At 46.5% G+C, this 57,671-nt stretch carries 48 protein-coding genes, 4 tRNA genes and 1 riboswitch (1 of these 53 running past the window's edge); of the genes, 23 read left to right on the top strand and 29 right to left on the bottom strand.

What is annotated here, in order from left to right; translation table 11 throughout:
- Positions 1-1,014, bottom strand: partial view of a 23S rRNA (uracil(1939)-C(5))-methyltransferase RlmD gene (gene rlmD / locus C7379_RS04995; RefSeq protein WP_116616271.1) — the 5' portion only. Its footprint begins 456 nt before the window's first position; the window shows 1,014 of its 1,470 coding nt (coding positions 1-1,014); its start codon is at positions 1,012-1,014; its stop codon lies beyond the left edge, outside the window.
- Positions 1,015-1,914: 900 nt separating this feature from the next.
- Between rlmD and ppdK the strand changes: the two genes are divergently transcribed.
- From ppdK to C7379_RS04950, 9 genes are all read left to right on the top strand, one after another.
- On the top strand, positions 1,915-4,635 hold the full coding sequence (gene ppdK, locus C7379_RS04990) for a pyruvate, phosphate dikinase (RefSeq protein ID WP_116616270.1): 2,721 nt from the start codon (positions 1,915-1,917) through the stop codon (positions 4,633-4,635).
- Between the two features lie 304 nt (positions 4,636-4,939).
- Positions 4,940-5,012: transfer RNA gene (locus C7379_RS04985), tRNA-Gly, on the top strand.
- A gap of 45 nt (positions 5,013-5,057) precedes the next feature.
- A tRNA-Leu gene (locus tag C7379_RS04980) sits at positions 5,058-5,139 on the top strand.
- Between the two features lie 27 nt (positions 5,140-5,166).
- Positions 5,167-5,250 (top strand) — tRNA-Leu (locus C7379_RS04975).
- A gap of 20 nt (positions 5,251-5,270) precedes the next feature.
- Positions 5,271-5,343 (top strand) — tRNA-Gly (locus tag C7379_RS04970).
- A 28-nt stretch (positions 5,344-5,371) separates the two neighbouring features.
- Positions 5,372-5,923: a hypothetical protein gene (locus C7379_RS04965; RefSeq protein WP_116616269.1), complete on the top strand. Its 552-nt coding sequence runs from the start codon at positions 5,372-5,374 to the stop codon at positions 5,921-5,923.
- A gap of 63 nt (positions 5,924-5,986) precedes the next feature.
- Positions 5,987-6,406 (top strand): single-stranded DNA-binding protein, encoded by a 420-nt coding sequence (locus C7379_RS04960; RefSeq protein WP_116616268.1) that lies wholly within the window; start codon positions 5,987-5,989, stop codon positions 6,404-6,406.
- A gap of 13 nt (positions 6,407-6,419) precedes the next feature.
- Positions 6,420-7,727: a gliding motility-associated protein GldE gene (gldE, locus tag C7379_RS04955; RefSeq protein ID WP_116616267.1), complete on the top strand. Its 1,308-nt coding sequence runs from the start codon at positions 6,420-6,422 to the stop codon at positions 7,725-7,727.
- 9 nt (positions 7,728-7,736) lie between these two features.
- Positions 7,737-8,351, top strand: coding sequence for a 4'-phosphopantetheinyl transferase superfamily protein (locus C7379_RS04950; protein ID WP_116616266.1), 615 nt, complete (start codon positions 7,737-7,739; stop codon positions 8,349-8,351).
- Positions 8,352-8,585: 234 nt separating this feature from the next.
- Here C7379_RS04950 and C7379_RS12920 read toward each other — a convergent pair whose 3' ends face one another.
- Positions 8,586-8,705, bottom strand: a complete 120-nt coding sequence (locus tag C7379_RS12920; protein ID WP_243406715.1) for a DUF4861 domain-containing protein — start codon at positions 8,703-8,705, stop codon at positions 8,586-8,588.
- 458 nt (positions 8,706-9,163) lie between these two features.
- Here C7379_RS12920 and C7379_RS04945 point away from each other — a divergent pair, with 458 nt between their 5' ends.
- On the top strand, positions 9,164-9,979 hold the full coding sequence (locus C7379_RS04945) for a gliding motility protein GldB-related protein (RefSeq protein ID WP_116616265.1): 816 nt from the start codon (positions 9,164-9,166) through the stop codon (positions 9,977-9,979).
- Positions 9,980-10,506: 527 nt separating this feature from the next.
- On the opposite strand, the gene C7379_RS04940 is transcribed toward C7379_RS04945, so the two are convergent.
- The 12 genes from C7379_RS04940 to C7379_RS04885 form a co-directional block, all read right to left on the bottom strand.
- Positions 10,507-11,973: an NADH-quinone oxidoreductase subunit N gene (locus C7379_RS04940; RefSeq protein ID WP_116616264.1), complete on the bottom strand. Its 1,467-nt coding sequence runs from the start codon at positions 11,971-11,973 to the stop codon at positions 10,507-10,509.
- Positions 11,974-12,021: 48 nt separating this feature from the next.
- Complete coding sequence (locus C7379_RS04935; RefSeq protein WP_116616263.1) at positions 12,022-13,545, bottom strand: complex I subunit 4 family protein; 1,524 nt, start codon at positions 13,543-13,545, stop codon at positions 12,022-12,024.
- Between the two features lie 27 nt (positions 13,546-13,572).
- A complete protein-coding gene (gene nuoL, locus C7379_RS04930; RefSeq protein WP_116616262.1) occupies positions 13,573-15,606 on the bottom strand; it encodes an NADH-quinone oxidoreductase subunit L in 2,034 nt (677 codons plus the stop codon).
- Between the two features lie 8 nt (positions 15,607-15,614).
- A complete protein-coding gene (nuoK, locus tag C7379_RS04925) occupies positions 15,615-15,926 on the bottom strand; it encodes an NADH-quinone oxidoreductase subunit NuoK (protein ID WP_116616261.1) in 312 nt (103 codons plus the stop codon).
- Entirely contained in the window at positions 15,923-16,453 is a 531-nt protein-coding gene (locus C7379_RS04920) for an NADH-quinone oxidoreductase subunit J family protein (protein WP_116616260.1), read from the bottom strand. Before C7379_RS04920 ends, nuoK begins: the two co-directional genes overlap by 4 nt.
- Positions 16,454-16,459: 6 nt before the next feature.
- Complete coding sequence (locus C7379_RS04915; RefSeq protein WP_116616327.1) at positions 16,460-16,999, bottom strand: NuoI/complex I 23 kDa subunit family protein; 540 nt, start codon at positions 16,997-16,999, stop codon at positions 16,460-16,462.
- Between the two features lie 14 nt (positions 17,000-17,013).
- Positions 17,014-18,102 (bottom strand): NADH-quinone oxidoreductase subunit NuoH, encoded by a 1,089-nt coding sequence (gene nuoH / locus C7379_RS04910; protein WP_116616259.1) that lies wholly within the window; start codon positions 18,100-18,102, stop codon positions 17,014-17,016.
- A gap of 42 nt (positions 18,103-18,144) precedes the next feature.
- Positions 18,145-19,719 (bottom strand): NADH-quinone oxidoreductase subunit D-related protein, encoded by a 1,575-nt coding sequence (locus C7379_RS04905; RefSeq protein WP_116616258.1) that lies wholly within the window; start codon positions 19,717-19,719, stop codon positions 18,145-18,147.
- Position 19,720: 1 nt separating this feature from the next.
- Positions 19,721-20,644, bottom strand: a complete 924-nt coding sequence (locus C7379_RS04900) for an NADH-quinone oxidoreductase subunit B (RefSeq protein WP_116616257.1) — start codon at positions 20,642-20,644, stop codon at positions 19,721-19,723.
- On the bottom strand, positions 20,635-20,985 hold the full coding sequence (locus C7379_RS04895; protein WP_116616256.1) for an NADH-quinone oxidoreductase subunit A: 351 nt from the start codon (positions 20,983-20,985) through the stop codon (positions 20,635-20,637). Before C7379_RS04895 ends, C7379_RS04900 begins: the two co-directional genes overlap by 10 nt.
- A gap of 927 nt (positions 20,986-21,912) precedes the next feature.
- Positions 21,913-22,533, bottom strand: a complete 621-nt coding sequence (locus tag C7379_RS04890) for a DNA alkylation repair protein (protein WP_116616326.1) — start codon at positions 22,531-22,533, stop codon at positions 21,913-21,915.
- A 71-nt stretch (positions 22,534-22,604) separates the two neighbouring features.
- Positions 22,605-24,563, bottom strand: a complete 1,959-nt coding sequence (locus C7379_RS04885) for a dipeptidyl-peptidase 3 family protein (RefSeq protein ID WP_116616255.1) — start codon at positions 24,561-24,563, stop codon at positions 22,605-22,607.
- 213 nt (positions 24,564-24,776) lie between these two features.
- On the opposite strand from C7379_RS04885, the gene C7379_RS04880 reads away from it, so the two are divergent.
- Positions 24,777-26,036 carry an alkaline phosphatase family protein gene (locus C7379_RS04880; protein WP_243406713.1) on the top strand — a complete coding sequence of 420 codons (1,260 nt, stop codon included), beginning with the start codon at positions 24,777-24,779 and terminating at the stop codon, positions 26,034-26,036.
- A gap of 32 nt (positions 26,037-26,068) precedes the next feature.
- Here the strand turns inward: C7379_RS04880 and C7379_RS04875 are convergent, their stop codons facing one another.
- Both C7379_RS04875 and mtaB read right to left on the bottom strand, forming a co-directional pair.
- Positions 26,069-27,109, bottom strand: a complete 1,041-nt coding sequence (locus tag C7379_RS04875) for a glycosyltransferase family 2 protein (protein WP_116616254.1) — start codon at positions 27,107-27,109, stop codon at positions 26,069-26,071.
- Between the two features lie 78 nt (positions 27,110-27,187).
- Positions 27,188-28,525, bottom strand: coding sequence for a tRNA (N(6)-L-threonylcarbamoyladenosine(37)-C(2))-methylthiotransferase MtaB (gene mtaB, locus C7379_RS04870; protein WP_116616253.1), 1,338 nt, complete (start codon positions 28,523-28,525; stop codon positions 27,188-27,190).
- Positions 28,526-28,810: 285 nt separating this feature from the next.
- Here mtaB and C7379_RS12690 point away from each other — a divergent pair, with 285 nt between their 5' ends.
- Positions 28,811-28,966 carry a hypothetical protein gene (locus C7379_RS12690; protein WP_207773398.1) on the top strand — a complete coding sequence of 52 codons (156 nt, stop codon included), beginning with the start codon at positions 28,811-28,813 and terminating at the stop codon, positions 28,964-28,966.
- Between the two features lie 368 nt (positions 28,967-29,334).
- Here C7379_RS12690 and C7379_RS04860 read toward each other — a convergent pair whose 3' ends face one another.
- The 3 genes from C7379_RS04860 to C7379_RS04850 all read right to left on the bottom strand — a co-directional run bounded on the left by C7379_RS04860 (position 29,335) and on the right by C7379_RS04850 (position 31,466).
- Positions 29,335-29,979, bottom strand: coding sequence for a nitroreductase family protein (locus C7379_RS04860; protein ID WP_116616251.1), 645 nt, complete (start codon positions 29,977-29,979; stop codon positions 29,335-29,337).
- A gap of 84 nt (positions 29,980-30,063) precedes the next feature.
- Positions 30,064-31,143: an FMN-binding protein gene (locus tag C7379_RS04855; RefSeq protein ID WP_116616250.1), complete on the bottom strand. Its 1,080-nt coding sequence runs from the start codon at positions 31,141-31,143 to the stop codon at positions 30,064-30,066.
- A 2-nt stretch (positions 31,144-31,145) separates the two neighbouring features.
- Positions 31,146-31,466 carry an SEL1-like repeat protein gene (locus C7379_RS04850; protein WP_116616249.1) on the bottom strand — a complete coding sequence of 107 codons (321 nt, stop codon included), beginning with the start codon at positions 31,464-31,466 and terminating at the stop codon, positions 31,146-31,148.
- Between the two features lie 391 nt (positions 31,467-31,857).
- Between C7379_RS04850 and C7379_RS04845 the strand changes: the two genes are divergently transcribed.
- Both C7379_RS04845 and C7379_RS04840 read left to right on the top strand, forming a co-directional pair.
- Positions 31,858-33,831, top strand: a complete 1,974-nt coding sequence (locus C7379_RS04845; RefSeq protein ID WP_207773395.1) for a hypothetical protein — start codon at positions 31,858-31,860, stop codon at positions 33,829-33,831.
- Positions 33,832-33,861: 30 nt separating this feature from the next.
- Positions 33,862-34,044, top strand: a complete 183-nt coding sequence (locus C7379_RS04840; RefSeq protein ID WP_116616247.1) for a hypothetical protein — start codon at positions 33,862-33,864, stop codon at positions 34,042-34,044.
- A gap of 183 nt (positions 34,045-34,227) precedes the next feature.
- On the opposite strand, the gene C7379_RS04835 is transcribed toward C7379_RS04840, so the two are convergent.
- The 7 genes from C7379_RS04835 to C7379_RS04805 all read right to left on the bottom strand — a co-directional run bounded on the left by C7379_RS04835 (position 34,228) and on the right by C7379_RS04805 (position 41,654).
- Positions 34,228-34,743 (bottom strand): ATP:cob(I)alamin adenosyltransferase, encoded by a 516-nt coding sequence (locus C7379_RS04835; protein ID WP_116616246.1) that lies wholly within the window; start codon positions 34,741-34,743, stop codon positions 34,228-34,230.
- A gap of 5 nt (positions 34,744-34,748) precedes the next feature.
- Entirely contained in the window at positions 34,749-35,741 is a 993-nt protein-coding gene (locus C7379_RS04830) for an iron ABC transporter permease (protein ID WP_207773394.1), read from the bottom strand.
- Between the two features lie 48 nt (positions 35,742-35,789).
- On the bottom strand, positions 35,790-36,899 hold the full coding sequence (locus C7379_RS04825) for an ABC transporter substrate-binding protein (protein ID WP_116616244.1): 1,110 nt from the start codon (positions 36,897-36,899) through the stop codon (positions 35,790-35,792).
- A gap of 1 nt (position 36,900) precedes the next feature.
- Positions 36,901-37,977, bottom strand: coding sequence for a YncE family protein (locus tag C7379_RS04820; protein WP_116616324.1), 1,077 nt, complete (start codon positions 37,975-37,977; stop codon positions 36,901-36,903).
- Positions 37,978-38,038: 61 nt separating this feature from the next.
- Positions 38,039-40,033 (bottom strand): TonB-dependent receptor, encoded by a 1,995-nt coding sequence (locus C7379_RS04815; protein WP_116616243.1) that lies wholly within the window; start codon positions 40,031-40,033, stop codon positions 38,039-38,041.
- 15 nt (positions 40,034-40,048) lie between these two features.
- Positions 40,049-40,231, bottom strand: a riboswitch (cobalamin riboswitch).
- A gap of 117 nt (positions 40,232-40,348) precedes the next feature.
- The gene (gene coaW / locus C7379_RS04810) at positions 40,349-41,164 is read right to left on the bottom strand and encodes a type II pantothenate kinase (RefSeq protein WP_116616242.1); all 816 of its coding nucleotides are present in this window, start codon (positions 41,162-41,164) and stop codon (positions 40,349-40,351) included.
- Positions 41,165-41,243: 79 nt separating this feature from the next.
- On the bottom strand, positions 41,244-41,654 hold the full coding sequence (locus tag C7379_RS04805) for a hypothetical protein (RefSeq protein ID WP_116616323.1): 411 nt from the start codon (positions 41,652-41,654) through the stop codon (positions 41,244-41,246).
- 161 nt (positions 41,655-41,815) lie between these two features.
- On the opposite strand from C7379_RS04805, the gene C7379_RS04800 reads away from it, so the two are divergent.
- On the top strand, positions 41,816-42,208 hold the full coding sequence (locus tag C7379_RS04800; protein ID WP_116616322.1) for a (deoxy)nucleoside triphosphate pyrophosphohydrolase: 393 nt from the start codon (positions 41,816-41,818) through the stop codon (positions 42,206-42,208).
- Positions 42,209-42,274: 66 nt separating this feature from the next.
- On the opposite strand, the gene C7379_RS04795 is transcribed toward C7379_RS04800, so the two are convergent.
- Positions 42,275-42,940, bottom strand: coding sequence for a B3/B4 domain-containing protein (locus C7379_RS04795; protein WP_116616241.1), 666 nt, complete (start codon positions 42,938-42,940; stop codon positions 42,275-42,277).
- Between the two features lie 518 nt (positions 42,941-43,458).
- The gene (locus C7379_RS12830; protein ID WP_207773393.1) at positions 43,459-43,611 is read right to left on the bottom strand and encodes a hypothetical protein; all 153 of its coding nucleotides are present in this window, start codon (positions 43,609-43,611) and stop codon (positions 43,459-43,461) included.
- A 210-nt stretch (positions 43,612-43,821) separates the two neighbouring features.
- Here C7379_RS12830 and ftcD point away from each other — a divergent pair, with 210 nt between their 5' ends.
- From ftcD to trmD, 6 genes are all read left to right on the top strand, one after another.
- Entirely contained in the window at positions 43,822-45,525 is a 1,704-nt protein-coding gene (ftcD, locus tag C7379_RS04790) for a glutamate formimidoyltransferase (protein ID WP_116616240.1), read from the top strand.
- A 21-nt stretch (positions 45,526-45,546) separates the two neighbouring features.
- Entirely contained in the window at positions 45,547-47,541 is a 1,995-nt protein-coding gene (locus tag C7379_RS04785; protein ID WP_116616239.1) for a urocanate hydratase, read from the top strand.
- 170 nt (positions 47,542-47,711) lie between these two features.
- Positions 47,712-49,187: a histidine ammonia-lyase gene (gene hutH, locus C7379_RS04780; protein ID WP_116616238.1), complete on the top strand. Its 1,476-nt coding sequence runs from the start codon at positions 47,712-47,714 to the stop codon at positions 49,185-49,187.
- Between the two features lie 94 nt (positions 49,188-49,281).
- A complete protein-coding gene (gene hutI / locus C7379_RS04775; protein WP_116616237.1) occupies positions 49,282-50,526 on the top strand; it encodes an imidazolonepropionase in 1,245 nt (414 codons plus the stop codon).
- Between the two features lie 242 nt (positions 50,527-50,768).
- Positions 50,769-52,766, top strand: a complete 1,998-nt coding sequence (ligA, locus tag C7379_RS04770) for an NAD-dependent DNA ligase LigA (protein ID WP_116616321.1) — start codon at positions 50,769-50,771, stop codon at positions 52,764-52,766.
- A 164-nt stretch (positions 52,767-52,930) separates the two neighbouring features.
- Entirely contained in the window at positions 52,931-53,605 is a 675-nt protein-coding gene (gene trmD / locus C7379_RS04765; protein WP_116616236.1) for a tRNA (guanosine(37)-N1)-methyltransferase TrmD, read from the top strand.
- 189 nt (positions 53,606-53,794) lie between these two features.
- On the opposite strand, the gene C7379_RS04760 is transcribed toward trmD, so the two are convergent.
- Positions 53,795-54,637, bottom strand: coding sequence for a patatin-like phospholipase family protein (locus C7379_RS04760; protein ID WP_116616235.1), 843 nt, complete (start codon positions 54,635-54,637; stop codon positions 53,795-53,797).
- 88 nt (positions 54,638-54,725) lie between these two features.
- Here C7379_RS04760 and C7379_RS04755 point away from each other — a divergent pair, with 88 nt between their 5' ends.
- Both C7379_RS04755 and C7379_RS04750 read left to right on the top strand, forming a co-directional pair.
- Positions 54,726-56,123, top strand: coding sequence for an aminopeptidase P family protein (locus C7379_RS04755; protein ID WP_116616234.1), 1,398 nt, complete (start codon positions 54,726-54,728; stop codon positions 56,121-56,123).
- A 47-nt stretch (positions 56,124-56,170) separates the two neighbouring features.
- On the top strand, positions 56,171-57,373 hold the full coding sequence (locus tag C7379_RS04750; RefSeq protein WP_116616233.1) for a C1 family peptidase: 1,203 nt from the start codon (positions 56,171-56,173) through the stop codon (positions 57,371-57,373).
- Positions 57,374-57,671: the final 298 nt, after the last annotated feature.

Raw genomic sequence — 57,671 nt, 5'->3', positions numbered from 1 at the left:
CGCGCCGGTTTCCACGTCGTGAGGCGCGCCACCACCGTCGTAGCACATCGAGCGAACGACGCTGTACAGATGGTAAGCCTGCTCGGTGTTGGTCTGGTAAAAGCTCTTGGGCCCCACCTTGAACTTCAGGTCTTCCATCGTCTCGTATATATAATCAGTGCCTTTAAAGGTGATAAGTTTCAAATCGCCAAAGGTGTCGTTGCCCTTTTGGTTGTCCACATATATTAAAGAGGTGATCTGCGGAAAACGGTCGGCTATATGTTGCAACAACGCTCGCGCCCTCTCCTCGTCTTGAGGCTCGTCGAAATGAAACTGCACAAGCACCATCCACTCACCAGTGTTGGATGTGCGGAACATCAACGAGCGCAGTAATCCACGCTGCTCCCTCACGTCATAAAATGTCATGCCCGTGGCCTTGGCATAGCGCTCTATCTCGTTGCGCATGTCGTTGTGCGCGTCGGCCATGAGCCAGCACTTCTTAATGGGATAGATTTTGTCGAAGGCACCCGTGATGTGGAAGCCGATGGCAGCATGATTTCCGCTGTCTAAGTTGAGTTCGGCATTGTCGAGTTCCTCGCGTGTGAACCATCGTTTGCTACAGCATCCGAACTCCAACTTGTTGCGGTATTCGTACGTTTTGACAGAACCCATGATGGTGTCTATCAGCGGCAATTCCACCTTGCCGATGCGCCTCAGCTGGTCTTCCACCTGCTGTTGCTTGGCTTTGAGTTGCTCTGCATATGGCAAATTCTGCCATTTGCACCCGCCACACACACCAAAATGCTCACACACGGGAACGGTGCGCGTGTCGCTGAGCCTGACGAAGCGCTCTACCCTGCCCTCACAATAGCGGTGTTTCTTCTTGGTTATTTGCACATCCACTACGTCGCCGGGCACGCAGAACGGTACAAACACCACTTGGTCTTCATGATGAAAAATACATTTGCCCTCAGCCGCCACAGCCTCTATGGTCACGCCTTGGAGCAGCGGCAGTGTCTTTCGTTTCCTACTCATTATACAATAATTTGGCTGCAAAGGTAACGAATAATCCCGACAATAGCCTGCCGCAGGGTTATAAAATATGGTTTTTAAATCGAACGTATGCCCATCGTCGTCAACTTGATGCAACCCCTCTATATGTGTTAAATATAAATCACAAAAAAACAGCATCTACCACAACCATGTTTTAGCGAGCGAAAAGGCCACCCATTTCATGTTTGAGATGGCATAACCAAGGCTGCGAGCAGTGGGTATGGTGCCAATAAGGCTTATTGGCACGATCTAAAGACACTATTGGCACGTCGAATCGTGCTCAATGAAACGCCGTATAATGTCTAATCGACACACGATTAATGCTTAATGGCGGAGCGAACATGGAACCATTGATAAGGAAAACATATTAAAAATACGCAACAAACTGATATACACCAAGATACAAAACAGGCCTAAAAAGAGCGTATTTGTAAGCAAGAAGGGTTGCTATGAAAAATAAACGATTTTCAAGAGCGATTTTGTTAAATAAATTCAGCAAAATAGAGAAACCGACAGCCGTCTTGAACCACCTCATGCGTATCATATCATCCAATTGCCATTACCAAATGTTAAAACATTGCGAGCACGTAGTTTATGACAAACAGGCATCGAGAAGCATTTTCTAAAATCAAAAAGTGGGGTTAACCCAAACTCTCTTAGACAAATAGAGACATGGCTGGCCACACCGCCATGATACAAGCAGGCGAGGAAGACACCTATCCTATGAGCGTCACCATGATATAGGGAAAGACATAAGAAACATCACAATTGTAACATTCGGATTACATTTTTGATCAAAATATTGCTGTAAATCGTTTAAAATTGGTATCTTTGCAATAGAATTTAAGATAACAACAGCAAATTATTATCAATCAAAAACTTATGAACAATAAAAGAGTTTATAGCTTCGGCAACGGAAAAGCCGAGGGCAAAGCTGACATGAGAAACCTGTTGGGTGGCAAGGGCGCCAACTTGGCTGAGATGAACCTGATTGGCGTTCCGGTGCCTCCGGGTTTCACCATTACGACAGAGGTATGCAATGAATATTTCGAAAAGGGGCAAGAGAAAGTGGTCGCCCTGCTCAAAGATGGCGTGATAAATGGCGTGAGACACACCGAGGAGCTCATGGGACTCAAGTTTGGCGATGCCAACAACCCCCTGTTGCTGAGCGTGCGCTCGGGCGCAAGGGCATCGATGCCGGGCATGATGGACACCATCTTGAACCTCGGCTTAAACGACGAAGTGGTGGAAGGATTGGCCAAAAAGACAGGCAACGAACGCTTCGCCTACGACAGTTACCGCCGCTTTGTGCAAATGTACGGCGACGTGGTATTGAACATGAAACCAGTGAACAAAGAAGACATAGACCCATTTGAGGCCATTATCCAAGAAGTGAAAGCCGAACGTGGCATCAGACTTGACAACGAGATGAACGTTGACGAGCTGAAAACATTGGTGGCACGCTTTAAGAAAGCCATCAAGGACCAAACGGGCAAAGACTTCCCCACCGACCCAATGGAGCAACTATGGGGCGCCATCTGCGCGGTGTTTGACAGCTGGATGAACGACCGTGCCATACTCTATCGCAAGATGGAAGGCATACCACAAGAGTGGGGAACGGCCGTGACGGTGATGGCTATGGTGTTTGGAAACATGGGCAACACATCGGCCACGGGTGTGTGTTTCAGTCGTGATGCCGCCACGGGCGAGAACCGTTTTAATGGTGAGTATCTTGTGAACGCACAGGGCGAAGACGTGGTGGCCGGCATTCGCACACCACAACAGATCACCAAAGAAGGCTCGCAGAGATGGGCCATGCAGCAAAATATTGACGAGAGCGTACGTGCCCAGAAATTTCCCTCGATGGAAGAGGCCATGCCCGAGATATACGCACAACTGAACGATATACAGCACAAGCTGGAGAAGCACTACCACGACATGCAAGACATGGAATTTACTGTTCAGGAAGGCAAGCTGTGGTTTTTGCAAACTCGTAATGGTAAGCGCACTGGTACAGCCATGATCAAAATAGCCATGGACCTATTGCGTGATGGCGAGATAGATGAGAAGACTGCTCTGAAACGTTGCGAGGCTGGCAAATTAGACGAACTATTGCACCCCGTGTTTAACAAGGAGGCCCAGGCTCAAGCTCGTGTGCTAACTCGCGGCTTGCCCGCCTCGCCGGGCGCAGCTTGCGGGCAGATAGTGTTTTTTGCTGATGACGCCGAGGCTTGGCATGCCGATGGGCACAGCGTGGTGATGGTAAGAATAGAGACTTCGCCCGAGGATCTGGCTGGCATGACGGCCGCGGAGGGCATCTTGACAGCGCGCGGCGGTATGACATCTCACGCCGCCGTGGTGGCCCGAGGCATGGGAAAATGCTGCGTAAGCGGCGCCGGCGCCATCAATGTGGACTACAAGGCGCGCACGGTGGAGATAGACGGCACAGTGCTCAGAGAGGGCGACTACATCTCGCTCAATGGTTCAACAGGCGAGGTGTACTTTGGAAAGGTGGACACGCAGCCGGCCGAAATAACCGGCGATTTCGCCGAGCTGATGAACCTCTGCAACAAATACACCAAACTGGAAGTACGCACCAACGCTGACACGCCACACGACGCAGAGGTGGCAAGAACGTTTGGAGCCGTGGGCATCGGGCTTTGCCGCACCGAGCACATGTTTTTCGAGAACGTGAAAATAAAGGCCATGCGCGAGATGATTTTGGCCGATACGACCGAAGGCCGTAAACGAGCCCTCGAAAAACTGCTGCCCTATCAAAAACAAGATTTCTACGGAATATTGAAGTGTATGGACGGACAGCCGGTGAACATCCGATTGCTCGACCCACCCTTGCACGAGTTCATACCCCACGATTTGGAAGGCCAAGAGGCTATGGCCAAGGAGATGAACGTGAGCGTGAAGAAGATACAGAGCCGCGTGCAGTCTCTGAGCGAGCAAAACCCCATGCTCGGACTGCGCGGCTGCCGCCTGGGCAACACTTTCCCCGAGATTACGGCCATGCAGACACGCGCCATCCTCGGCGCTGCCGTGCAGCTGAAAAAAGAGGGACACGACCCACATCCGGAGATCATGGTACCATTGGTGGGTATCGTCAACGAACTTGACGCGCAAGAGCGCGTGATACGAGAGACCGCCAAGAAACTCTTTGCCGAGGAGGATGTGGAGATACCTTTCAAGGTGGGAACGATGATAGAGGTGCCGCGCGCCGCTCTCACGGCCAACAAGATAGCGGAGAAAGCCGAGTACTTCAGCTTTGGCACCAACGACCTTACGCAGATGACCTTCGGCTATAGTCGTGACGACATTGCCAGCTTCTTGCCCTCGTATCTGGAAAAGAAGATTTTGGACGTGGACCCATTCCAAGTGCTCGACCAAAATGGCGTGGGACAATTGGTGAAGATGGCGGTAGACAAAGGACGCTCCGTACGCAAAAATCTCAAATGCGGTATATGCGGAGAGCATGGCGGCGAGCCTTCGTCTGTGAAATTCTGCCACCGTGTAGGTCTCAACTACGTGAGCTGCTCCCCATTCAGGGTGCCGATAGCCAGACTCGCGGCGGCGCAGGCAGCAGTGGAGGAATAAAGCTCTCGGCAATATGAGCCGACATGACATAGGTGACAAATCGCATATATGGGCGAATTGTCACCTATATTTTTTGCGAACCACACAAAGCATAACTTAAAATGCCCACCTTATTATATAATGTATCTTAGTCATCATACCATGTCATGCGAGCACAATAAAACACATTGATGGCAAAAAAATCAAAGTCAATAGACATGATAGAAAAAATAAGAGAAAAAATGAGACAAAATATTTGTAAGGTCGGAAAAAAGTTGTATCTTTGCAACCGCATTTAGCGAAATGCCTCGTTACAGAGTGTTATGCGGCAATAGCTCAGTTGGTAGAGCACGACCTTGCCAAGGTCGGGGTCGCGAGTTCGAGTCTCGTTTGCCGCTCTTTGTTTTAAATAAAGCCAAGGAGAAGCCTGTGGGTTTCTATTTGCCCAGGTGGCGGAATTGGTAGACGCGCACGTTTCAGGTGCGTGTGTTTTACGACGTGCAGGTTCGAGTCCTGTTCTGGGCACAGTTTTATTTAAGACGCATACATGTTGGAGAGGTGGCGGAATTGGTAGACGCGCTACTTTGAGGGGGTAGTGACAATTGGGTCGTGGGAGTTCGAGTCTCCTCCTCTTCACTTGTATCATTGTTTCATGTGCGGCAATAGCTCAGTTGGTAGAGCACGACCTTGCCAAGGTCGGGGTCGCGAGTTCGAGTCTCGTTTGCCGCTCTTTTTTATACGAGAAACATCATCATTCATGAATTTATACTTAAGATATTTTGATAATGAGACGCTTGTATCTCATGTAGATGAAGCCATAGATTTTTTAAGAAGCATTCAAGACATTAATGTTACGCCCGAGATGGAGGCAGACATTAGAGACTACGCAGCCAGCGACGTTTTTTTTCCAAAACGCTACAAGGTTCGGGCACACGTATATTTCATCATCATTAAGACCGTGGCCGATACCATGCTTGATTTTAAACAGAAAAAAGGGTTGCGCTCGCAAACACCAAATATAGGCCAAGACCGACGCGGACAGTCGGACAACTCATTGTTTCTGTTGACCCAAACACGTGAGGGCTGGTATGAAGGGGCACTTGATTTTAAGCGCGTGGTAATGATTCCATCTACTGGCAAACATGAATATCGCGATACAAAATTCGTGGTGCGATGTAAAGCCACGTCAGGCCAAGACTGCTACAACCGTATTGTGGAGCACCTGCATGACCGTGTAGACAACCGAAGTCAGTTTCCATCAGCCAAAGGAAAAAACTTCCATTTCAAATATTTAGGCATGTGGAAATAACCGTACAACGATAACTCGGCGAGCATGCAATGACAAACGTTTCACCATTAAAGATATACACTCATGAATAAAGTGATGCTGATTGGCAATGTGGGCAAAGAGCCAGACGTGCATTATTACGATGCCGACCAAGCCGTCGCTAAGGTGGCATTAGCTACTTCTGAACGCGGATACACGCTAAAAAATGGCACTCAAGTACCAGATAGAACCGATTGGCACAATCTTTTATTCTATAAACAATTGGCCAAGATAGTGGAACAATACGTGCACAAAGGCGACAAGCTCTATGTGGAAGGCCGATTGCGCTACAATACGTACGATGACAAGCAGGGAAAACGACACTATGTCACCGAAATTGTTGTAGAAAACATGGAGATGCTCACGCCCAAGCCTCGTACCAACAGGGATAACTCGATCGAGACGAAGGATTCCGACACCGTTGCTAACGACACTGAGGAGCAGTACGACAAACTCCCTTTCTAACTTTTAGAAACTCTTGGACACGTCTTTTTTATACCAATTCAGCGACTTAGCAGTTTTTCATCCTATAACCACAGGGGTAGTTGTAGCGGCCGTATTGGCCGTCGCGCTACTTGTATTGTCAGGTTTTGCCAGTGGCTCTGAAATTGCTTTCTTCAGCCTTTCGCCACAAGATTTGGAAGATTTGAACCCTGACAAAAACGAAAAAGACGCTAACATACAGATGCTGCGTGATGATTCTGAGCGCACGTTGGCCACTATTCTCATCACCAACAACTTTGTAAACGTCACGATTATCATGTTGTGCAATTACATTTTTGCCACACTCATAGAGTTCAGAGAGGCGTGGTTGGAATTTATTTGCATCACGGTACTGCTCACATTCCTGCTTCTCCTTTTTGGCGAAATCATGCCCAAGGTCTACTCCCGACAATCGCCGTTGGCCTTTTGCCGCACCACTGTGAAAGGCATTATGGCGCTTAGGAAAATATTTTGGACATTGGGCACCATACTCATCAAAAGTGGCGCGCTCGCCGAAAAAGCGGTCCCCAAAGAGAACAGGCAACTAAGCGTGGACGATTTGCAGCAAGCGTTGGATCTAACCGACAAGGAAGACATTAAGGACGAGCAGAGCATGCTGCGCGGAATTATTCGTTTTGGCGATGAGACGGCTAAAGAAATTATGACCAGCAGACAAGACATCGTGGCCATAGACATACGCAGCAGTTACGGCGACGTACTCAAATGTATTATTGATAACAACTACAGTCGCATACCCGTATACCAAGATAATGATGACAATATACGCGGCGTGCTATACATTAAAGACTTGTTGCCACATCTCTCCAAGGCTCCTACGTTTCGCTGGCAAAGTCTGATGCGGCCTCCCTATTTTGTGCCAGAGACCAAGAAAATAGACGACTTGTTGCACGAATTTCAAGACAACAAGGTACACATAGCCATCGTTGTCGACGAGTTTGGTGGTACGAGTGGATTGGTTACGCTCGAGGACATACTCGAAGAAATCGTGGGCGAAATAAACGATGAGTATGACGAGGACGACAATTCATACTCCAAACTGAGCTATAACACCTATTTGTTTGAGGGAAAAACACTTCTGACAGACTTTTGCAGGATAGTGCAAATAGAAGAGGACGAATTTGCCGATGTGGAGGGCGATGCCGACACCTTGGCCGGTTTGCTGTTAGAATTGAAAGGAGACTTCCTGAGTGTCCACGAGACGATAGAGTACAAAAGATACAAATTTGAGGTGATGAATGTAGAGGGACGTCGTATCAGTCGAGTCAAAGTCACATTGTCATAAGACACCGAGATGCCACTGTATAGAGATGAAAAACTGAAAAACGACGTCAGACTGTGCATTTGGAAAATGACAGAGTTAGTGACGGATTTGCCCATGCCACCAAACCTTGACATCACGAGCATACACTCCAATACAAGACGTAAAGAAATCCTCACCATATACGCCCTACTTCACCATGCCACGGGAAGCCCTCTTGAACTCATCAAGCACGACCATACGGGGCGTCCTGTTCTGCAAAATGCCGAGATCAGCATTAGCCACACCAAGGGCTGGGCTGCCATTGTTTTGTCTCGCCATAGCATTGTGGGCGTGGATATTGAATATTTCTCGGATAGGGTGAACAGGGTGACCTCTCGTTTCATACGCACAGATGAAAACATGCCTACCCTACAAGCGCGCCTTGTCAACTGGTGCGCCAAAGAAACAGTATTTAAAGTTTGCGTAGGCGAGGACCTTCAGTATTTTGATATGCGGCTTAAACCTTTTGACGTCCAATCCAATGGCTCGGTCTATGTAGAAAACTTGAAGCAACCCAAAACTATCAAAGTGCACTATGAACTTAACAATGACTTCGTGTTGACTTATGCCATTGCCGAAGACACGACCCACCATACGAAGTTTTAATGTTTTTAAACGAATGCCAACTTCATATCTTGGAAGATGTTGCTCATCAGACTGACTGATTGCACGCCATGAATAATCACCACGAGATAAGTCTTCTTACATTTCCAATATTTAAAAATTTGCCCCCCTGCACGAGTCAAATAATAGCCGAATTTTTCGTTCAGGCTGGTATATGCCACGTGATAGCATATCCTCCTGCCAACAGGCCGTAGCAATATCATGTAATTTTCCCTTTTAGGTTAGCATCTCTTTCACCTCTACAATAGCTTTCACGGGGCCATGTGCCATAGTGCGCTGCGTGCGATATACCACGTCGACCAACATCGTAGTCAGGTGGCCATTCCATCCACACATGGCACCCAAGCCTCAACCTATGGTCCACACAGAGCACAACGTCCCCATGGCCATACATCTTTTGTTGCCTTAACGTGTAAAAAAGAGCGTTGCGAAGCTATAATCTTGTGTAAAATTTTCCATCGAAATCCACCGTTTGTTGTCGACATATGTATATGCGCAGGGGCACAAACTCATTTTCAAATGCAAAGGCATGACAGCTCAAAACAATACAGAAACCACTCGAATGTGAAGCCTTGAACAATTGTTCAACAATCTGTTACATGACTTCATCATATGTGAAATACCCGAAATGATAATCAAAAGATCTTAAAACCTCATTGACTTTTTGGAATACAAAAACCCTTTTCAATAAAAAGAAATAAATATTTTTTGTGATTATATTAACTTTTTTAGCTTTTTATTTGCATGATAGTGACTTATTTATTATTTTTGCATACAAAATAGGCAATTAAAGATTGGGACATAGGATATATTATATAATTGTAGTCATATCGCTTTTTTTTTCCGCTTGTGAGTTGAAGCTGAAACAAAGCATAGATAAAGACGATGCCAGGCATATCAAAGTAGAGCGATATGACAGGTTGCAAAGTCGTTATCTCACTACCGGAGACTTCTCCGCACTTCAACAAATGAACACCGAATATCCCATTGAGACTCGAACGTTGGTAGAAAAAATGCTGCAGATTGGCGAGGTGAGCGACCACGCCATCAATGAGAAATTCTTACGTTTTTATCAAGATTCCACGCTGCAAACCATCATCAGCGATGCCAGTTCGGAATATGCCAACATGGACGACATAAACAAACAGCTTGAGCAAACATTCTCACAACTTAAAGAATGGCTGCCTAACATGCCCATTCCACGCGTATACGCACAGATTGGAGCTTTGGATCAAAGTATTGTCGTGGGCGAAAAAACTATAGGCATATCGCTGGATAAATACATGGGGGCCAAATACCCCATCTATCAGCGATACAACTATTCCAATGAACAACTGCGCACTATGGGCCGAAACTACATCGTACCCGACTGCGCAACGTTCTACCTGCTAAGCCTATATCCCATGCAAAACTATGATTCACGCACTCAACTTGAGAAAGATTTGCACATGGGAAAAGTAATGTGGGTGGTAAACAAGGCTATGCAAAAGCGGATGTTTAGCACTGATTATGTAGATGCCGTGGACAGGTATATGTCCGCCCATCCTACCACTACTGTCACAGAGCTTTTACAAAGCGATGATTATAGCAACATGGATATGAAGTCATGAACGCTGCATAACATAGGATCAGCCTGTCAAATACTTTACATTATAATTGTGACACCCATTGAGAAATACTGTCAACATATCAACAGAGATTAATATCCTACATGCAACACCCTATGCAAAACGCCCATATCATACAGCTAAGTATGACCAAGAAGCAAACCATAAGGTCGATATTTATCACGCTCCATCAAAACATCGTACATTCATGCAATGATGAAATTACATGTTAATTTGCTCATTAGCAAAGAAAAAACACTTAGTTTCAGAAAATATTGCCTGTAAAGATTTGTTTGCATTCTCAATTTTACCTTTTCCATAAGCAATAAATACCACTATTGCTGAATAACAACTTTTCTACAACCAAAAAGGATGGGAAAAGTTAACATTCAATATACATCAACAAAACAACACATTCTGCCTTGTTTGCTTGACATAAACATGGCAGAATGTGTTGAAATATAGCTATTGAATAGCACTACTAAAATGAATGCTATTCACGCCAATCTATATACTCACTCCATATCCTTTTACACCGCTGCAGCGTAAATCCAATTATATACATAGCTACAAACGCCAAAGGCTACGATGCCAAGCACGCAGATGGCCAACGCCAAACGAGTATTGACATGACTACGAAATGTAGGCAATGGATTGTCATTGTGCTTGATATACATGGCCTTGACTATGAGCAGGTAGTAATACAAGCTTATCACCGTGTTAATTAAAGCTATGAATACTACTACATAGATGGTTGCGCCAAGGGTGTTATCCAGTTGAGCACCTTGCACGGCAGCCATGAATGCGAAAAACTTGGAGAACATACCAGCAAATGGAGGGATGCCACCCAAAGAGAAAAGAGCCAATGTCATGATGAACGAAAGACGTGGATTGGTTTGATAAAAACCGTTATACGAATCCATGTTGACGACGCCATCATTATGCTCTTCTACCGTGGAAATAATACCGAATACCGCAAGGTTGGCCACCACATAGATGAGCACGTAATAGCTCAACGCCGTGACTCCCATAGCCGAGTTACCCACCACTGCCAGCATGATATAACCAGCCTGGGAAATGGAACTGAAAGCCATAAATCGCTTAAGATCTTTCTGGTGAATGGCAAAGAGGTTGGCAATGGTGATGGAAAGTACAACCACAACCATAAGCATGTATTGCCAATAAGCCACCATCGGCGCAAACACCTTCATCAAAATGGCACACAACGCAAAAGCAGCCGCGCCTTTGGACACAACGCTTAGGTATCCCGTTACGACAGTGGGAGCACCCTGATAACTGTCGGCCGTCCAGAAGTGGAAAGGAACCAACGAAATCTTGAAACCGAGGCCACTAAAGAAGAATACCATGCCAATGATGACAATCGGGGTGGCAGAGAGATGAGCCACCATATCGTCAAAATATAGTGTACCAGCCGCTCCATAGAGGAAGCTGATTCCATAGAGCATCACGCCTGACGAGAATACAGCGGTGAGAATAAACTTGGCACCTGCCTCGGCAGAGTGATGGCGATATTTGTCGAATGCCACAAGACAAGCCATAGGCACAGATGCCAACTCAAGGCCAAGAAAGAACAACAAGAAGTGATTGGCACTCACCATCATGTTCATTCCCAACAAGGTGGAAACCACCAAAGCGTAAAATTCACCCTCCTTGAAATGAGTGTCAGGACGGTTTAGCCACTCATGCGCCTGGATAATCACGATGAGCGTTCCAAAAGCGAGAATGGATTTGATGATACTTATACTTGGATTAGTGACATACATGCCACCAAAAGTGGATGTCTCGACCGTGGGCATGATGTTGGTCAAGATATGGGCAAGGAAAAGAACGATAACCAAAGGGTTGAACCCTTGGCGTTTTTTCTGCTCACCCGGTTTTACCGCCGTGAACAGATCCGCAAGAAACACAATAATCAAGATAGCCATCAAGGAGACCTCGGGTATCATGTTTAAGAATTGACTATAATCGATTTTCATAATGATCGTTTTATTGGAATGGTTTATCCGTATGCGAATGCCAATATATTACATCCCCGCTATGACCCCCGTTCCTGTGATATGATGTATCATCGGAGCCACGGCATCGTTAATAATTTGTTGTGCCCAGAGTGGAAACGTACCAAGCCCGGCCACACAGAAAATGAGCGCTCCCACGGCGATACGCTCATCCCAACTGGCGTCGGTGAGCTTGTAATAGTCTTGGTCTGGTACCTTCTGGTATAAAATCTTGCCCACCACACGCAAAATATAAACCGCGGTGATGACAATAGAGGTACAGGCGATAATGGTACAAGCGCGGTGGAACGTGTCATTCACTTGGAAAGAACCGACAAAAATGTTCATCTCTGCTACGAAACCAGAGAACAAAGGCAGACCCAAGTTGGCCAAACCGGCAACCACATAGGCCACGGCCAAGAATGGCATTATCTTCATCAAACCGCCCAATCGGCGCACGTCGCGTGTACCACAACGGTGATATATCATACCTATAACGGCAAAGAAAAGTGCTGTCATAAGTCCGTGCGAAAGCATTTGGAGCACAGCACCATTGATTGCGGTCTGTGTCATCATACAAAGTGCGAAAAGTACCATGCCGCAGTGAGACACGGACGAATAAGCGTTAATATATTTCAAATCAGTCTGAACACAGGCTGAGAGTGCTCCATAAACCACAGAGATTGTAGTAAGTATAAGGAAAATCCAGCACAACTCACGTGCGGCGTCAGGCAAAAGGAACATGGCGATGCGAAAACAACCGTAACCACCAAGTTTCATCAATACTCCGGCATGAAGCATGGACACCGCTGTGGGCGCCGAGGCGTGACCGTCAGGAGACCATGTGTGGAATGGGAACAGCGCACCCAAAACACCGAAACCAATGAATATGAATGGGAAAAATACCTTTTGTATGAACACTGGGATGGCATGGCTATTTGCTATAGCCATTACGTCCATAGTGTAATGACCGCTGTATTGTCCATTGAAAAAGTAAATTCCAATGATGCCAATGATGAGGAGCGCGGAGCCACCCATGAGCATCAAGGTAAGCTTCATGGCTGAATACTCCTTGGGGCCTGTTCCCCAAACGCCAATAAGCAGATACATTGGGATAAGGGCCACCTCATAAAACATGAACATCGTGAAGAGATCTTCACTGATAAAGAAACCAAACACCCCCGCGGAGAGCAACGTAAACCAAAGGAAAAACTCTTTCTGCATAGGATGATGCTGCCACGAGGCAAAGGTTCCTGTAATGACAATAATCGCGGAAAGCAGTATCATCACCACAGCAATGCCGTCCACACCAGTTCTATAATAAATATTAAGAGGTTCAAACCATGGTATGGCATCTCCAAAAAGGAATGGGAACTGCTCAGCGGTCATTGTCTCACGAGCGCCCACAAACGCAAAGACAAGATAGATGGCCAATGCCAACAATGCCACAGAGCCAACCACCATAATGCCACGCACTTGACTGTCATTGCGAGCAATCCACAGGCAGAACAGCATCACGATAGGTATAACGACGAATAATGATAAAAAGGTCATTTTACTTAATTATTCTAATTTTATATTTCAATAAGCGTAAATGCAAAGCAGTATCAGGGTCAACGCCACACTGCCAGTGAGAAACCACACGGCATACTGACGCACATCGCCACTTTGCCAAGGACGGATAGTTTCGCCAGCCTCCTGCGTAGCCCATGCGGAGAAGTTGAACATGCCATCTATGACATGGCGATCAAACCACGCAATAGGAATGGAGAAGCAGGCAAAAACAATCTTATGAGTGAAGAATTGCCATGCGTCATCAATGTAGAAGCGTTTGAGCGCGGCCTCATGCAAACGAGGCATGCGACGCTTAAGCATGTCGGGCACAGGGTTTTCGCCACTTTTGTACATCCATGTAGCCAAGCCAATGCCTACGATAGCCACAGCTATGCTGACCCATGCCACGTTAGGCCATGTCCAAAACTGCCATGTTTGCAATGCGATGTCCTCGCTATGGCCGTCTCCAGACACAAAGTGTCCGAATGGTATCATACCAGCAAAAATGGAAATGATGGACAAGAAAACCAACGGTCCCCACATAATGAAAGGTACCTCTTGAGGGCGACGACGATTCTCCGGGTCTTGCTCATAATAAGATTTACCCCAGAATATGACATAATAAAGACGGAACATATAAAATGCCGTCATGGCCGATACCAAGGTCATGAACCATCCCATGAATGGTGAGAAATGGAAACAAGACGCCACTATCTCGTCCTTGGAGAAGAAACCAGCAAACGGCGGAATACCACTGATGGCTAAACATCCTATGAGGAAGCACACGTTTGTGATTGGCATGTACTTGTGAAGGCCACCCATATACTGCTTAAAGTTGGAACCAATAATGACTATAATGGCACCCGAGCAGAGGAACAGCAATGCCTTGAACATGGCATGCGTAAAGAGATGGAACATGCTGGCCATATAGCCCACGCCGCCTTCGCCGTCTATTGACGTACAAACGCCAAGCGCGACAAGCATGTAGGCGATTTGCGAAATGGTAGAGAAAGCCAAGCCACGCTTGATGTCAGCTTGCGTGCATGCCACCGCAGCAGCATAGAAAGCCGTGAAAGCGGCTATATAAGACACATAGTGCAACGTCTCTGGCGCATACTGAATCCATATCGGAAACAATGAGGCCACTTGGAAAACACCAGCCACCACCATCGTTGCGGCATGGATAAGCGCACTCACTGGCGTCGGACCCTCCATGGCGTCGGGCAACCAAATATGAAGTGGGAACATGGCAGACTTGCCCGCACCACCAATAAACATCAAGAACAGAGCCATCGGCAGCACCCATGCGGCACCGGGAAGATTGTTTACCACACTCGCCTCGACATTCAAATCATAATTGAATGTACCCACGTAGAAACTGTAAAAGAGTATACCTATGAGGAAGAACAAGTCAGCAAAACGAGTCACGATAAACGCTTTTTTGGATGCGTGTACAGCCTCGTGCTTGGGATAATAAAATCCGATGAGCAGATAAGAGCACACGCCAACAAGCTCCCAAAACATATACATTTGGAAAATATTGGTAGCTACGACCAATCCAAGCATAGACATCGTGAACAAAGAAAGAAACGCGTAAAAGCGTTGAAATCCCTTCTCGTAACCCTCTTTCACGTAGTTTTCATCACGCTCGGCCATGTAACCAAAGCTGTATATGTGAACCATAGAGCTGACAGTGGTTATCACGACAAGCATCATCACGCTAATGGGTGACAATCTGAAACCTATCTTGAACAGCAGGTCAGTGCCAAAAATAGATTTGCCAAAATCCAACCACGTGAAGTTGAACACCGTCAACGTGGGGAAAGTGCCATCGGCCAACCGACCATTGACTACATCTACATCTTCAAACGGTGTATGTACATGCCCCGTATAAAAGAAATATTTATAGGCAGTATAAATGCTAAGCCCCCATAAAAAGAGCAACACCATAGTACCAATGACACCAGCCACTGGCTTTTTCATCTTCATTCCACACAATCCAAGCAACAAAAAGCTCAGCAGCGGGAGAAGCAATATTAAGAACGAATAACTGTATTCCATTGCTAATATCAGAATTTCATGTTTTCAATACTGTTCACCGAGCTACTCCGATAGTTTCGGTAAACATTAATAATGATGGCCAAAGCCACTGCCGTTTCAGCTGCGCTCACTCCTATTGAGAACAGAGTGAAGAACATTCCTTCCATTTGTTCGGGATAGAAAAAACGATTGATGACAGCAAAGTTCAGGTCAACAGCGTTCAAAATGAGCTCAACAGAGATGAGCATGGCTACCAGATTGCGTCGAGTAACAAATCCGAACACTCCGATAAAGAACAACAGCGCGCCAAGCGCTAATAAACATTCAACAGGTATGGTCATTTCTTTTTATCCTCCTTTCTTGCAATCATAATACCACCTATAATACATGCCAGCAAAAATACTGATATGAGTTCGAAAGGCAGTACATATTGATACTTTTCGCTTCCAACAAGCGCCTCGCCAATTTGCCGCATGGGCAGCTCGACATCCGCAACAGAAGTAAACTTTGTGTGAGCCAAAAACTCACTCTTAAGATATACCATGAGCACCGTGCCAAGGCCCACCAACGCAAGCAGCGCTCCTTGAAACACACGCTTTCCGTTAAAATTTTCGACCAGTCCTTGCAATGAACGCTTAGACACCAAGTTGATAACGAAAATATACATGATGGTAATACCACCTGCATAAACACTTATTTGCGCTGCGCCTAAATAGGTATAACCCAACAAGAAATAGATGCCAGCTATGCCAAAGAGCACGAACAGCAGGAACGTCGCGGCACGCATAATGCTTTTTGTGAGCACCGACGCAATCGCTGAGCCAAGTATAACTACAGCGAGGATACAAAAAACTATAATATTTGCCATAATAGATTACTTGGTTTTGGTGTTAAATTTTCCGATAGTCAAGGGTGCGCCACCATCCTTTACGAGGTGAGGCAGGCTGCCACCATCATATACTTCTTTGTCGAGCTTAAGCAATAAGTTTGAGCGATTGAACACAGCCTGCTCAAAATCATTGGTGAATTCGATAGCGTCAAAATTACATGCGTTGACACAAAGTTCGCAAAACATGCAGTCTCCCAAGTCGTACGCATATTCGTCAAGCGTGCGTTTCTTGCGTCCAGTCTCTGGATTGGTCTCCATGTGCGACGTGATTTTGATTGTATCATTAGGACAAATCTTCTCGCACATTGTACAAGCAGTGCACTTGTAAGCTCCATTTTCATCGCGTTTGAAAACCAAACGCCCACGAAAGCGAGGCGACATGTGCAGTGTCGTCTTGCGGTTCTCAGGATATTGCTCGGTAGATTTCGGCGTGAAATATTCTTTGAGCGTGGTCTTTAGCCCCACTCCCAAAGTCTTAAGACCATCAGCAATACCTTCGAAATATGTTTTATCGTTTTTTGCCATTTCCTTTACTTTGATTATTCTATATACCATCCTAAGGCCACACAAATCGTCATCAAGACTAAATTAAGCAGCGAAAGGGGCATGAGATATTTCCATTCCAATTTCAAAATCTGGTCAATACGAAGACGTGGGAACGTCCATCGTATCCACATCAAAAGCCAAACCACAGCAAAAGTCTTACCCATAAACCAAACGATTCCGGGTATATAGTTCATCAGGTTATCAAAGCTCTCGACACCAATGTTTAACGGTGCCCATCCGCCCAAAAACACAGCGGTGGCGATACCAGATATCACGAAGAGGTTGAGATACTCTGCCAAGTAGTAGAACCCAAAGCCCATACCCGAGTATTCGGTGTGATAGCCAGCGGTAAGCTCGCTCTCAGCCTCGGCCAAGTCGAACGGGCCGCGGTTTGCCTCCGCGTTGCCAGCCACCAAAAACACCAAGAACGCGATGATGGCAGGCACATGACCTTTGACGATGAGCCACCCCCACGGGCCAGTCTGGGCATCCACAATGCCACTCACCTGCATTGTGCCGGTGAGAGCCACAGCCGCCACGAGGCAAAGGCCAAGTGAAATCTCGTAGGATATCATCTGCACACAGCCACGCATAGCCGATACAACAGAGTACTTGTTGTTACTACCCCATCCGGCAAGAAACACGCCCACAACACCAATAGAAGAGATGGCGGTGACAAGAAACACACCCACATTGAAATCGAGAATGTGCGCACCCTTATTCCACGGCAAGAACGAGAACGTGCCAACCGATGCTATGATCACCAATAATGGCGCGATGTAATACAACATTTTATCTGCTTTGTCAACAGAAAAAATCTCTTTGATGAGCATCTTCACCACGTCGGCAAAGACCTGAAAGATACCCCACGGACCAACGCGAACAGGTCCAAGCCTGCACTGGAAGTAAGCACAAACCTTACGTTCCATAAAAATCAGGGCGATAGCAATCAGCGCGTATGCCGTGAGAATAGCCACTCCCACGATAACACACTCTATCAATATCGTCCAGAAATCTCCCAATCCAAGTGTCTGGCGTAGGAGCTCGTCGAACCATTTTGTTACAATACTAAAATCAAACATATCTTATATTCTTTTTAATCTATTCGTTTTTTGGTTTTAGTATTACCTATCCAAGTCTGGAACCACAAAATCTATAGCAGCTCCAGTCGCTACAAGGTCGGCAATTTTCTGGCCTCTCAGCATTTTGTCAAAGGCCCCCACGAGGGTCAATCCCATGGGCCGCAATTTCACACGGTAAGGATTTTTATCGCCACGACTGTCGAGATATACGCCAAATTCACCTGCGCCACCCTCCACGGAGAAGTACCACTGACCTTCAGGAACCTTGATAATAGGTTTCTGCTTGATATAAAAGTCGCCCTCTGGAATGTTGTCCACAAGCTGCTCGATAATGTCAAGACTCTGATAGATCTCTTTGATGTGAACAAGATAACGTTCCATGGAATCGCCCTCGGAACCTACAATCTCATCAAAATTCACCTTATTATATACAGCGTATGGATGAGACTTACGCACGTCGTTGTGCCATCCAGCGGCACGACCTGCCGGGCCGGTGACCCCATAGTTGATACAGTCGGACAGATTCATAGGTCCTACGCCCTCCAGACGCTGATGAGTAATAACGTTGTCACCGAAGACGTCCATGTACTCTTGAACCATTGGCCGCATATAGGCGCAGAAAGCCTTGGTATTGGCCACGAAGTTGGGGTCAATATCAGCCTGCAATCCACCTATGCGATAATAGTTTTGGATGAGTCGTCCACCTGTAGTCTCTTCCATCACGTTGAGCAAATGCTCACGGTCACGCATGCAATACAAGAACGCCGTGAGAGCGCTCAGGTCTTGCGCGCACGTTCCGAGGAACAGCAAGTGATTGTCTATGCGCTGCAACTCGTCCATGATGGTGCGTATGTAGACTATGCGGTCGCTCAGCTCCACGCCCAAAGCCTCCTCGACGACACCCACTAAGGCATGCCTGTTGTGCATAGCGCATAGATAGTTCAAGCGGTCTGTCAAGGCCAATGTTTGCGGATAGAGCATATTTTCCATCATCTTCTCTATGCCTCGATGGATGTATCCCAAATGAGGATAAACCCTCTTGATGGTCTCGCCATCCACCACCGTCTGCAATCGCAGCACGCCATGCGTGGATGGGTGATTGGGGCCAAAGTTGATGACAAAATCCTCGTCATTAAAGAACCTATGTTTCTTCTCCACCAATTGTCCGTTAGCGTCGATGCTCCACTCTGAAGTCCATTCGCTGTCCGGCTCGTCAGTAGTGGGGAATCGATTGGCCTCTGGGCTCATGTCAAAATCCTTGCGTAGGGGGAAGCCCTTAAAATCTGTCCTCATGAAGAGCCTACGCATATCTGGATGGCCGAGAAACTTGATGCCCAAAAAATCAAAAACCTCGCGCTCAAGCAAATCAGCGGCGGCCCACAGATGTATAATGGTGGGTATCACATAGTCGGTTTCCACCTGTTTAGCAATCTGTTTAACCGACACTCGCTCGTGATTTTGTGTATTCTCAAGAATGTAGATACATCCCAATCCCTCCTCTGGACCGAAATCTTCGCCTACAATAGTAACGAGGTAGTCGAAATGTTTCTCATCCTTCAACTTTGTCATCTCATCGACAAAGCTGTCAAATCCGAATTCTTTATTTTCTAATTTCATGTTATTCCGATACCTTGTTTGTTTCCGATGACATTTCTGCAGGTCTCTCTATCTTGGACTCTGCCTTGCGTTCCACCATGTTCTCCATTGGATCTACCACCCTTTTCGTATCAGCGGTGGCGTGCGTCGATGGTGCATCAGCTACCTTTTGCTCCGACCTATCCGCGGTGGCTTGAGCAGTATGTGCATTATCAAGATTTTTTATTTCCTTATCCAATTTGTCCATCTCTTCTTGCGATGGCGCGGTGGCCACTATAATAGGTGCTTTGTTGCCAATTTTCTCATGGGAAAAATTTGCGTTGCTCAGACCATGCAGCCCGCCTCGCAACATACTTTCCTCACGCTCGGCATCGTTCATTTTGTGATTGGCACCACCAAAAAATTTCTCCACCTTAATCTTACGTTGCAGTTGCATCATGCCATAGATGATAGACTCTGGGCGAGGGGGACATCCGGGGATATAGACATCCACCGGAACAATCTCATTAATGCCACGCACCACACAATAACTCTTCTTGAATGGGCCTCCGCTAATGGTGCAACCACCCACGGCAACAACGTATTTGGGCTCTGCCATCTCATCGTACAGACGTTTGAACACGGGTGCCATCTTGTTGGTAATGGTTCCGGCACACATAATGAGGTCAGCCTGCCGGGGAGAGTTTCGAGTTACCTCCCATCCAAAACGCGCCATATCGTAGCGGGCACATCCTATGGCCATGAACTCTATGCCGCAACACGACGTACCGAAGGTAAGTGACCAAGGGGAGTTACTACGACCCCAGTTAATGGCCGCGTCGAGCGAGCCAAGCACCACGTTGGCGCCGCCCTCGTTAAGCTCGGTGGCTATTTGTTCAAGCGTCTCGTTGTCCTTGAAATCGTCATAAGGAACACTCTTAATAGCCGATCTTTTTCTTACTTCCATTCCAACGCTCCTTTCCGCCAAGCATATGCCAGGCCAAAGACCAACACTAACAGGAAGAACCCGATACTAACAAGAGCCAACGGTCCAAACTGACGAACTACAACCGCCCATGGATACAGGAGAACGGTCTCGATATCGAACACCAAGAAGAGGATGGCAAAGAGGTAATAGCCCACGTGCATAGGCAACCACGAGCTGCCCCGGGTGGGAATACCACATTCGAATGCTTCACCTTTTACCGGATTATACGAACGAGGACCTATGAGTTTGGCAATGACATAAGCCGCCAATACCAAAGTCACAGCCGTCAAAAGAACGGTAATGAACAATGTGAAATTCATAAAATTATAATATTTTTAATATATTTCGCTTAAGCAAGCGCAAAGGTAGCAAATCTTTCCTGAACATAATCATGTTTTTACAAAAATATTCAGGACGGCGGCCGCTTAACAGAACGCAAACGCGCTCATGCACCCACACCATCCAACAGCATCCCTACCCTACTCAACTGTCACATTTTTTAGCGCTCATCCAAGTGGCAACAATTTGTAACTAACAACGTGTGCCCCATTGGCAAAATGCCTGACAAATCCTTATAAGAAACGTCATAATGCCATCGCCACAATCTGACGACTTGGCTCAACCGATGTATTCTCTTGAAATTCGCGTTTTATATCCTTGCGGAAAGATTTAGCTCAAACGGCTACCATCACTGCATTGCCAAACATTCCATAGGACCGCAATATGTTTACATTATATATATCTTAGTGGGAAAACATGACGAAAACATCTGACAAAAAGCTTAAAATGCGGCGATTATTTAAAAACTTAAAAGATTTTGTTGCGTATACGCCAAAAATGGCGGCATTTACGCAACACCATGGATTACAGCATATTAAGCGAAAATAAACAAAAATTATCCCTGAACGGCGGGATCACCGTGGCGCAATCAGGCACTGAAGGCGACACGATTAGAGCTCAATCGCGAGACGAATAAACATCATTGACATGCCAATTAGTGCTTGAACGCAACGCCATTAGATAGCAATGGCATTGGCTGCATGTTTTTTTGGACATGACATGAACGAAATTATAGCCGTTTTTTACATTTCCGCAAGCTATTTAGCAAGTTTCGCAGGGAGTGTTTTTTGTGATTTTATATTGACAGTATCGGGCTTGTCTCTGTGGGTGACGGTGGCATGCGGCATTTATGGGCGCACTCTTTCGACATGCCAACCAAGCCATTGGGCAAGCGCAGGCATGGGTTATCAGAGCCAGTCGAGCCCTTGCGCACGCAATGCCGACTTGGCCACGCGCTCGTAGACCACGCCCATGCCAGCAAAACGCGACACGGCGTTCATGGCCGCATGGCATACTCCCACATGGCCAGAGAGCATGGCGGCAATGGCTTGGTCCAGAAATTCGTGCATGCCCCGCTCGTTGGGTTCCTGCCCTCTCATAAAAAGGCGACTCAGAATGTTGTAGGCGCAGATTTGATACACATCCTCCTCGCGCGCCATCCAACGGTAAGCGATGGTGGGAGCATAGCTCACGTGTTGATAGAGATTGAACGCTTGCATCTCCGCCATCTCCTGAGACCGAGTTTGCTCCATCCATATCTCGGCCACCTCCACGGGCATCTTGTCGGGTGGCATGAGCAACGTGGCGAGAATTTTGCACTCGCGCACGTCATCTTTCCACAGCTCGATGGCCAAGTTATAGTCTTGGCCTATCTCTCGAGCCATCTCTTTTAGCGAAACGAAGGGCACACCCCAATTCAGGTGATAGTCCAATCCTTTCTCGCGCATGGAACGCGAGGCCTCGCCGTTCATCATCAAGCGGAAACGCCGCTTGATGGCCTTTATCTTGTCTTGGGTTGTCTCTGTCATTATGTTTGCTATTTGCGATGGCTTGCGCTGGGGCAGCATGGTAGTGCCCTTGGCGCGTGTCCACGCCGTTCTTACACGCCAAAACCAAACTCCCGTCCATAGCGCAGCATCTGATGTGCGTAGCTTTCGGTGTAGTCGGGCACAATATCTCTGATGGCCCCGCAAGCGTCCACCACAGGTTTGAGCCAGGGGTTGACAAAACCTTTATACGGGGCAATGTCGAGCTGGCGATATCGAGCCAGCACCTCGGCATGCAGCTCGGGGTCAACGGTGATTGCGTAGCGTTCCACAAGGCTGCGCGCGGCCTCGAGGTCTCCCTCGCTCTTGATACGCTGTATCTCAGCAAGGAGCCGCCCAAAGAGTGCTCTCAAGGACTCGTAGTCGTTGACACGCACGTAGGTTTTGCCATCACGCTTGACAAGCTCCACGATTCCTGCGCCATTGTCCAGGCACCAGTAGGCTATGAGCGAGCGGTTGCGCATGTGCGCCTCCTCTATCTGGTGGCCGGGCTTTATGCGCACGAGCTGGGTCATCAGGCCGTTCATCATATAATGGTAGTACTGGCTTTTGTAGGCCTCGCCGTTAGGCACAAGCCCCAGCTCCACCATCTTAGGGTCAGCGATATAGTACAAGCCAAAGAGGTCGGCGCGCGCTTCTTCGTTGGTGGAGGCGTACGATTTGAGCGCGTCGGGACTGACACCGGGCAACAACTGGCCACTGCCATGCCCCAGACACTCGTGCAAATCGGTGTGGAGATTATCGCAAAGGTCACCGTATTGCCTAATAAGCCACCGCGTTGCGTCGTCGATGACAAACTCCTCGTCAAACCCATTTCCGCGCGCCGCCTTGTTGTAAGCGTCTGTCAGGTTGCCAATGGTGACACTTTTGGAGCCGTGCAGGGCGCGTATCCAATCGGCGTTGGGCAGGTTGATGCCGATGGCCGACGATGGGTACATGTCGCCCCCGAGCATAGCCGCACATATCACGTTGGCCGTCACTCCGGTCACCCGGGGTTTGCGAAAACGCGAATCCACGGGAGAGTGGTCCTCAAACCACTGCGCATTGTCGGCAATTGTCTTGGCGCGTCGGGTGCCCACGGGATCCTTGTATTCAACCAAGCCCTCCCACGTGCCTTTCAATCCCAACGGATCGCCATATACCTCTATGAACCCGTTGATAAAGTCGATGTTTCCTTCCTGCTCTTTCAGCCATTCGATGGAAAACTCGTCGAAAGTCTTGAGGTTGCCCGTCTTATAATAATCCACGAGCAAATTTATCACCTTTACTTGCTGTTCGTTCTCACTCACATCCTTGGCCATGTTCAGCCAGTGGATTATCTCGCTAATGTACCGACCGTAAAGGCCATCGACCCGATAGGTACGCTCCACCAGAAGGCCATCCTCTTTCACCAACTTGGAGTTTAGTCCCCACGATGGTTGGCAGTCGCCCAGGGCGGCATCTCTCTTTTGGGCGTAGTATCGCTCGGCCTCTTCTTGGGTCACTCCGTCGTAAAAATTGCAAGCGGAGGTCCGCACGAGATCGTCGCCGTCAGCTTGATTGACACGTTTCGGCATCACCGCGGGGTCGAATATCACAGGGCACAGCTCATCAAGCAGCGCCTTGCGCTCAGCCTGGGTCTCCCTCAAAGCGCTCTTGTCAAGCCCCAGCACCACCTGCCGAAACCATCGCTCATCAAACGCCGGGACAAACTTCTCGCACCCATAGTGATGGTGTATGCCGTTGGAAAACCATAGGCGCTTGAGGTATATGGTCATGGCCTTGAATTGGTCTGTGTGCCTATCGCCCTCATAATGCTCGTACACAGCCTCCAACAAGCGGCGTATGCTCAAGTTGTGACGTCCGTTCTGATCCATCGTAATGTCACGACCGGCAAGCGTGGCCTTGGCCAAATAGTAGACATACAGTTTCTGATGCAACGTGAGTTTCTCAAAACCATCCAGCCGGTAACGCAACAATTGGAGATCGGCGAAACGCTCGTCTGTATATTTGAAATCGTTTGGTTTGGTCATAATGTACTTTATTATAATAGGTATGTTCAATGCAAAGTTAGCAATTTATCCCCACAGCAAACCACGATTAGGGCTTTTTGATGATAAAAAACGTTGCTTTGAGAGCCAAATCAGCCAAAAATGTTACCTTTGTAAACAAATACACGTTACGCAACAAGTGTTTAAAGGCTGATAAACCGGGCAAGGACAATGCTCATATTATAAGATGATGTTATGATGACAACACTTAGAAAATTTTTAGTCTCCATTCTTGCGACTTTGTGCATGGCCTCTGTTTCGGCCAAGCATACCACCGTGGTGGTGTCGCTGGACGGCTTCAGGTGGGATTATACACAATGGTATCACACGCCATTCTTGGACTTCATGGCCGAACACGGGGTGAAGTCGGCTCTCATACCATCGTTTCCCTCGAAAACGTTTCCCAACCATTACACGCTCGCCACAGGGCTGTACCCTGACCATCACGGCATCGTGGCCAACGAATTTTACAACCCGCAAACGGGCAATAGCTTTGCGCTGAGCGTGCCATGGCAAAAAAAGAACGCAACCTTTTACCATGGTGAACCCATTTGGAACACTGCGCACAGGCAGGGGAAACGCGTTGCTGTGTTCTATTGGCCAGGCTCAGACGTGCGGATAAACGGCCGTTACCCAGACAAATACTTGGACTACGACCAAAAGCCAAGACTCTCCATGAGCGCCCGACTGAACGGAGTGCTACAAGAATTGCGGCGCGACGAGACCACGCGCCCCGACTTGGTGATGGCTTATTTGGAACAGCCCGACGCAAATGGGCATAATTTTGGTCCACAAAGCAAGAAGACACAAGCGGCCGTGACAACCGTGGACTCTTTGTTGCGACAACTTCACGAGGGTATAAGACTGTTGCCCCACGCCGACGACATCAATCTCATCGTGCTTTCAGACCACGGCATGACTTGGGTTCCCGAAAACCACGCAGTGAACGTAAGACGTGTGCTGAAACCCGAATGGATTGACAAAATAAGTGGCAGCATTCCATGCAACATTTATGCGAGAAACGGGTTCGTGGACTCGGTGTATCACGTCTTGCGGCACATGGACCACGTCAAGGTGTGGCGAAAACGTAACATTCCTGACTATTTGCACTATGGGACAAATGACTGTGTGGGCGACGTGGTAGTGTGCCCAGACCCCGGATATGTGGTCTACGACGGTGACATCAAAGATGGGGGCACCCACGGCTACGACCCGACGCTCATGGACATGCACGCTGTATTCAGGGCTATGGGGCCCGACTTTAAGCACATTACCCTACCTCACTTCGAGAACGTGAACGTCTACGAACTGCTTTGCGCCTTACTTGACATCGATCCCGCGCCAAACGATGGCAACATAGATAACGTAAAAGCCATGTTGAGACTACCCATGAACAATTGTCTCACTGCCACAGCAATCGTGGTGGACGGTGGGTTTAACATCCTCGACATGTAGGGATAAACGCCGTCGCGACACGCATCTGGATGTCATGGGTGTTTGGGGGTAAAAATATCTGGCAGCTCACTGAACACCTTTCGTCCCTTGGCATAATACTGCCAAAGGATGGACCAAGGCGCAAGCTCAGGCTCGGAGCGTTCCATGCGCACGCGCCCACTCCACGCACGGTCGGCGTCGAAATTGTGCCGCCACCTCTTGAATGCTTTCCGCGCTTTGTAAATAGCCTTGAAATCGGCCACGTTGCCATTGCAAACAAGGGTTTGAAAAGCGGCCAAATAATCAAGGAACCAGCGCACGCGCATAACGCTCGCCAACCTCTCAGCGGGCAAATTCTTGTAAAGCATGGTGAGATTGTTCCTGAAATTAAGATAAGTCTTCTTGGCATTGCCCTTGGGAAGCGTTCCGCCACCCACATGATACACCACGCTTGACGGCACGCATGCGACGCGACGACCCAACAATCGTAGGCGCCAGCACAGGTCAATCTCCTCGTTGTGCGCGAAAAAACGTCCGTCCAATCCACCCACACGCCAATAGTCGTCGGCCCTTATCATCAGGCAAGCGCCCGTGGCCCAGTGCACGTATACAGGCTCATCATACTGACCTTGATCTTCCTCTACCGTGTCAAACACACGGCCTCGACAAAAGGGATAGCCATATTTATCTATCCATCCGCCCGCTGCACCAGCATACTCAAACCGACCTTTGTCGTAAACCGAGCGCAATTTGGGTTGGCACGCAGCTACCTCGGCGTGCGCATCCATATAGCTACGCAGCGGGTCGAGCCATCCTTCGGTCACCTCCACGTCCGAGTTGAGCAGCACAAAGCAGTCGGCCTTAATACGCTCCAAGCCCTTGTTATATCCCTCCGCGAACCCATAATTACAATTCAGCTGGATCGTTCTCACCTGCGGGAATTCGTTAGCGAGCATTTCCATAGAGCCGTCTGACGAGGCGTTGTCCACCACCCACACCGACGTGTCGCCCGTAGAGCACTCCACTACCGTAGGTAGATAGCGCTTCATCATATTCGATCCGTTCCAATTTAAGATAACAATGGCAATATGCATGGTTCTTATTTCTGATTATACTTAACACTCATTGTACGTTGTCTACACCTTAATTATATATATAACATTGGTTGGCAGTCAAAGCAATTCGGCGAGTAAGGCCGACTTGTCGTGGTTAAACGGCCCAAGTTTGACCCTAACAATCCGATTGTCAAAAGCCTCATCGGCCATGGCGGGCGATAGTTCCACCCGAATATAATTATCCGTAAAACCATGCATGGCTTTGCCACGCGTGGCTTTCTCAAATAGCACGTCAGCCTCTTGCCCAATATAGCGAGCGTAAAAAGCCTCCTTTTTCTGATCGGACAGAGTCAGTAGACGTTTGGAACGGCGTTTCTTCTCGCGATCGTCCACCACGTACGGTATGCGCAGGGCAGCCGTACCGGGACGCTCTGAGTATGGGAAAACATGTAGTTGCGTGACAGGAAGGGCATCCAAGAAATCGTAACACTCCTCAAAACACGCCGGTGTCTCGCCACGACAACCCACCATAACATCCACGCCTATGAATGCATGGGGCATCCTCTCTTTTATCAACCCTATCTTATGGGCGAACAATGCCGTGTCGTAGCGACGGCGCATTAATCGCAAAACTTCGTCGCTACCACTCTGCAGCGGTATGTGAAAGTGGGGCATGAAAGCGCGCGATCGGGCGCAATAGTCTATCAACTCATCGTCCAAAAGGTCGGGCTCCAGACTGCTGATGCGAAAACGTCTTATGCCCTCAACACCGTCGAGCGCCTTTACAAGATCTATAAAGCGTTCGCCGGTGGTCTTGCCGAAGTCGCCTATGTTAACCCCAGTCAGCACTATTTCGCGCCCACCTTCATGCGCCGCCTGCGCCGCCTGCTCCACCAGTGAGGCAATTGTGGGATTGCGTGAGAGGCCTCTGGCAAATGGAATGGTGCAATACGTGCAAAAATAACTGCACCCATCCTGCACTTTTAAAAAATAACGAGTGCGATTGCCACGAGCGCAAGAAGGCTGAAAACTCTTGATATCACGTGTCTTCAGGCTGCGAAAAAAATGCAAGCTGCCCTCGCGCGGCATGGACCAAGCCTCAGAGAGATGCTGCACCAAATCGGCTTTCTCATCAGAGCCAAGCACAAGATCCACGCCATCTATCTTGCTAACCGACTCACTCTCCAATTGAGCGTAACAACCCGTCACAACCACAAAGGCCCCGGGATTATCCCTCACCATGCGATGAATGGCTTGGCGGCATTTGTGGTCGGCCACCTCGGTCACTGAACAAGTGTTAATCAAACATATATCTGCCCGTTCGCCCTTCTTGACAGTAGTAACACCCATTTGCTCCAACATTTTGCCAAACGTTGAAGTTTCGGAAAAATTGAGCTTGCATCCTAACGTGTAATAGGCCGCTTTTTTGCCTTGAAAAGCACTCGTATCTATCATTATACCTGTTGTTTTAAGCTACAAAGATAGTGGTTTCCATTGAAATTTGCCGCCAAAAGGCCTATAATTTGAGCATTGTTAAGGCAAACAGAAACTTTAACATTTGTTTAACATCTACAATTAGCTAATACATAGACATTTATAAAAAAGTTACAAAAGAGCATCAAAAAAAACTGTAAAAAAACTTGGGGGTATTGAAAAATTGCGTAACTTTGCAATGTTTTAATAAACAAACAATTGTTTTACAGATTTAAAAAAGCAAAGAAAATGAAGAAATTAGTTTTTATGTTCGTAGCCATCGCTGCTATCTCTTTCGCATCATGTGGTAACTCTACAAAGAAACAGGCTGCTGAAGCTGACACTGTTTTGACTGACACTGTAGACACAACTATCGTTGACACAGTTGCTACTGTAAACATGGACACCACTGTTGCTAAGTAATCGCAACGATTTGTTTGAACAAAACAAATGAAAGAAGCCGCTCAAGATTAGTCTTGGGCGGTTTTTATTTTGGTTATATAGCACACTTGAACCATTCAAAAAAAATGGTAGCCATATTTTTAGAGGAGATCTTTTCGTCATCAAGACATTTTGCGAGGAAGGTAACATTGCCAATGTTTTTTGGGAAAGCCTAAACCACAATGTTCAATTAGTCAAAAGTAGAGCCCAAAGGTATACGAATGTACACAGCTTCATGAATATGGTATATTATATCAATGGAGGCGAATGCTCCCGTTACCCACACATAACAGCATAAAACCGAAAAGCCTCATGATTTGACAAGGCTGTTTTTTAGAACCAGCATTAAGCTATTCGTCGTATGCATCGTATGAAACTCTAGTCTCATCCCATTTATCCTTGGGTTTGACCACATGTTTGGGATAGCCTATGATAATGGCATTAAGTGGTATGACCTCGTCTGGCAACTCAAGCACTTTTTGAAGTTTTTTACACTGATCTTTGTCAGGATAACAACCTGTCCACACCGCACCCAAACCTATGGCATGGGCTGCCAAAAGAATGTTTTCAGAGGCTGCAGACAGGTCTTGCACCCATAGCTCACGCCCAGCGCCATCAAATGTTAGCCGCATGTCACCACAAGTCACGATAATAAGTGGAGCATCTTTAGCAAACTTGGCGTAAGGCTGAACGTCGGCTATGGCCTCAATTTGTTTTTTGTCTGTCACCACCACAAATCGCCATGGACGCTTGTCGCCCGCTGTGGGAGAAGCCATTGCCACTTTCAGCAGCGTGTCTATCTTGGTGTCTTCCACCTTTTTATTTTGATACGCACGTACACTTGCTCTTGTCATGATATTGTCTATCACATTATTAGAAAAAGTATGAGTTTCCGAATTCTCAACTTTTCTGCCATACCCACCAAACACCATCATGCCACAGACAATGGCTAAAGTTATGGCAAGGATAAAACTCAATAGCGAACTTGCTTTCATAATTATTTTTTTTGCGGTCGAATGCTTATGTAATTAATTTATTATCATAATCTATCATGCGTTTGTCAAGTATTGCTCGCATACTTATTTATGTCCTTCAGCCGCCCTTAAAAGGGTTCCTGTGGGACATACGAAACGACAATAAGGTCGTGGTACAAATATGGCAAGAACGACAAATACCACAGCAAGAACAACAACCACGACAGAGGCCGACATAAATATGAATGCCGAGAAGACCTCGTAGTCCATCCACTGAAAACTCACACCTGTGAGCATAAGCACCATAAGAAGTGCAAAGAGAAACTGCCGAAAGTACATCAATGATTTGACTAAACGTTGAGACATTTTCCATTTGGTGTGTTTAGCTCTACTTGCCAAATCCTGCAGCGACCCAAAAGGGCACACATTGGCACAATAATAGCCTTGTTTGCCAAACAATGGATAGACAAAAGCCGTGATGAGCATCACGATAGGAATGAGTGATACCCACAGATTGATGCCACTTGACATATACCCAACGAAGAGCGACCAATTGAGAAAGGTGCCACACCATAACCCCAACACCACGACGTTGAGAGCCATCTGCACGGTGTGCCAAGTTTTATTACGATAAAACAACGGTATTATGGCAGCCATAAGCACTACGAAAAGTCCTACGATGGTCTTGATCCTAAGATCCATTCGCTCTAAAACGGAAGGTTTAGCAGTGTTCTTGGCAGCATAGTTCAGCCCCACTCGCACATTTTGTATGATGGCATTCGAGCTAAATGTGGCACCACTCACAGCATCGACGTCCTGTTTGAGAGCATTGTTCACCGTCTTGCCATTCCAACGCCCAAGCAGTGACTTGGCCCTATTAAAAAACTCAGGGGTTTCATTGTTTCGCAAAGCGTCTACCTTTCTAATTCTCCCTCCTTTAATGGTAATCTCCAATGGCACTTGCCCGACGTACCCCAATATATCTTTGCCAATCAAAGAGGTATTGATAACAACAACACTATCGCCAAAAGTTCGAACCGTATGTTCACGAATATTTTGTATGGAATCAACGTTGGCAAAATCTGCAGAAGTTCTGCCCCACAATGTGCCATCGCGCTGAACAGCCGCTACCATCATCATGATGAGACATGTTGTCAATAGCAAGATTTGCTCCAATCGTTTCATTGTTATGTTCCGCATCTCTCCTTCGCTTTTTTTAATTCTTGCACACGCTCCACAGCAGGTTCAAAAGACAGACTTGCTGACATCTTCCACAAGCGCATAGCCTTGCCGGCATCTTCACGTACTCCACGGCCATACCAAAAGCACCATGCCAAGAGGAACATGGCCTCAGCATGGCGCTGTCTTTCGGCATATTTGAGAATGCGGCAGGCATCCTCGTAATTTTCTTGTTGAAGCAAACGTTTGGCGCGCTGTACGGCTTGAGGATAAGTTTCGTCAGTATTGTCTTCAGCAAATCCAAAGTAAGTTCTCCACGATGTACTCATAGATAATATCCCAGTTGATGGCAATGGCAAAGATAGCAAGATTGTCTCACATTTCAGTAAAAAAACATGTATTTTTCTTTTTATATGAACATAAATAAAGAAGTTTTTCTTTAATATCGTTTATGGCTTTAAATCCATAACATTGTGTGTGCTCTCTTTATTTGTAAATTCAAAAATTTGTATTGAACTTTTTTACGAAACATTTTTGTAGATGATTACTGGTATGTACATACACCTTCACTTTGTCCATAAAACTTTTAGGAAGGCCTCGCTTAATATACCATAAAAGCAATGCAATATCCACGAGAACAGAAACTGACCACAAAAACAAACAGAACTACCAGAAGGATACCGCACAATAAACGAAAGACCGTAAGTTGGTTAAAATATCATGATATTACAAGTCTATTATAATATAATGTTATATATTACTCAAAAAAAAAACATTTATCTTTTTTGTTTTAAATTGATTACGCTAACTTTGTACTTACGTTATTTTTTTATCAGAAAAAAAATGATATTTAAAACTGTACGTTTAATGTTTACGATGCTGCTTTTGGCAGTTTTTAGTGATGTATATGCCGGAATAGTGGTGTTCCAATCATCCACGGACAAAGGGAACAGTCAACATGAAATTACCAAAGACGGCATTACTATTAATACCACTGATGGATACGTCAATGGTACGTACAAACTGTATAAGTTTTATAAAAGTAGCATAACAACGATTTCCTCAACAGTGGGCAACATCACAAAGATAGAGTTCACCTGTACAGCATATATAAACGCCAAATTCGGTCCTGATAGTTGGGAACTTGCAGGCGATTTGCAAGGTCAGTATTCTTTTGAGGGGAAAATTGGTACATGGACTGGTAATGCCTCGTCAATAAAAATGAGAGCACATAGGCAACAAGTACGAGCCACAAAGATTGTGGTTACCTATGGCAGCATCGCTAATACTAAAACTACAACAACTTTAACTTTTGATCATACAAACAATTATATTTTTGCTCAAGGATCAGGCGAGCACACTTTCGTCAACGCAGCATCTTTGACACCTGTGGTATCCGGTGCGACAGTGACATATAGTTCTGATAATGAAAACATAGCTACCGTGGATGAGCATGGCAAAGTCGTTGTTGGTTCTGACCAGTCAGGCACAGCGATAATAACAGCTACCTATGCGGGTAATAGCCAACATTCAGGCTCGAAGGCTTCGTATACTATTAAAGTTGAGAAAAAATTCCAAAACATAGCCGAACTAAACCAAAACATGACACCAGATAAAAAGGTAGGCTTGTTGAAACTCACAAATGCGCAATTCACCTATATCAATGGCGCATATCACTACCTGCAAGATGCCTCTGGTGCTGTTTGTGTATTCAATTCCGACCTTAAAGGTTATAAGACTGGGCAAGTCTTGAATGGAGACGCAGAGGTTGAATACAACTTAAATGATGGGATGCAAGAAATAAGGGCCATTACTTTGAGAGGTGGTATAAAAGTTACCCAAGACGAAGTCGTTCCGAATGAAATGAGTGCGACAGACGCCATCATAAAACACAATCTTTGCAAATATATCAAATTGAGCGGTGTCACGGTTAGTGCACAACATGTAGTTGATGATGCTTCCACGATTTTCTTAAAAGATCAATTTAATCAAAATCTACCTATCAAACAAGATGGTGTGTATGATTTGATTACTATACCAATTTTATATAATGGCACTTTACAACTTGCTGTAATAAGCATGCAACCTCTGCCTATCGGTGTAAAAGTTGCCATTGGAGAGACAGGCTACGCCACATTATATGATAGCGTCCACGCGCTTTTAGTGCCCGCTGGGGTCAGAGCAAGTGGATATATGTTGCAGAATAACAAATTGGTAGAAGGCGACGTATACAAGAAAGGAGATGTAATTCCCAAAGATTTTGCTGTGGTGCTGAAAGCTACGCCCAACACTGAATATAACTTTGCCATATCTACAAAAGATGGCATCAACAAGAAAGCCAATATTCTCATGGGTACAGAAAACATCACAGATCTATCCATCAACGCCGCAGACTGTTTTTATTATGCACTCACGACAAATGCCAACAACGACATTAACTCGGTGGGATTTTATTGGATGCAGAAAGATGGCGCACCTTTCACTAACGGTGCCCACAAGGCTTACTTTAAAATAGCGAAAACTATCAACGCAAAGATGGGGTATGCCTTCAATAAAGAGGCTACCGCTATAGTATCTATACATGCCTCTCAACCTGACAAAGCACCTTTTTTATACAATCTTTCCGGCCAACGCGTAACCCCAAACTATAAAGGCGTGGTGATATGCAATGGTAAAAAAATTGTATTGAGATAAAGATAGCAACACTGTCTAAACACTAAACTTATGAAACGATATATCAAGCCATTTATACATGCTACCTTTTTTGAGAATCAAAAATTAATGGCAGGCTCCATGGCAAAACATAACGAAGTGGGTTCTAAAGCCCAATTAGGAAAAGAAACTATCAATATGGACGAGTATTTTTATGACACAACCGATGATAGTCGCTGGGAAAATAAAGATTAGATTTAGCCAGACTCCTCTGTTGATTTTCGTTTTGTGCTAAACCACAAAATGTCTCATTACAAGTTAATCCCATCGATTCACAAAATCAAAAGGATTTCTTTTTGCGAAAACACAAACATTTAGGTACTAAAATAGCAAATATAAGGACAAAATTATAGCATACAAATAACGGATGCGCAGCCACTATCCAAGAGCCAAACAAAACAAGTAATCGGACAAACGGTTCAGGTATCGCATCAAGATTTCATAGCATTGATTTTGTGTTGGCTCAGCATTGAGTCGAGCAAGCGTGACCAAACGTCGCTCACAAGCCCGCGCTTGGGTACGCGTCAAGTGAATGGTGGCTTCGGCTTCATTTTTTCCGGGCAAAACAAACTCAAACCTCTTGCCTTCTGTTGCTTCCCTAATAAAATCCTCCATGTTAGTGATTGCTGTTTCAAGCTGATCCAAAGGATTAGACTTTCGCCCTGCCCCTGCCATCAAGCCATAACCGTTTGCCACGATGGCCATGACCGTCATCAAATCTCGTTGCACTTTTTCAAAGAGGTCCGTGTTCCCAGAACGCACTTTGCACAGTCCCAACAATGCCATCAATTTGTCTATCTCACCGTTCAATTCTACACGAGCGTCGTCCTTGCTCACTCTCGTTCCATCATACAGGGAGGTTTCGCCCCTATCACCTTTCATTGTTGTAATCATATTCCTTAACGTTTGATAATGACATATATTATAACGGGCGCTCCGATGATGGGTGTCACCGCGTTGAGCGGCAAAATTCCCAAATCACCGGGCAGCGTTGTAAGAACATTGCAAAAAAGGGCCACAGCGCTACCCATAAGGATTGTAATGGGCAATAAATGCCGATGGTCCGACGTGCGCAAAAGTAATCTCGCAATATGCGGAACAGCCAACGCCACGAAAGCTATAGGCCCGCAAAAGGCTGTCACCACCGCCGTAAGCAGTCCGGTTATAAGTATAAGTACATTGCGTGTACGTTGCACGTTGACTCCCAAGTTTTCCGCATAACGTTCTCCCAGAAGCATCGCATTAAGCGGTTTGACCAGCAAAAGTGTGGAAAGCGATCCCAAGATGGCAAGTGACGCAAACACTGGCATTTGCTCCATAGACACGTTGCCAAAATTGCCCATGCCCCAAACGGCAAAGTTTTTCACACCCTCCTTGGTGGCAAAAAAATTGAGCAATGTTATCGCACTGTAGCTAAGGTAGCCTATCATCACGCCAATAATAATGAGCATCACATTGTTACGCAGCATTTTTCCTATAGACCAGATTGTAGCGGTGACAACTATGGCCCCAACAAACGCTGCTGCCACATACGACAAACTGCTCAGCGCAAGTGAAGCTGCCACGCCGGGAGCCAAGGCGAGCAAAGCCACGGCCAAGCTCGCCCCACTGGTAATGCCAAATATATCGGGTGCCGCCAATGGGTTGCGAAAAACCGTTTGGAGCAACAATCCGCTAACGGCCAAAGCACCACCCGCCAACAACGCCGTCAACATTTGTGGCAAACGGTTCTCCAAGACGATATACTTCCAGCTCTCACGCTGTCCATCATCACCATACAAGATCGCATAAACGTTTGTCAATGGGATGTCCACACTGCCATGCACCAAGCTGATAGCGCATGATAAGATAATGACAACGACAAGCCATATATAAACCAAACCCATCCTCATACTTTCTACATACACCAAGTTCAAGTCCCTGTCCGACACCTATCCATTTTATCGATTGTCCAAACGTTTATAATACCGCAAGGCTCCAAAATTATTTTCAGGGTGAAGCAATATTATCATCTCGCGCAAAAGATAATCCGGGCGGAAAGGAGTCTCCTCAAAATAGGGTGTCACAGAGGTGTTACACTCGTATATCTCACCCGTTCTGAAAGCCCTCAACGCCTTGTACCCTTGAAACTCCCGAAGCAAATCGGAACGTGTCATCATGCGCGTGTCATTATACTTAAACGCCCACACGTCACTCTCGCCAGCCTTGTCAATGATTTGTTCGAATGACAAGGCCAAACTTCCGCCATGTTTGTCATTGGCAAAAGCATAGCGACCATTTGCATCTTTGATGATGGTTCCCACGCTGCTTGCGCCACCCGGCGTGTACCACACGGCGCCAGTCTTGCGCTCCGTGAGCACACTGCGTCCAGCGGGAAGTGTGGCAGCATAGCGTTTCAGTCGTTGGTAGGTGGAGTCCACGACATGAAAGAGAGAATCGGCACGCTCTCCCTCGCCAAACAGTCGGCCATAGTAGCGCATCCACTCCGCTCTCCCCAAGGCAGAAGTCTCCATATAATCAGCCGTTTGAATGATGGGAATACCCAATTTCTCAAGTTTGCCGAAACCATCACTGCCCTCGAATGGGCTAATAAAGATAGCATCGGGGCACGACTCTATGATTTTTTCGATATTCGGGCTCATGGCGTCTCCACAGTCGACAATCTTTCCTTCTTTAGCTTTTCGCTGCACATCAGGCACCAAGATATATTTCAAGTCGCACACGCCAACTATTCTGTCTGTCAATCCAAGATATGCCAAGAGTTGGCAATGCGATGTCGTGAAGACAACAACACGGCGCAGTGGCCGGATAGTCTTATCATCTCCCAGTTCACCCACACGAATGGCTTGCAGTGTATTGCCTTGTTGCCAAGGATTTAACACCGTCGCTTGCATCAGACCATCACTGTCTGAGAGTTGTACGAACTGGGCGTAAGCCATCGACAAATTATTGCCGACGGCTCCCGTCTTGTCGCCATTTTGGCAGGCTGCAAGGCTGCAAAGCAGCAAGCACGCAGCCAGCAAGCCATGCATAGACCTTTGCATTGCCATTTTATTCTTGATGGTTCAAAAAGACAATCGTACCCGGGTTTACACCACAAGGATACTTGCCTTTGAAGTTCCCATCCCTTGTGTAACGAGCCAAATAGCCGTCAGTGACATAGCTTGCCCTACCCGTAACGGCATCTTTATTTTGTGAGGTCACAAACACGTCGCCCGTTATTGGGTCTACCCCCACGCCGTAGGGATAAAGTATCTCACTTCCATCAACCCATTTGGACATGGTTTTGTTTGTCAAGTCGTAAGCGTTGTATGTCGCTGGCTTGCCCCAAGGCGAATTGATGATATAGAGACGATCCGTGCCTGCGGCCATCATCGTGCCTGCGCCAATTACAGAAACATGGTCGGTTTTTATGTCAATTTGCTGCACGGTAGGATTAATGTCCTTATAATTGCCTATGCTAATCACGAACAATTCATTGTTCAAGGCCAAAATTTGGGTAGGATTTACGAGAACCTTGACATCTTTCACCTTGTCAAGCTGTTTGTTAAGTTTCACCACATTGGTGTTATACGTATAGTCTGGATTATGCGAGTTGCAAACGTAAACATATCCATTGGTGGTGGCAATTCCCTCCAAATTGGCACCCACGACCTTTGAGCTGTCCACCACTTTGTAGCTCTGGCTGTCTATTTTGTATACCTTGCCCGTGTACGAGGACACATAAACGCACCCATTGTCAATAGCAAGCTCGCGCGGTTGCCGTATCTTGGCCACAGCAATGGATTTCGATGTTTTTGGATTCACTATCTCCACACGGTTCTCATCAGTCGTGGCAATGTACATCTCGCCCCTTTCGTTAATCACCGCACTGTTAGGCGTACCACCTAAGGAGCGACCGTTTGCCGACTGAAAGACATTGCGTGTCGCCTTCCACGTTTTGTAATCCAAATAGTCAAGACTACCATTTATTTTTTTGTAAAAACTTCCCTCGTTCACCACATAGAGGCCATCAGAAATGACAGCGGGGCATATTGTAGGCTCGTTGCTATCCCCATCGTCATCACATGACACAAACATCAATGTGCCAGTCAGCACAAACGCAAACATTGATAAATACTTCTTCATAATTTTCATAATTTATTTGTTAGTTGTTAATTGTCCATTTATATTCACGTCTTCTTTCTTGTCACATCTCAAACTGCGCCGAGAGCGTCCACGACCGGCCCGGCATAGGATAATGAGCCACTATATCGTATTGCTTGTCAAGCAGGTTTTGCACGCCTCCACGCACAGTTACGCTGCACGATTTCAGCCTCAACACCTTGTATGCGGCGATAGACGCCTCGGCAAATCCGGCAATACGAGTTCCCGGCGCGTGCTCATTAGTGGTCCAACGGGCGCTCATGCCGTCTATCGTGACAGACGCGTTCAACCACATATTCTGCCAATTCAAGGTCGCGGCGAAACTATGTTTGGGCACGTAGGGTATCTGGTTGCCCGAAACAGGTGATTTCTCGATGGTCACAATCCCCACTCGTTGCAAACTGTAATTGGTAGCAAGCTCAAGGCTATGCTTTTTGCTGACACGCCATTCGGCATTAGCAGTGAAGTCCAAGCCATAACTATTCACCTTGGAAATATTCATCATGCTCCAAACAAACATATTGAATGGCACCGCTACAATTTTATCTTTAACCCGCGCATAGTAACCATCGGCCGTAAACCTAAACGATGCTTGCATACCGTCAAGGCTCCCAGTCAGCCCCACGTTAAACTGATTGCTATTCTCTGGTCGAAGCGTGGGGCTTCCTATATGGTAGAAAAACAACTCGTTGAACGTAGGCATACGAAAGATGTTTTTCCAAAAAAAGCGTACGTATAGCTGCTTGCCGGCCATCAACCTGTAAGACACCGACACCGATGGCGACCATCTTCGGGCATTGTCCGGAGCCGAGCCACGCGCCACGCCATGCATATAGTTGGACCACAAAAGCCTCGCCACGCCCGTGAGTCTGCCCCAAACCACCTTTCCGGCAAGCGTCTGCAAGAGACTGTGACGGTAAGGACGCACGCTGATAGGGCCATCAACCCAACTTGTGGGCGTGGTCAGCGTGCTGTTCAGGTTGTTCAAAGCATAGTCGATGGAATAATTCAAGCCCAACCAAGTGGTCGGCGAATAAAGCCACGAAGTGGTGACATAATATTCTCTTTGCCAATAACGCTCGCTCTTCACACCCCCACTCGGAATACCCACGCGATACAAACTTGCCACCCAATTAACCTTGGCGGCCGCTCTCATGGACAAATTAGGAAACCATGCGCCTTGATATCGTAACTGCCCGAAAGCGTTTCGCTCTCGCAGTTGCTCGTCATTGTCCTGCGTATAGAGTCGCACTATGCCAGGCAACTGTCTGTTATTGTCATAATAATACAGTTTGCCCATCAAGCGATTTCGCTCATTCGCCTGCCACACCACATTGGTTTCCATGTGCCCACTGTCCATACGGCTGTTCTGCCTGCGTTCTCTTGTCACCAATTTCACATTTTGAAGCGTGAAAGGATAGTTGTTGTCTGTATGAATATACTCACCCTGTAAGTTCACGTACAAGCCGTCAGCCAATCTATGTCTATAAAAGAACGATGGCTCCACAGTATTCCAAGACCTACCCGTTATCGTAGCGCGAAAGGCTGAAGGCTGTTGTTTATTGTCCCCCATATCGGTTTCCATTTCCAAAACAGCGGCAGAGCTGACCTGTCGAGCTGGCACGAAAATATTGTCTCCGTCGCCTATGGTGAGCCGCAAGCACTGCATATTGGAAAGGCTGCAACGACTTAAGTCTATCTCTCCTGTTTGACAATCGGTGAGCGCCATACCGTCATAGACCACTGCCGTATGCTTGGAGCCAATGCCTCTGACCGACACTGTCTTCATGCCACCCGCGCCGCCATAGTCTTTCACGGTAATGCCGGCCATGTGTTTCAGCGCTTCTTCTATATTGGTTATGCCTTGACGGAGCATAGCTGATCGATCTATTTGTTGCCGCGGAATGGTTGACTGTATGCCGCCTCCCCTATGCACGCCTCTCACTTCCACCTCTTTTATCAAGATGGTATCATTCTGAGCCACAGCCACAAATGGACAAAGGGCCAAACAAAGGATAAACAATACATTCTTTCGCATTCTTCCTCGAGAACAGAAATGGTGTTCACAATGGCAGGTCTTCTGACTTACGGTCTACAACATGAGTCTTCCCGATAACGCTCAGTGACTGTGGTTCATGCTGGATAATACCGATTACAGCAGCGGGACTGCTCGGGACTTACACCCGATTCCCTTTTTAATCCCTCAAACGGGGAACCAATTGTGCATGCAAAGATAACCTTTTTATTTGTCAATACGGTCATTAATCAAACAAAAAGCAAACCGCTCAATCAACAATGCCGTAGAGTGGCCTCTACGGCATTGTTTCAGTTGTTGTCATTGGCATGGTCCAAATCAACGCTTAAAGCAAAGTGCGGCACCAATAGCTGTGCAAAATTCTGAATATTTCGGGATGATAAAATGCACGTTGTACAATTTTTCCATCGAGGGCAAAACCTCTTTACACTGCGGCAACAACGTGAGATTGCCTATCAACACATATTCTTTGATACCTGTGTTGAGCGACGCCAATATGCAGCTTGAGCCTATGGTCTGCAACACCGTGGTAATGATGCCAAGCGCTATATCCTCGCGCGTGGCATTGCTGCGCGCATTGCCAAAAAGCGATGCCGTGGCCGTCTTGGGCAAGTTGGGTAGTGGATTGGGGCTGATATCTCCGATAAGTACGTCTATATTCTGTATATCGCCCTCCATAGCCAATTTTACGATTTGCTTAATATCATCCGTTTTGAGCATGACTCGACTTAGCCCCATGAGGGTTCCACCTCCTAATCCAATGCCACCAATATGATGTATGTCATCGCCATCACATTGTACAATGCTCGTGCCCGTGCCCATAGAGACCACGAGCATGCGGTCAAGATCGGTCTCATAACGCGCACCGAGACCGTCGGCCAAAAACTCTTGTGCCTTGTTGGTGGGCAGACCATAGATAGGTGAGTCAATATATGCGGCTCCTACGCCAGTTATCATAACCTGCTCCACATCCGAGAGCTTGGTGTTGGTGTCAAAAAGATACTTGCCAAATGCACCATATAGCGATGTCACGGGGTCTGTGGCCTTGATGCGAATGGGCGAGACAACTTCGCCTTTTTCATTAATTCCCACTATTTTTGTGGTGCTAATACCTACGTCTATACCAATAATCATAATGCTAAAACGATATTAAGAGATTGTATTGACGACCACCTGGCCCAATCTCATATTTGAAAAAAAAGACTGATATATATCAACGGTTGCTACAATTAAAACTACCCGGCGTGCAAAAATCATCGTCCTCACGATATTTTTCGGTAGAGGGCTGATGAGCAACTAACTGAAATACGCAAAGCGCCAAGATCTCAGGCTCTGACACTTTCACGCCATCGCTCACATCCACGCGATGGCTCAGCAGGTCGCTCATGGCACCAAGGTGCATATTGCTGACAATCAATTTGTCACCAACACGTTTCACCTCAATCGGAGTCTCAATGTAACCAAATGTTGGCTTGGTCTTTTTCATTTCAGCATAATAGTCTGCCATCTCTTGCATCTGCACGTCCAATGGTCGCAAATCATAGTCGTTATTTTCAACCTCTAACCTTACATAGGGTGCCATGGCCTCATAGTCGTATTTGTCTAATAATTGTTTGAATGTCATATCGAATAGTGTTTTTTTGAAAATAAGGGGAAAGCCGAAATCTACCAAGCATACTTGGAATATTGAGGGCAACCCGTTTCGTGCAAAATTACGAAAAAACAAGCAATATATAGCTAATGGACGAGATATTATTCGTATATTCGCAAATAAATATTGAGATAATGGACAAAATCAAAGTAGTAGCGGCCGTCATCAAAAAGGATGATAAAATTCTCTGTATGCAGCGTTGCCGCTCACGCCAAACGTACAATTCTGAGCGTTGGGAATTTCCCGGAGGGAAAATAGAGAAGCATGAGTGTGATCACGAAGCGCTACTTCGCGAAATCAAAGAGGAAATGGATTGGGATATATATGTGGGACGACGGATAGGAACTGTGAGCCACGATTATCCAGACATCTCCGTCGAGATAGCCGCATATCTCTGCAAACCGGGCGATGGCGAGTTTACCATGTTGGAGCATTTGGATGCGAAATGGCTCACCGCCAACGAATTGCCAACGCTCAATTGGGCTGATGCCGACAAGAAAATAGTGGAGTTGATACGCAAGTTATAACCTGCCAACGTTTTCTATTTACATTCTTTTATCCCAACTGATTTTCTATTTGGGTATGGCTATGCGCTATCTATATAAGGTGTAGGTAGCCTCGTGCCCGTCACAATATTTTTTCACCAAGCCAATGATATATTCAGCATTGGCCTTAACAGCATCCTCATTGCCATCATAACCATTTATGAGCACCACCAAATGAGTGGTGTCTATAGACATTTTGGTACGTTCATGGTCAGAGGTAGGCGTGCCTACCCCACCCTGCTCGTCTCTGTAAACCGGCAGTCCATCAATGTTAAGCATGCCTCTGCCAATACCCTCATAAGGCTCATCGGCACGCCCAATGCCCAGCGTCAAGGTGTCGCCCACAAATTTGTCCGCGTCAAAGCCACCGATGCTATAACCATAAGCAATACTGGCCAAATTGACAAGGTCTACCAAAGTGTCTCGCTGATATAAAGGCTTGTTCTGTAACATTCTGCGAATCAATGCCTCGGCTGCCGGCCGATAACGTGAAGGATCTTTGCCACATGCACGATAAACTTTTCGAGTGGCCTTGATTCCAGACAACTCTTTGAGCGATTCTGTCGTGAGTGTTGCACGATATTTATCACCCCAAGCATTGATTTCATCCCACAACGCCTGACAATACTTGCTGTTCTTGACCTTTGCCTGCACACATGCACCCACAAATTTAGGACACACTTGGTCTATTTCTTTTGATACGATGACTTGCATTATTGTAACGGTTAATTATTCCTTATGAGACAAGGACGAGTTGCATTCTTTTGCAAACTTACATATTTTTCAGCTATTTCAGAAAGATTAGCTGGAAATTCATTTCTCGATTCAAGATATTTGATAGCTCAACGCATTACCAATTGAAATATTGAGAAAATTTAGACAAACTCCTTGGAGATATTGCACGGAAACTTTTATTGCATCCCTAAACGCATGTCAAAATCAAAATTTAATCATAAAAAAAGGGTATACGAAAATCTTCGAAATAGCGCTTGAAAAATGATTTCTTTGCTTAAAAACTTTAGAGAAACGACGCTCTATGCTTTGTGTCGTCTCGATTAATAGTTAATGACATTGCGTTTCAGACCTAATCACGATGCGATTAAGTCGTATTGGTCATGTCATTAAGGCTTAATGGCATCGCGATTAAAACCTAATCGCAAAAGAAAAATAATGTTTTTTTGCGCAATCCGCATCTTTATGTCTGTAGATTAATGATTATCAGGATTTTATCATTACATGCTTATTTTTGCCGAATTTTGAGCCACAGAGTTTTCATTTTTAAATAAGCCACGCTTACGAGAGCATTTGTCAGATAATTTCAAAATTGTTTTTAATTGACAAGCTAAATAAATTGAAAAAACGATTTTATATTCATTGTCTGGCATGCGTTTATTTGCTTTTTTAAAATAGAACACTCTTGATCATGGATTGCATTTCCGACAATCTAATAATATAAATTATACGGCTAAACCAAAGAAAAAAATACATATTTAAATTATTTATGAACAAATAATAATAAATATTTTGCTATCTGCTGGCTTATGCTTAATTTTACACCAAGAAAAAAATAAACCTAAATTTAATCTTAAACTATCATGGTACAAGAAAAGCAAATTGTTGAGTGCGTCCCTAATATTAGCGAGGGTCGCAACAAAGGAATTATCAAGCAAGTAACAGACGAGATTGAGCGCGTAAAAGGTGTAATGCTCTTGGACGTAGACCCCGGAGAAGCCACCAACCGCACTGTGATTACTTTCGTTGGCTCGCCTGACGTGGTTGTGGAGGCTGCTTTCCAATGCGTGAAAAAAGCCGCACAGCTCATTGACATGCGCCAACAACACGGCGCTCACCCTCGTATGGGTGCAACCGACGTATGCCCACTCATCCCAGTCGCAGGCATTACGCTTGAGGAATGTGCCGAGCTGGCACGCAAATTGGCGCAGCGCATCGCCACCGAACTGAACGTACCCTGCTATTGCTACGAGGCTGCGGCAAGGACGCCGGAGCGCAAAAACCTCGCTATCTGCCGTAAAGGCGAATATGAGGGATTGCAAGAGAGAATGACCGTAGAGAAAGAAGCTCCCGACTTTGGAGCAAGACCATGGGACGAAGCACTGGCACGCACTGGCTGTACGGCTGTAGGAGCCCGCGACTTCCTGATAGCAACCAACTTTAATCTCAACACCACTTCAACACGTCGCGCCAACGCCATCGCATTCGACGTGCGCGAGAAAGGACGCCCACAGCGTGAGGGCGGATCACCCGTAGGCAAACCCATGAAGGACGCTAACGGCAAAACAATCATGATACCGGGAACACTGAAGGGGACCAAAGCCATCGGATGGTATATAGACGAATATGGCATCGCGCAGGTATCCATGAATATCACCGATATCAACAAGACCCCATTGCACATTGCTTTCGACGAGGTTTGTCGCTGCGCACAAAACCGCGGCATTCGCGTGACAGGTACGGAAATCGTGGGATTGATACCTAAACGCACGCTGATAGAAGCTGGTAAATATTTCTTGAAAAAGCAAGAACGCTCTACAGGAATACCCGAAAGCGACATCATCAAGATTGCCATCAAGTCTATGGGCTTGGACGACTTAAAAGAATTTAATCCTCGTGAGAAAGTCATCGAGTTTCTTTTGGAAGACGCTCAGAAGACGGCCCGCCTAATAGACCTTACCGTAGACGAATTTGCCAATGAAACATCGCGCGAATCTCCAGCCCCCGGTGGTGGTACCATCTCTGCTTATATGGGTGCCCTTGGCGCCGCTCTCGGCACCATGGTTGCCAACCTTTCAAGCCACAAGGCTGGTTGGGACGCACGCTGGGAAGAGTTCAGCAAATGGGCCGACAAGGGTCAGGCAGTACAAGCAGAGCTGATGACGCTCGTAGATGAAGACACCGAAGCTTTCAACCGTATTATGGAAGCGTTTGGCCTACCGAAAAAAACGGATGAGGAAAAAGCCGCTCGCACCGCTGCCATTCAAGCCGCCACGTTGTTCGCCACGGAAGTGCCCTTGCACACCATGAACGCTTCTTACAAAGTGTTCGAGATATGCAAGGCTATGGCAGAAGAGGGCAATCCAAACAGTGTTTCGGACGCAGGAGTAGGCGTGCTTGCCGCACGAGCAGCGGTATTGGGCGCAGGGCTTAACGTGAAAATCAACGCCTCGGGATTGAAAGACCGCGCAACGGCCGACAAATTGGTTGGCGAAGCGAACGAATTGATAAAGAAAGCCAACGAACTTGAGGCTGAAATTATGAAAATAGTAGAGGAAAAATTATAATCAGCTAAAAATCTATAAACTATGACAAAAGAACAATTTATCGAAGACATTCGTGCCGGTATTCCCGACACGCTGCCTGAACCACAACCTTACGACAAAGAGATCAATCATGCTCCAAAGCGTAAAGACATCTTGACAGCAGAGGAGAAGAAGCTCGCTTTGCGCAATGCTTTGCGCTATTTTCCAAAGAAATTTCACGCCACATTGGCACCTGAATTTGTTAAAGAACTGCAAACCTACGGTCGCATATACATGTATCGGTTCCGCCCATCCTATGAGATGTACGCCCGTCCAATAGACGAATATCCACACAAGTCAGTGCAAGCCGCGGCAATCATGATGATGATACAAAATAATTTGGACAAGGCCGTGGCACAACATCCGCACGAATTGATCACCTATGGCGGTAATGGCGCAGTGTTTCAAAACTGGGCACAATATAGACTTGTGATGAAATATCTGAGCGAAATGACCGACGAGCAGACGCTCGTGATGTATTCGGGCCATCCGCTCGGGCTTTTTCCGTCGCACAAAAACGCTCCGCGCGTGGTGGTTACCAATGGTATGGTCATACCCAATTACTCCAAACAAGACGACTGGGAGCGCGACAATGCACTCGGCGTGAGCCAATATGGGCAGATGACCGCCGGATCTTATATGTACATTGGCCCGCAAGGTATCGTTCATGGAACGACCATCACCGTGCTGAACGCAGCCCGCAAGGTAGGCGGCGACAACATGAAGCTGTTTGTTACATCTGGTTTAGGTGGTATGTCGGGTGCCCAACCCAAAGCAGGCAATATTGCAGGCGTGGTGAGCGTCACGGCAGAAATTAATCCGTTGGCAGCTCGCAAACGCTACGACCAAGGCTGGGTGGACGAGCTTCACGATAATTTGGATGAGTTGATACCCGCCATTCGCAAAGCCGTTGAAGAGCGTCGAGTTGTCTCGTTGGCATACGTTGGCAATGTGGTGGACCTTTGGGAGCGTTTGGCAGAAGAAGATGTTCGAGTGGATCTTGGCTCTGATCAGACTTCCCTCCACAATCCGTGGGCAGGCGGTTACTACCCCGTGGGCATCTCTTTTGAGGAGAGCAAGCGCATGATGGCAGAAGAGCCTGAGATATTCAAGGAGAAAGTGAAAGAATCGTTGCGCCGTCAGGTGGCAGCCATCAACAAGCTCACGGCCAAAGGTATGTACTTCTTCGACTATGGAAACGCTTTCCTTTTGGAGTCGAGTCGTGCAGGCGCTGACATCATGGGAGCAAACAACAAGTTCCGCTACCCCTCTTATGTTCAAGACATCATGGGACCGATGTTCTTTGACTACGGCTTCGGGCCATTCCGCTGGGTTTGTTCATCGGGTGACCCCAAAGACTTGGAGGTAACGGATAGAATTGCCACAAAGGTGTTGGAAGAAATCAGGGAAACCGCCACTCCCGATATTATCGGCCAGTTAGACGACAACATTCACTGGATTAAAGAGGCTGGGAAAAACCGTCTTGTCGTTGGCTCGCAAGCACGTATCCTTTATGCCGACTGTGAGGGAAGGACGAAAATAGCCTTGGCTTTCAACGAAGCTATCAAACGTGGCGAAATCAGCAGGCCTGTCGTTCTTGGCAGAGACCATCATGATGTATCGGGCACCGACTCTCCTTTCCGCGAGACCTCTAACATTTACGACGGTTCACAGTTCTGCGCCGATATGGCCGTACAGAACGTAATCGGCGACGCTTTCCGTGGCGCGACATGGGTTTCCATCCACAATGGAGGCGGTGTTGGCTGGGGCGAAGTGATGAACGGAGGCTTTGGCATGGTCATTGACGGTGGCAAAGATTCGGAACGCCACATTCGCGAGATGCTCCTTTGGGATGTTAACAATGGCATTACGCGCCGCAGCTGGGCTCGCAACGAAGGCTCCATAGCTGCCATCAAGCGAGAAATGGAGCGTACTCCCAATTTGAAAGTTACGCTTCCTAACCTTGTCGATGACGAAGTGATAAATAAAGCATTTTAAAAACAAAAACCTATGGATAAGAAAGCGACCTCTCAAAGAGCGCCGACCGTTCTGCCGCAAGCATGCGAGCAACTCAAGCGGAGACTCTCCCAATGATTGCGTGAAAAGTAAGAGACAGCCAAGTAGTCGCTTTCTTATCCTTAATATTACAACAACCAAACAATAAAAAAATGACACACAAAATAAGTGCAGACCATCTTTCAATAGAAAGAATTGGTGAAATCATTACGAAAGGCATCAAACTCGAACTATCCGACGATGCACGTCAAAGAATTATCCGATGCCGCGAGTATCTGGACAAGAAAATCGAGACATCCGACAAACCCGTCTATGGTGTGACAACAGGTTTCGGATCGCTGTACAAAATATCTATTGACAAGCAGCGATTAGCGGACCTACAGAAGAACCTAATGATGTCGCACGCATGTGGTGTGGGCGATAGAGTCCCCAATGAAATAGTGAAAATAATGCTCCTTCTCAAAGTGCAATCCCTCAGCTATGGTTATTCAGGCTGCCAGATTGCTACAGTGGAGCGCTTGATAGATTTCTTCAACAACGATATATACCCCGTGGTTTACATGCAGGGCTCACTTGGAGCCTCTGGCGATTTGGTTCCATTGGCACACCTATGCCTACCATTGATAGGTATGGGTAAAGTAGAATATAAAGGGGAAATCATTTCGGGAGAAGAAATGCTACGTAAAATGGGTTGGCAACCCATACAACTTGTTTCGAAAGAAGGTTTAGCCTTGCTCAATGGTACACAGAACATGGGTGCTTTTGCGGTATGGTCCCTGCTTCAGTCGGAGCGCCTAAGCGATTGGGCTGACAAGATTAGCGCAATGTCACTTGAGGCTTACGACGGGCGCATTGAGCCTTTCTTACACGCTGTAAACGCTGTTCGCCCACACCAAGGACAAATTGAAACGGCAGCCCACATTCGTGAGTTGCTCGAAGGCAGCGAACTTATCAAGCAGCCCAAAGTAAACGTACAAGACCCCTATTCTTTCCGCTGCATACCGCAAGTTCATGGCGCTTCCAAAGACACTATTCGTTATGTGAAATCTGTGATCGACATCGAGGTGAACGCAGCGACCGACAATCCAACCGTCTGCCCAGACGAAGACTTGATTATTTCGGCAGGTAACTTTCATGGCGAGCCTATTGCCCAACCGATGGATTTCCTTGCAATAGCACTCTGCGAACTCAGTAACATATCTGAACGTCGTATTTATAAGCTCGTGTCGGGCACACGCGACCTTCCAAGTTTCTTGGTTGCCAAACCGGGATTAAATAGCGGTTTCATGATTCCACAATACACAGCAGCCTCCATCGTAAGCCAAAGCAAAATGTATTGCACACCGGCTTCTGCCGACAGCATACCATCGTCACAGGGCCAAGAAGACCACGTCAGCATGGGTGCCAACGCAGCAACCAAGCTCTATCAAGTGGTATTAAACACAGAACGTGTGCTTGCCATTGAGCTTTTCAATGCCGCACAAGCACTGGAGTTCCGTCGTCCGCTCAAATCATCGCCTGTAATCGAAGCTATCTTCGAAGAATATCGCAAAGCGGTGCCATTTGTTGAAAACGATCAATTTATGGCTCCACACATTGCCAAATCCGTGGAGTTCCTGAGAAAATAAGAATCTTTTTTCTAACCATTAGGCCTCATCCGCTTCGCTTTATCCCTTTTGGGGAAAGAGAAGTGGATAAGGCTTTTTCATTAAACAAAAGATTATGAAATTATTAGTAACAAATATAGACATTCTCGCGGGTATCGGACATGATGGCAAGCGCTGTCTGAAAGGAGACGAAATGGCCCGTATTGACACCATTGAGCACGCTTACCTATATGTGGAAGACGGACGCATTGCATCGTATGGGAAACGCAGCGACATGCCGCAAATAGACAGTGACACAACCGTCGTGGATGCCGAGGGCGGAGCGGTGCTACCGTCTTTTTGCGATTCGCACACCCATATTGTCTACGCCGGAAGTCGAGAAGGCGAATTTGTGGATAAAATTCGTGGCCTAAGCTATGCTGAAATAGCCAAGCGTGGCGGTGGTATTCTCAACTCGGCCGACCGCCTTCATGAGCTGTCCGAGGACGAACTATACACGCAAGCCATGAAACGCGTGGACGAAGTTATCCGCAAAGGTACAGGAGCCATAGAGATAAAAAGCGGCTATGGGCTCAATCTCGAGGACGAACTGAAAATGCTGCGTGTCATTCGGCGTATCAAAGAAACATCCCCGGTAAAAGTAGTGGCCAATTTTCTCGGTGCGCATGCGGTGGGTCGAGCGTTTGCTGGCAGACAAAAAGAATATGTAGACCATGTCATCAATGACATGCTACCAGCGGTAGCAAAAGAAAATCTCGCTGACTTCATCGACGTGTTCTGCGACGAAGGATTTTTCACGCCTGACGAGACACGACGCATTCTTAAAGCAGGAGCAAAATACGGGCTGCGTGGAAAAATTCATGCTGAAGAACTTGCGGTATCGGGTGGAGTGGATGTTGCCGTGGAATGTGACGCTCTTTCGGTAGACCACCTTGAAGCAATGGACGACCACGATATCGAGTTGCTCAAAAACACAAACACCATACCCACTGCCCTGCCAGGCACATCATTCTTCCTGAACATGCCGTTTGCGCCAGCCAGAAAGATGATTCAGGCCGGGTTGCCAATGGCCATTGCCTCTGATTACAACCCCGGTTCCACCCCGTCAGGCGATATGAAGTTTGCTGTTTCACTTGCCTGTATTAAAATGCGGCTTATGCCGGCCGAAGCAATCAATGCGGCAACACTTAACAGTGCGTGCGCCATGGGGTTAAGTGAAGACTACGGTTCGATAACCAAAGGGAAAGTAGCCAACTTCTATATTACAGACCCTATTCCATCCATCGACTTCATTCCCTATGCTTACACCACACCAATCATACGCCGTATATTCCTCAAAGGTGTAGAGTATCGCAAGTGAAAAACATGTTGAACATGAGCTAATGACCCAAGCCATGTGTCAAAGACTATCCACGGCTCAGGCCCTAATAAGGACAACTGCCCATCCTTATTAGGGCTTGCCGTTTGTAAGCGTAGGAACAAAGCACAAAGTGAAGGTTATTGGAAACAAATAAAATATTTATTGTTATCTTTGTGAGCACAATCCGCGACATACATTTAGTCATGCTATCATACACAAAGAACATGAACAACCAAACCACAATGGACAAACTTCAGAGAATGAGACAGTTGGTCGACGAGCTTAACACTGCGTCAGAAGCTTATTACAATGGCAAAGGCGAACTGATGACCGACTTCGAATGGGACGCGAAGTTTGACGAACTGAAACGGTTGGAACAGGAGACAGGACAAAAACTACCCGAAACACCCACCGCAAAAGTTTCGGAAGACAATATAACTGGTCAAAAAGAAGAGCATGAATTTGCCACTTTGTCATTGGCCAAGACAAAAGAAACTGCCGATTTGGTTAAATGGGCAGAGGGCAAGCCCATCTGGATATCATGGAAATTAGATGGCCTTACCTTGGTAGTGACGTATGATGGTGGCAAACTATCTAAGATTGTGACACGAGGCAATGGCCATGTCGGGACTAATATTACACATCTTGGCAGGGCCATCAATGGCATACCACCAAAAATCAAAGACAAAGGGCACGTGGTGATACGTGGCGAAGCCATCATCTCGTATGAAGACTTTGAACGATTCAACATGGAAAACGATGGCGGATTTGCCAACCCACGCAACCTGGCGTCTGGCTCTCTCACGCTCAAAGACGTTGCCGAGGTGGCGGAGCGACACATCAAATGGATACCTTTCACTCTGGTTTATTGCGAGCAAAAATTGACATCGTGGGGACAACGCATGCAGTTTCTGAAAGACAATGGAATGAACTGCGTGGAGCACGAATTGGTAAGCCACCCCACAATCACGGAAATGCAAAAAGTGATAGACCAGTGGACGTTGCGCGTTACCGGTCGCAAAAATCCATACCCCGTGGACGGTCTTGTCATCGTATATGACGACACCGAATACGCTGCGACCGGTTCGGTTACCGGCCATCATGCCACACGGGCCGGCTACGCTTTCAAATGGCAAGACGAAAGCGCCACCACCACGTTGGAAGACATTGAATGGAGTTGCGCGGCATCAACCATTTCGCCCGTCGCCATATTCACGCCTGTAGAACTTGAAGGCACTATCGTGAAACGAGCTTCGCTCTGCAATATAAGCGAATGTGAACGATTGGGCATTGGAAGCCAAGGCACATCCTTAGAAGTTATCAAGGCAAACAAGATTATTCCTAAGGTAATCAAAGTGAACAAGAAAATAGGTGAACTGGACATACCATGCCATTGTCCAGTATGCCAATCGCTCACCGAGGTGAGGGTTAGCCCTAACAGTGGCACCCAAACACTGCATTGTACCAACGATAAATGCCCCGCCAAACAACTTAAAAAATTCGATCGCTTTGTCTCCAAGGAAGGCGTGAACGTAGACGGAATATCAGAGCAGACATTGTCTCGCTTTATTAATCTGGGCTGGATTACGGAGTACGCTGATATATACAGTTTACCTGACCATGCAGAAGCGATAGCTCAGTTGGAAGGTTTCGGCCAAAAGTCGGCTGCCAATATTGTCAATTCCGTAGAACAAGCACGTAAAGTTGACGCGCGCCGACTGTTATTCGCTCTATCCATACCAATGATAGGACAAGACGTATGCAAGCGTTTGCTCGCGGCTTACTCCTTACAAGAGCTCATAGAGATAGCAACTGGGCATAAAAACAACGGAGAATTGTTTTCGGTCCAACCCGAAACCATTCTTGAAACCATACCCGGGATTGGACCGGAAAAGGCGGCATCGTTTGTCAATTGGTTCAAAGAACCTGAAAACAAAGGCATGGTTGAACGCCTCTTACCCAAGCTAACCATTGAAGAGACGGCAACAACGCCAATGGGCAAGCGCTGCGATGGACAGACATTCGTGGTGACAGGCGACGTGAAACACTACAAAAACCGCAATGAGCTAAAAACTTACATAGAAGGTCAAGGCGGCAAGGTGACTGGCTCTGTAAGCAAATCGACCTCGTTTTTGATTAACAATGACGTGCTATCAACAAGCGGCAAAAATCAAAAAGCGAAGCAGCTAAATATTCCCATCATATCCGAGGAAGATTTTATACGCCGATTTGTGGATTGACAGAAATGATATTGCACGAATGAGAAAAATACATTAATTTTGCGCCGAGCAAACAAAGACTCACGCAAGGCTCATCGTCAGATAAGCCAAGAAGAATGATGGTTACAAATATGCGCTCGCTTAACATACAAGGTTACACCTCTTTTTATATATAGCACTTTAACATGAGAATAGACATCATCACCGTATTACCAGAAATGATAGAGGGTTTTGTCAACGAGTCGATATTGGCTCGCGCACAGAAAAAAGGCTTGGCAGAAATCCATTTGCATAATCTACGCGACTATACACATGACAAATGGCGCAGGGTGGACGACTATCCCTACGGCGGGTTTGCGGGGATGGTAATGCAAATTGAGCCGATAGATCGCTGCCTGTCGGCCTTGAAAGCCGAGCGCGACTATGACGATGTAATCTATGTGACACCCGATGGCGAGAAGTTTAACCAGCACATGGCGAACGAAATGAGCTTGCAAAAAAACATCGTGTTGCTTTGTGGCCATTATAAAGGTATTGACCAACGTGTGCGCGACCATCTCATCACACGCGAGATAAGCGTGGGCGACTTCGTACTCACAGGCGGCGAATTAGCCGCGGCAGCCATCGCCGACGCTGTGGTAAGGGTGGTTCCCGGCGTAATCGGCGACGAACAGAGCGCCCTGTCAGATTGTTTTCAAGACGATTTGCTGGCTGCGCCCATCTATTCGCGGCCAGCGGAATACAAAGGTTGGAAAGTGCCCGAAGTGCTGTTGAGTGGCAACGAGGCGAAAATAAAACAGTGGGAAATGGAACAAGCCATGGAACGAACCAAGCAATTGAGACCTGATTTGCTGAAATGAAGAGGCAACGTCTAAGACGTGGAGTATAAATCCTAAAAAAGTAAGCGCAAAAAAATTAAGAAAATATAGCTTTGAATATGGTTAAGAACAAATATCCGACTGATATTTTGGCACAATAACCTGAGGCCTACGACCACAGAAAAAACACGCCCAAGCAATCAACATCAACAAGACCGTGAGCGAATGAGATCACGCATAAGTCTCGCAAAATTTTTCCCCAAGCGCGAACCCCTCTTCGTAAAGAGCCTCCAACTTGTTAATATTTTTCTCCATCCGGCCCACATCCATACATCGTTGTGGACGAATACAAATAATGGAACCTTGTCTCTCAAGATCCTCGACGAGCTGAAGTTGCTCATTGTAGGCTTCGATTCTATGACTGAGGGCGACCCTTAGACGAGGATAATTCTTGTAAATGAAACTTGGTATTTTACGATCTCTCACTTTCTTGCGGTAACCATAATTGCGCGTGCAAACAACAATGTTGGTAGAATGCCCCGTATCAAAGGCTCGCATCACAGGTATGGAATCGACAATGCCACCATCAAGCAGGGGCTGCCCATCTATTTCTACTATCTTGCTGACAAATGGCAAACTGCTTGAGGCACGCACCATGTCGAGAGCACGCTGGACATTGGATGTCTCCGTGAGATATGCCGGACGACCAGTACGGCAGTTGGTGGCAACAGCCTCGAAACCCTTGGAAAAGCGAAAAAATGTGTCATAATCGAAGGGGAGCAACTCATTGGGGAAACGATCATAAAGCAATTTCTGGTCGAACATACAGCCTTGTGTCACCAAATGCCTAATGCCTATATAATCATATTTTGCCAAATAATCAATATTCGAGATACGCGCACGCCGCGGCTGGCGTGAGATATAGCTCATGGCATTGCATGCTCCTGCAGAAACGGCAACGACATACTGAAAATAAACATCATGCTTCATAAAAGCATCAAGCACGCCAGTGGTAAAAACACCACGCATTCCACCACCTTCAAGCACCAAGCCCGTATTCTTGCCCAAACGCATAAAAACTATTAATTTTATATGCAAATATAGTAAATTTTAATGAAGATTTCGTATCTTTGCAATAGATAGATTTTAAAATAACCTAAATATGTTTAGCAAAGAAACCTATGTTAGCCGTCGCGCAGAATTAAAAAAACTCGTTAAAAGTGGTATTGTTGTTCTTTTTGGCAATAATAATGCCCCTGCTAATTTCCCCAATAATGGTTATCACCCTTTCCGTCAAGACTCTTCTTTCCTGTATTATTTTGGACAGAACATAGATGGACTTGTAGGTGTTATCGACGTTGACAACAACAAAGAAACCCTTATTGGTGATGACATTTCCATAGACGATATCGTATGGTATGGCGCTGTGGATAGTGTGCACGACATGGCCGAGCAAGTGGGCGTATCCAACAGCGCACCAATGAAAGAATTGGCAAAAATATGCAAAGAGGCCAAACGCGACAAACGCACCATACATTTCTTGCCACCTTACCGGGCAGATATCAAAATTATGATTTCTGATCTGCTGGGCATACATCCTGACAAGCAGAAGGCTCAAGCGTCTATGACGCTGATTCAAGCTGTGGTGAAAATGCGCTCCACCAAGACAGAAGAAGAAATAGAAGAATTGGAACGTGCCGCACTAATTGGCTACAAAATGCACACAACGGCCATGAAGATGTGCCGGCCCGGCATTACAGAAAAGGAAATTGCTGGAACACTTGATGGTATAGCCAATGGCATGGGTGCCATGGTGAGTTTCCCCACCATCCTTTCACAGCACGGTGAGATACAACACGGAGCGCCGTCGATGGCCAAATTACAAGCCGGAAAACTCATGCTATGCGACGCTGGAGCTGAAACCATTAACAACTACTGCTCTGACAACACGCGTACAACACCTGTAAGCGGTCGCTATGATCAAAGACAATTGGAAATATACTCCATTGTCGAGGAATGCCACGACTATGTGCTGACCGTGGCTAAACCTGGCGTGAAATGGTGGGACGTGCACTTCGGTGTATGCCGATTGATGACAGAACGACTGAAAGAGCTGGGCTTGATGCGTGGAGACACCGACGACGCTGTGGCGGCAGGCGCACATGCTATGTTCATGGTGCATGGTTTGGGACACATGATGGGTATGGATGTACACGACATGGAGAGCTTTGACCAAATAAACGTGGGCTTCGACGAGGAAGTTAGGCCCAACTTGGAACAGTTTGGAACCAACTGTCTGCGTATGGGCAGACGCTTGCAAGAGGGTTTTGTTGTGACGGACGAACCGGGCATATATTTTATCCCAGCGCTCATTGATAACTGGAAGGCAAGTGGACACTGCAAGGAGTTTATCAATTTCGACAAGCTCGAGACCTACAAAGACTTTGGAGGGATACGTTTGGAAGATGACTTGCTCATCACAAAAAATGGCTGTCGTTTCATCGGCAAAGACAGAATACCCTATCACCCCAAAGATGTAGAAGCTTTTATCGCTCGTTAACCCTGTGCCAATCACACAGATACTAATTTTATAAATCTAAAAAAATAATGAAAAAACTATTTTTTATGGCTTTTCTCGCAGTTTTTGCGATTGGAGCTAACGCACAAGAAAAGAAGGCGACAAAAAATTTGAACAAGCCCGTTTTCACTGTGGTGAAACAAAATCCGATTACAAGTATTAAGGACCAAAACCGTTCGGGCACCTGCTGGGCTTACTCTACGTTGAGCTATTTTGAAGCTGAAATACTGAAAGCCACTGGCAAAACATACGACCTTTGCGAAAGCTTCGTAGCTAACAAAACATATATGGACCGTGCTATACAGGTAGTAAGACTGCATGGCGACTGCCAGTTCGCACAAGGTGGCAGTTCATACGATGCGTATTATACACTCAAGAACTATGGAATTTGTCCAGAAAACGCCATGCCTTTCCCTGGCAGTCTATATGGCGATTCGCTGAACAACTTTAACGAATTCTTCTCTGTAATGTCTCCATACGTGCAATCTGTAGCTAAATCAACAGCCAAAAAGATTTCTGGACAGTGGAAAGTGGGATTGCAAGGTATTCTCGATGCCTATCTGGGTAAATGCCCTGAGACTTTCACATACCAAGGCAAAACATATACACCGAAGAGCTTCGCACAGAGTTTAGGTCTCAACTGGGACAATTACACCACATTCACCTCATACACACATCATCCTTTCTGGACAGCTTTCGCGGTGGAAGTGCAAGACAACTGGCGTAACCCACTCTCTTGGAATGTTCCTATAGAAGAACTGAGCAAAATCATTGACAACGCTATCATGAACGGTTACACCGTAGCCTGGGGTGGAGATGTCAGCGAGGATGGCTTTACAAGACAGGGATTGGCCTACATGTATGACACTAAAAAGATAGAAAGCATGGAAGGCAGCGACATGGCCAGATGGCTTAAACTCAGCAAGACTAAGAAAAAGAATATCGTCGATTCACTGGGCGTAAACGTACCAGAAATTACACCGACACAGAAAAGTCGTCAAGAGCGCTACGACAGTTGGGAACTTACCGATGATCACGGCATGCTTATCTTTGGCATTGCAAAGGACCAAAACGGCAAGGAATACTACATGGTGAAAAACTCATGGGGTGAGACTGGCGATTACAAAGGTATTTGGTATATGACCAAAAACTTTATTGTGGCCAACACCATGGACTTTATGATTAACAAAAATGCCGTGCCTAAGGACATCAGAAAAAAACTCGGTATATAAATTTAATCAAAATATAAAATGTACAAGCTCCGAACATAAAAAAATGTTCGGAGCTTTTTTGAATGATACTCGTCATATAAAAGTTAGCGCTTTACCGTCCACGAAGTTAGTAAATAGTCTCCCCTTGAAAAGTGTTTAATCATCTGGTTATCAATAAAATAATCGTTTCCAAACTTGCATATTTCTACAAAGTTTTGTACCTATGTATAGTAAAATCTTGCAATTCAACGATGTATAAATCTCCATCCAAAGTCCGTCAGGCATCATTATTCTGGGATCTTGAGGCAATGCTCTCTCC

Source organism: Hallella colorans (assembly GCF_003096815.1).
Classification (GTDB): Bacteria; Bacteroidota; Bacteroidia; order Bacteroidales; family Bacteroidaceae; genus Prevotella; species Prevotella colorans.
This window is presented reverse-complemented; position numbering and strand designations above follow the sequence as displayed.

What these genes read in the sequence shown, in the direction of transcription:
- ppdK (WP_116616270.1), top strand. Translation starts at nt 1,915, where the DNA reads ATGAACAATAAAAGAGTTTATAGCTTCGGCAACGGAAAAGCCGAGGGC.
- C7379_RS04965 (WP_116616269.1), top strand. Translation starts at nt 5,372, where the DNA reads ATGAATTTATACTTAAGATATTTTGATAATGAGACGCTTGTATCTCAT.
- C7379_RS04960 (WP_116616268.1), top strand. Translation starts at nt 5,987, where the DNA reads ATGAATAAAGTGATGCTGATTGGCAATGTGGGCAAAGAGCCAGACGTG.
- C7379_RS04950 (WP_116616266.1), top strand. Translation starts at nt 7,737, where the DNA reads ATGCCACTGTATAGAGATGAAAAACTGAAAAACGACGTCAGACTGTGC.
- C7379_RS12920 (WP_243406715.1), bottom strand. Translation starts at nt 8,705, where the DNA reads ATGTGTGGATGGAATGGCCACCTGACTACGATGTTGGTCGACGTGGTA.
- C7379_RS04940 (WP_116616264.1), bottom strand. Translation starts at nt 11,973, where the DNA reads ATGAAAATCGATTATAGTCAATTCTTAAACATGATACCCGAGGTCTCC.
- C7379_RS04935 (WP_116616263.1), bottom strand. Translation starts at nt 13,545, where the DNA reads ATGACCTTTTTATCATTATTCGTCGTTATACCTATCGTGATGCTGTTC.
- nuoL (WP_116616262.1), bottom strand. Translation starts at nt 15,606, where the DNA reads ATGGAATACAGTTATTCGTTCTTAATATTGCTTCTCCCGCTGCTGAGC.
- nuoK (WP_116616261.1), bottom strand. Translation starts at nt 15,926, where the DNA reads ATGACCATACCTGTTGAATGTTTATTAGCGCTTGGCGCGCTGTTGTTC.
- C7379_RS04920 (WP_116616260.1), bottom strand. Translation starts at nt 16,453, where the DNA reads ATGGCAAATATTATAGTTTTTTGTATCCTCGCTGTAGTTATACTTGGC.
- C7379_RS04915 (WP_116616327.1), bottom strand. Translation starts at nt 16,999, where the DNA reads ATGGCAAAAAACGATAAAACATATTTCGAAGGTATTGCTGATGGTCTT.
- nuoH (WP_116616259.1), bottom strand. Translation starts at nt 18,102, where the DNA reads ATGTTTGATTTTAGTATTGTAACAAAATGGTTCGACGAGCTCCTACGC.
- C7379_RS04905 (WP_116616258.1), bottom strand. Translation starts at nt 19,719, where the DNA reads ATGAAATTAGAAAATAAAGAATTCGGATTTGACAGCTTTGTCGATGAG.
- C7379_RS04900 (WP_116616257.1), bottom strand. Translation starts at nt 20,644, where the DNA reads ATGGAAGTAAGAAAAAGATCGGCTATTAAGAGTGTTCCTTATGACGAT.
- C7379_RS04895 (WP_116616256.1), bottom strand. Translation starts at nt 20,985, where the DNA reads ATGAATTTCACATTGTTCATTACCGTTCTTTTGACGGCTGTGACTTTG.
- C7379_RS04890 (WP_116616326.1), bottom strand. Translation starts at nt 22,533, where the DNA reads ATGACAGAGACAACCCAAGACAAGATAAAGGCCATCAAGCGGCGTTTC.
- C7379_RS04885 (WP_116616255.1), bottom strand. Translation starts at nt 24,563, where the DNA reads ATGACCAAACCAAACGATTTCAAATATACAGACGAGCGTTTCGCCGAT.
- C7379_RS04880 (WP_243406713.1), top strand. Translation starts at nt 24,777, where the DNA reads ATGATGACAACACTTAGAAAATTTTTAGTCTCCATTCTTGCGACTTTG.
- C7379_RS04875 (WP_116616254.1), bottom strand. Translation starts at nt 27,109, where the DNA reads ATGCATATTGCCATTGTTATCTTAAATTGGAACGGATCGAATATGATG.
- mtaB (WP_116616253.1), bottom strand. Translation starts at nt 28,525, where the DNA reads ATGATAGATACGAGTGCTTTTCAAGGCAAAAAAGCGGCCTATTACACG.
- C7379_RS12690 (WP_207773398.1), top strand. Translation starts at nt 28,811, where the DNA reads ATGTTCGTAGCCATCGCTGCTATCTCTTTCGCATCATGTGGTAACTCT.
- C7379_RS04860 (WP_116616251.1), bottom strand. Translation starts at nt 29,979, where the DNA reads ATGAAAGCAAGTTCGCTATTGAGTTTTATCCTTGCCATAACTTTAGCC.
- C7379_RS04855 (WP_116616250.1), bottom strand. Translation starts at nt 31,143, where the DNA reads ATGAAACGATTGGAGCAAATCTTGCTATTGACAACATGTCTCATCATG.
- C7379_RS04850 (WP_116616249.1), bottom strand. Translation starts at nt 31,466, where the DNA reads ATGAGTACATCGTGGAGAACTTACTTTGGATTTGCTGAAGACAATACT.
- C7379_RS04845 (WP_207773395.1), top strand. Translation starts at nt 31,858, where the DNA reads ATGATATTACAAGTCTATTATAATATAATGTTATATATTACTCAAAAA.
- C7379_RS04840 (WP_116616247.1), top strand. Translation starts at nt 33,862, where the DNA reads ATGAAACGATATATCAAGCCATTTATACATGCTACCTTTTTTGAGAAT.
- C7379_RS04835 (WP_116616246.1), bottom strand. Translation starts at nt 34,743, where the DNA reads ATGATTACAACAATGAAAGGTGATAGGGGCGAAACCTCCCTGTATGAT.
- C7379_RS04830 (WP_207773394.1), bottom strand. Translation starts at nt 35,741, where the DNA reads ATGAGGATGGGTTTGGTTTATATATGGCTTGTCGTTGTCATTATCTTA.
- C7379_RS04825 (WP_116616244.1), bottom strand. Translation starts at nt 36,899, where the DNA reads ATGGCAATGCAAAGGTCTATGCATGGCTTGCTGGCTGCGTGCTTGCTG.
- C7379_RS04820 (WP_116616324.1), bottom strand. Translation starts at nt 37,977, where the DNA reads ATGAAGAAGTATTTATCAATGTTTGCGTTTGTGCTGACTGGCACATTG.
- C7379_RS04815 (WP_116616243.1), bottom strand. Translation starts at nt 40,033, where the DNA reads ATGCGAAAGAATGTATTGTTTATCCTTTGTTTGGCCCTTTGTCCATTT.
- coaW (WP_116616242.1), bottom strand. Translation starts at nt 41,164, where the DNA reads ATGATTATTGGTATAGACGTAGGTATTAGCACCACAAAAATAGTGGGA.
- C7379_RS04805 (WP_116616323.1), bottom strand. Translation starts at nt 41,654, where the DNA reads ATGACATTCAAACAATTATTAGACAAATACGACTATGAGGCCATGGCA.
- C7379_RS04800 (WP_116616322.1), top strand. Translation starts at nt 41,816, where the DNA reads ATGGACAAAATCAAAGTAGTAGCGGCCGTCATCAAAAAGGATGATAAA.
- C7379_RS04795 (WP_116616241.1), bottom strand. Translation starts at nt 42,940, where the DNA reads ATGCAAGTCATCGTATCAAAAGAAATAGACCAAGTGTGTCCTAAATTT.
- C7379_RS12830 (WP_207773393.1), bottom strand. Translation starts at nt 43,611, where the DNA reads ATGCCAGACAATGAATATAAAATCGTTTTTTCAATTTATTTAGCTTGT.
- ftcD (WP_116616240.1), top strand. Translation starts at nt 43,822, where the DNA reads ATGGTACAAGAAAAGCAAATTGTTGAGTGCGTCCCTAATATTAGCGAG.
- C7379_RS04785 (WP_116616239.1), top strand. Translation starts at nt 45,547, where the DNA reads ATGACAAAAGAACAATTTATCGAAGACATTCGTGCCGGTATTCCCGAC.
- hutH (WP_116616238.1), top strand. Translation starts at nt 47,712, where the DNA reads ATGACACACAAAATAAGTGCAGACCATCTTTCAATAGAAAGAATTGGT.
- hutI (WP_116616237.1), top strand. Translation starts at nt 49,282, where the DNA reads ATGAAATTATTAGTAACAAATATAGACATTCTCGCGGGTATCGGACAT.
- ligA (WP_116616321.1), top strand. Translation starts at nt 50,769, where the DNA reads ATGGACAAACTTCAGAGAATGAGACAGTTGGTCGACGAGCTTAACACT.
- trmD (WP_116616236.1), top strand. Translation starts at nt 52,931, where the DNA reads ATGAGAATAGACATCATCACCGTATTACCAGAAATGATAGAGGGTTTT.
- C7379_RS04760 (WP_116616235.1), bottom strand. Translation starts at nt 54,637, where the DNA reads ATGCGTTTGGGCAAGAATACGGGCTTGGTGCTTGAAGGTGGTGGAATG.
- C7379_RS04755 (WP_116616234.1), top strand. Translation starts at nt 54,726, where the DNA reads ATGTTTAGCAAAGAAACCTATGTTAGCCGTCGCGCAGAATTAAAAAAA.
- C7379_RS04750 (WP_116616233.1), top strand. Translation starts at nt 56,171, where the DNA reads ATGAAAAAACTATTTTTTATGGCTTTTCTCGCAGTTTTTGCGATTGGA.